Source organism: Paenibacillus sp. SSG-1 (genome assembly GCF_002224835.1).
GTDB classification, from domain to species: Bacteria; Bacillota; Bacilli; order Paenibacillales; family Paenibacillaceae; genus Paenibacillus_AQ; species Paenibacillus_AQ favisporus.
The window spans coordinates 378,449-436,119 of sequence record NZ_MBRK01000001.1 but is presented as its reverse complement, the minus strand read 5'-3'; the positions used below and the strand labels follow the sequence as shown (position 1 = coordinate 436,119).

The following is a 57,671-nucleotide window of genomic DNA, read 5'->3' as shown; positions in this document are numbered from 1 at the left end:
TTGTCCGCAAAACTTCATCAAAACCGGTATTGATTAATTCCTTCTCGATCAGAATCAGAAGTCCTTCCCGGACGACAATTAAAGTTTTGGGGTTCATCCACCAGGAGTACACCTTCCGGGGAACCTTCTGGACGATACCGGTGACCCGGTTAACTTCATTATGTAGCGCATCACGGCCCGCATAATCCTCGGCTTCGATGATCTGGTCTGCCTTAAGCCCGACAATGATCCCCGAAGCGTTATGTAATCCCCAGTCGTAGTAAACCTCTTCCAGGCGGATGTCCATTTCCTTCTCCAGATACGCCTTCAATTCAGGAAGCAGAGACTCCATCAGCAGCTCGCGGGTATATCGAAATGCTTTTTCTTCTTCCTTGTTCAAAAGAAACCGCTCGACAGGTCCAATAAAATTGCGGATATGGAGTGCGATCCCGTAGTTTCCGACGGATACATGCACCGACTCCGGACCTTTGCCAAACCTGTCCCTCAGCAGCTTGCCGGTAAATGCCGCGATTTGGTTGGTGTGATTGGCTGTATACAACATGACAGCTCTCTCCTTCTCATCATAGTGCAACGCATACGTTAAATCAATTGATTTCATCTTGCGTCATTATTAAGAGGTATATACCCAAAAAGATACCGGGCGCAATCAGGTGCGTCCGGCTCTTTTCTTCCATCCATGGGATGGCCTTATTTATGGGGGTCAGCATCGGGGTCAGAGTCGGGATCGGGTTGCTTGGGAGCTTGCTCGATTCGTTCCGCCCGTGTAGGATCCGATTCTTCCTGCTGCTGTTCTATAGGACCGTCTGTAGGACCGGCAGGTCTATGGCGCTCCTCTTTCCATGTCTTCCTCCGCGCGGCGGCTTCAGCCCGCTGCTGCTTCCGGCCTTTGCGGACGATCCAGACGATCAGAAGCACGATCGCAGCAAGAATCAGAACAGGAACGGCTCCCGACAGGATGACGATGATCCACTGGACAATCTGCGTCAGCACGTCCATGCTTCCCTGCAGCGCATCGCCCGCACGCTGGCCAAGGGGGGCCTGCTGGCGATCAGGCTCGGCTTTGGGCAGCGTTTTCTCCGGCTGGTAAATGCGCAGCTCCACCGTGGAATAAGACACATTCTGATCGATATAGCGCATGCGGCCCTTGATCTGCTCGATTTCTTCCTGAACCCTCTCCAGCTCTTTGGCAAACGCCACGAGGTCGCTAGTCTTTGTCGCCTTTTTCATAAAAGCGATATACTGCTCCTCCATCACCTGCTTAGCCTTCAATCTCGCCTGCAAATCCACGTATTCTTCGGACACGTCCTGGCCTTCAATGCTGCGCTGAAGGGAATCATGCTTGATCTGCTCAAGCCGATTCAAAAAGGACGAGAAGCCCGATGCAGGAACCTTGAGGATAAAGGTACCTCCCCGTTCGCTGGCTGAATCCGTTTCGGAAAAATTGACGATATAACCGCCCGACAACGTTACCATATTTCTCACTTCGGTCTGCGCCTTGGCATAGTCCTGAATCTCCATTACCAGATGCGCCTTATAGATGAGCTTCTTGTTTAACCCGCCGGCCAGATCCTGGGCAGTGAACCCGGCTTCAGGCGCAGTGTCCGCCTCCAAAGCCTTTACCGTATCGGCCTGCTTCGGGTCGGCCGAATCCGCCGATGTCTGCACAGATGTCGATGCTGCCGTGGATTTTTGGTCCTGAACCGCTGCGGTGTTCGCCGCATGGTCTGAAGCCGCGGAGCTTTCGACGGTTCCGCCGGCGCTGCTGGCGCTGTCCTTTGAACTCCCGGACGAGCAGCCGGTTACCAACAGAATGACTAACATGAATGCGGCAAGCCATGACCCCCAAGTGCGCATACTTCATTCCTCCTCAGAAATGGAAAATATTTTATATTTTCCTATCTAACGTCAAGAGGACTCCGAAGGTTGCGGGCAAAAAAAGAAAAAAGCCCTCGGGTATACCCCGGAAGGCTATTTATGCTTCATCCAAGCGTATGGATTTGCCGAATAAAAATCAGGTCGCGGATACGCCGCCGTCGATGGCCAGCTCGGCTCCGGTAATAAAAGAGGATTCGTCGGATGCCAGGAACAGCACGCCGGCCGCAATGTTCTCCGGTTTGCCCAAGCGAGGCAGCGGCGTTTTGGAGCGGAACCAGCCCGTCATCTGGTCGTTGGCAAACAATCCTTCGGTCATCGGTGTTTCAATGTAACCCGGATGGATCGAATTACAACGGATATTGTCCTTGCCGTAATCCACAGCCACCGCCTTCGTCAGCATCCGGACAGCGCCCTTGCTTGCGGTGTAAGGCCCTGCTCCGTTGCTCCCCGTGAGACCGGCAATCGAAGAAATGTTGATGATGGAGCCTCCGCCACCGCGCTGCATCACCGGTACCACGTATTTCAAACCGAGAAAGCTGCCTGTCAGGTTGATGGACATGACCTTGTCCCAATCCTGCATGGACGTGTCTACGAGCGATTTGGCCAGTGAGATGCCGGCATTATTGACGAGAACGTCGATTGTGCCGAACGCTTTGACCGTTTCGTCCACGATATGCTGCCACTCCTCCTCGGAGGTAACGTTATGACGGAAGCCAATAGCCTCTCCGCCCCGCTGTTTGATCTCTTCCACGACAGCCTGGATTTTGTCCTCCTGAATGTCGGTGACGACCACCTTGGCGCCTTCCTGCGCCAACAGAACGGCGTCCGCCTTGCCCATGCCTCCGGCTGCGCCGGTGACGATCGCTACTTTCCCCTGTACTCTGCCCATATTGTTAAGACTCCCTTCCCCTATTTGCTCCAAGATGATTACGAACGAGGCAACATACAGCCCATATTGGGCGTGCATGACCTTGCAAAACCAAAGGTCGTGATAGTAACACTATCATGACAAAACCAATTATATCACCGTTTGTTTTTCCCTTCAATCTTTCCCGCGGTCATCCCATGGATTCCCGGACCCTGCACCTGGACAGCGTTGACTTCTCCGGGTGGTTTTGATAGCATTTTTTACGATTTTATCTTTTCACCCGGAAGGCGAGTTGACTCACAATTATGGATCCGAAGACTAGATGGGAACAGGAACGGCTGGAAGGTAAAAAAGCGAGAGAGAGCAGCATTATCGAGGCAGCGGAGCGGGTTTTTAACCGCAAAGGGATCGACAAAGCGACGATGCGGGATATCGCCGCAGAAGATAATGTGGGGATCGCCACGGTGTTCCGGTATTTTCCCAAGAAGGACAAGCTGATCGTGGCGGTCGCCACGCATTTGATCAGTCTGGAGGAAGAGGCGTTCCGGGCAATTGCCGCCACACCGGTGACAGGCATCGAGAAGCTTGAAGCGCTGCTGGATCATTTCCTGAATCTCCAACTGCCGGAATTGAGCAGCAGGAGCCGGTACCTTGAGGCGTTTGAGAGCTATGCCGCCCAGCAGGCCGAGCCGCTGGAGGATATCCAGCAGTACAACGACGTCCACCGCAAGGTATCCGATGCGTTCGCCGAAATCATTGACAGCTGCACCCAGGACGGTTCAGTCCGCTCCGATCTCCCCATAGAGGAAACCCTGTCGACCGTGGTCAATGCATTCGGCATATTTTCGAAAAAGCTGTCACTGCAGCGCAGCATCGTCATGTTCGAGTCCATCGTCAGCGCGGACGTCCAGCTGGACCTGCTGAAACGGATGTTTCTCGACTATTTGCGGAACCCGGAATCCGCCGCTTCAGATTTATAACATCCCATGAATTTAAAAAGCCTGCTTTCCCGGCTCCCCGGGCCCTAAGCAGGCTTGTTTCATTTATTTTGTGAATGGCTTTGGCGTTTAGAAGTCCCGCGCCCGTCCGGCGCAGCCGCACAGCTGCATTTTCTCAATGACGGCCGCTTTCAGCGCCTTCTTGGCAGGCACCATGTATTTCCGCGGGTCGTTCTCATCCGGGTTCTCGGCAAAGACATGCTTGATGGCGTCGGAGAACAGGATGCGCAGTTCGGTAGCCACATTCATCTTGGCCATGCCGAGACTGACCGCCCGCTTCACCTGCTCCTTCGGAATGCCGGAGCCTCCATGCAGGACGAGCGGAACATCAACGGCTTCGGCGATGCGTCCGATCCGGTCGAAATCAATATTCGGCGTCCCTTTGTAGATGCCGTGGGCGGTGCCGATCGCAGGGGCAAGCGTATGCACGCCGGTGCGCTCCACGAATTCGGCGCATTCTTTCGGATCGGCGAGCAAGGCGTCGCGTTCGTCGACGACGATGTCGTCCTCGACGCCGCCGACCTTGCCGAGCTCCGCCTCCACGTTGATGCCAACGGCGTTGGCGGCTTCGACCACCTTCTGGGTCATGGCCACATTTTCCTCAAATGGGGAATGAGACGCATCGATCATGACGGACGTATAACCCGCCCGGATACAGCTGATAATGACGGAAAATTCGTTGCAATGATCCAAATGAAGTGCGATGGGCACGCTGGCGCGGTCCGCCGCCACCCGGGCGGCAGCAGCGATATAATCGGCCCCCAGATGCTTGACGGTCCCCACCGTAGACTGGATAATGAGCGGCGACTGTGCTTCTTCGGCCGCCTCGACCACAGCCTGCAGCATTTCCAGTGTATGCACGTTAAAGGCCCCAATGGCGTAATGTTTGGCCCTTGCTTCTTGCAGTAAAGACGTAGACGAAACGAGTGACATGGTGTTTTCCCCTTCCCGTTTGTTATGCCTTGCTGTCCTGTATTGATCCGCTCAATGCGGTATATTTATGCTTTGCGTACATGGCGCTCCCGGTCACGCCCGCATCGTCGTTATGCATGGCGGGAACGATCTTGAGCCGATCGCGGTAATCAGGCAGGATCCGGCTCATCAGCTCCCGCTCCAGCGGCTTCATAATACGGTCTCCCGCCAGCGCCCCGCCGCCACCGATAATGATCATCTCCGGGCTGTTCAGCGAAACGGCGTAGGACAGCGCCCGGCCGAGCAGCGAACCCGCCCGCTCCAGAATGGAAACGGCCAGCGCATCACCCTGATCGTACGCCCGCGACAAATCCGCCGCCGTCAGCTCCGCGAGGCGTTCGCCCGGAAACCAGCTGCGGAGCACCGTCGGCTCACCGGACTCTATCGCTTTCCGGGCCTGCCGCACCATACCGGAGGCGGAGGCGTAAGTCTCCAGGCAGCCCGTCAAGCCGCATGGACACGGATCGCTGAGCCCCTCCATGACGATATGCCCCAGCTCCCCGGACATATGGCGGAAGCCGTAGAACAGGCTCCCCTCATTCACCATGGCCGAGGCGATTCCTGTGCCGATCGTCACGCCGATGACGTGGCCGGTGCCTGCACCGGCTCCATACAGCGCTTCGCCAAACACATACGTTCTGACATCGTTATCGATAAATACCGGCAGCTGCAGCCTGGCCTTCAGACGGCTGGCGGCCGGAAGGTCACGCCAGCCGAGGTTGCCGGCAAACTTGGCGATGCCTTCCTCGGGATCGACCAGCCCCGGCAGTCCGATTCCCGCTGCCGCGAGCGTTACAGGCTGTCCGTCTTCCCCGCGGTACGAGGCGACCGCTTCCTCGATCATTGCGGCGATTCGCTCCAGTACCGCATCCGGACCGCGCCCGGCTTCCGTCGGCCGCTTCAGCTTATGAACCACTTGTCCGGCGGAAGATACCAGACCGCATACGATATTCGTTCCGCCGACATCGACTCCCGCAAACACTTCCATGCTGAGCACCTGCCCTTATTTCACAGAATGTTATTGCGCGACATGCACCTGCACCCCGGATTCTTTCAACCGGCTGCGGAGCTCCTCCCCGGGATCCGCATCCGTAATGATTCCGTGCAGGGCCGCCACGGGCGCCACCTGGAACAGGGAATTGCGGCCGTTCTTCGTATGGTCAAATACGGCGATGGTGCGGTTGGTGCGCTTCATCATGATCATCGCCGTATTCGCTTCAAGCTCGGAATAAGTGCTGGCCCCCTGTTCCGCCGAAAAACCGTCGATCCCCATAAACATCGTGTGAATGTTGATCGCCTCCAGCGTCCGCTCGGCAAGCGGTCCGCACAGCTCGAAGTTTTTGCTGCGCAGCATGCCGCCGGTCAGCACGACCTGAAGGTCTTCGTTCTCCGACAGCTCCATCGCAATATTGACGGCATTGGTCACCACCGTAATATTGCGGCGGTTCTTGAGTGCCCTCGCAATGAGATACGTCGTGGTCCCGCCCGTCAGGCCGACCACGTCCCCCTCTTGCACGAGGGAAGCCGCCATGGCGGCGATTTTTTCCTTTTCCTGGTACAGCTTGTTCTGCTTCTCGTGAAATGGAATTTCCCTTCCGGCGGTGATGCCCGCGGATTTGGCGCCTCCGCCCATCGTGCGGATGACCCGTCCCGATTTCTCAAGCGCCTCCAGATCCCGGCGTGCCGTAGCCTCAGAGCATTTGAAGCGGGCCGTCACCTCCTGAAGGGAAATAGAGCCGTGCTGCAGGATGTAGTCCAATATCTGTTCCCGGCGTTCTTCTTTCGATCCATTTCGTTCACTCAAAGCGATTCTCTCCTTATGGTTTAAATTTTGACCACCTGGGTCAAATTCCGCGGGCTGTCCGGATTTCTCCCCTCCCGCAGTGCGGTGTAATACCCGATATATTGAACCAGCGGCATGTACAGCACCGCTCTCGCCTCATCGGACAGCGCCCGGCCTCCTGTCTCGAACACGAGATCGGCAAAGCCGGTGTCTCCGCCCTTGTCCGCGGTAATGATAACAACATGCGCGCCGTATTCTTTCATCTCCTGGGCTACCTTGATCTCATAGTCCCTTGCGGTTTCCGACAGCAGCAGGCAGACCATCGTTCCCGGCTCGACGACCGATTTCGGTCCGTGCCGGAATTCCATCGTGCCGAAGCTTTCCGTCCAGACGCAGGACATTTCCTTAATTTTCAGGCAGGCTTCCTGCGCCAGCCCGTAATAGGATCCCATGCCCAAATATATGAATTTGTTCAGCTCCGGATGGTCGGAAATCAGTTCTTTGGCGGCTTCGTCCGCCTTGGCTACCACACCTGCGCTGAGCTCCACGGCTTCCTGAAGCTCCTTCAGCTGCTCCGTCTTACCGGCAGCGCTAGCCATCGCCGCTTGGAGCATAAAAGTCATGCTGCTAAAAGACTTCGTCATGACGGTGCTTTTCTCCTTGCCGAGCGGTGACAGTAAGTATGGAGCGAGCTTCGCCATTGTGCTTTCCTCATCGCAGGTGATGCTGCAGATCGTCCAATCCGGCAAATCCTTCACCGATTCCAGTGCGAGAATAACCTCCGTCGATTCTCCCGAACGGGAAATCCCGACGAGCAGCACACGTTTTCCGGGCGGAACCGCCTGCTCCCGGAACAAAAAGATTTCGGATGACGGATAGGCTGCACCGCTGCGCCCCGTCCATTTGCGGAACGTGGATGCGGCGGTCTGCGCCAAATAATAGGAAGTCCCCGACCCGATAAAAATCACTTCATCAAACGAAGAATTGCCGATAAACTGGGAGATCCAATCCTGCTGCGCCTCTAGCTGCTTCCAGGCAGCCGCCAGCGCATCGGATTGTCCGCCGATCTCTGGATACGTCAGTACGCCTTGAGTCTGTGCCAATGAATATCCACCCCGATCTCATCATATTGGTAGTATTGCGGTTGTTTCTATTGGCATTATATTGCAATACATTGAAATATTCAATCATTAAATTGATATAAAATTGCAAAATAAGCTCCCGATTAGGATCGACGCACCCTCTTCAAAACTCAGCAGCTCCAACAAAAAAAGGGCAAATCCATAACATGTATGGATTTGCCCTTTCCTTTTAACTCATATCAATGCTGCCTCTTTAAAATGCACGCATAATGCATAAGATGGCGGCTAATTTTTCAGCCGTCTATTCCACAAACAGGGCTGCAGCCCCGATAATGCCCACATCGTCTTTGAGTTCAGCGGGTTTGATGGCGTAAGTGCCCCGATAAGGCTCCATGACCAGCTCCCCGGTCTTCCCGCGGAGCGGCTCGAAGAAGGCAGCCCCGGCGCGGCTGACGCCGCCGCCAATGACGATGCAATCCGGATTGAAGCTGTGAATGATGTTCATGAGTCCAAGGCCCGTGTAATGTATAACCTGCTCCAGCGTCTCTTGGGCCAGCTTGTCGTTCATCGCCGCGGCTTGAAACACATGCTTGGCGCTCAGCGGCACGCCTTCCGCTTCGGCCAGCACGGTCATCTGCGTCATGCCTTCCGCAGCCGCCGCAGCCGCCTCGGACGCCTGGCGGGCGATGGCCGTCCCCGAAGCGTAGGTCTCCCAGCAGCCCCGCTGGCCGCAGCCGCACAGCGCCCCGTTCGGGTCGACCACCGTATGACCGAGCTCGCCCGCGAAGGAGCTTGTCCCCAGGTACAGCTTCCCGTCAAGAACCAGGCCCGAGCCGATGCCGGTGCTCAGGGTGACGTAAACCATGCTCTGTGCCCCGCGTCCAGCACCGTACACGTATTCTCCCCATGCCGCCGCGTTCGCGTCATTGATCAGCTTGGCCGGCACCTGCAGCCGCTTCTCCAGCTCCGCCTGCAGCGAAATGCCGTTCCATCCGGGCAGGTTCACCCCGTTGCGGATGATTCCCCGGCGGGTGTCGACCGCCCCCGGGGAGGCCAAGCCGACACCGGCGATTTCGTGTTCTCCACTCACTTCCGTTATCGTATCTACGATCGCCTGAATGACCTCTTCCGAGCTTTTCAGCCCTGCGGTCGCCTTCTGGCTCCGGGCCAGCATCCGTCCGCCGGCGTCCAAAAGCCCTGTTGCGATTTTCGTTCCGCCGAGATCCACCCCGACGATCATCTTAGGTTGTTTGTCCAATGATTTCACCACAGTAATCGAGTATTTTGTTGTTACCCTGCTGACTTTGCGATGGATTTCACCGTCTGCGCCGCCGCCTTCACCCGCTCGGAATCGAGCGGCAGCAGGTAATTCCCTTCCGCTCTCAGCGCCGAGCCGAAATGGACCTCAGTCACGCCCGTCTTCTGGACGAACTCCGATAACCCAGGTACGGTCAAACCGTATCCAGCCAAGATACGGATGCCGGTTCCGGCTGATGCCTCGACCAGTGCTTGGATGCGGTCCGTCGACTCCGGCGCGGGCCGCGGCCCTCCGGAAGTCAGAATCCGGTTAATCTGCGGATATGCCGATAACGTCTGGAGCGCGCCGAGCTGATCGTCGATTTCGTCGAAGGCCCGGTGAAACGTCACGTTCAGACCGTCGGCCTCCTTCAGCAGCATTTCCAGCGCTTCGGTATCCACCGTGCGGTCCGGTTTTAGCGTTCCAAGCACGATTCCCGCCGCTCCGCACTCTTTGATAAAAGCGATATCCTCACGCATCGTCAGCAAGTCGTATTGGTCGTAGACGAACGACTGGCTGTGCGGCCGGACCATGACATGGACCGGAATGCTCATCAAGCCGACGACCTTGCGGATCATGCCCGGACCCGGCGTCAATCCGCCTTCCATAATGCCCGTCACCAGCTCCAGGCGGTCCGCACCCGCGTTCTCGGCGACGAGCGCGTCGTACAAATTGGTTGCGATCACTTCCAGCTTCACTCCGCAGTGCCTCCATTTCCAGAATTGGCCTGTTCCGTCACAAAATCGGCCAGCAGCCGGACTCCGTAACCGGTAGCCCCGGCAGCTTTATACCCCCGGTCCGCCGGGACCTGGGACGTATTGGCCATGTCGATATGGCACCAGCGCGCCTTAGAGGGCACAAACCGCCGCAGGAACAAGGCCGCCATATTGGCTCCCCCATAAGGGCTGGAGGCCAGGTTGGCCAGGTCGGCGTACGGGCTGCCCAGGAGCTCCTCGTCCTCATCGACGAGCGGCAGGCGCCAGATCGGGTCGCCGTTCTTGCTGCCGATCCGCATCAGCTGCTCGGCAAACCCGGCGTCGCCCCAGATGCCGGCCACCCGCAGCCCCAGTGCGTGTCCCACCGCACCGGTCAGCGTCGCAATATCGATGATCCGCTCGGCTCCGTTCCGGGCGGCGTGCAGGATGGCGTCGGCCAGGATCAGCCGTCCTTCGGCATCCGTGTTGACCACCTGCACGGACAATCCGTTCGGATAGCGGATCACATGCGACGGCAGGATGGCGTCCCCATCCGGCACATTTTCCGCGATCGGAATGAGCGCCGTGATTCTCGCCTTCACTTCCAGCCGGGTGAGCAGGTCCATCGCGCCGATGACAGCCGCGGCCCCGCCCATGTCAAAGCGGGCGTCGCTCAGATCCCGGGCGACCTTCAGGTTCATGCCGCCCATGTCAAACGTGATCCCCTTGCCGATCAGCGCAAGATGCGGGGCGTTAGAATCGCCGAAGTATTCGATCTCCACCATGGCCGGCGGATGCTTGCTTCCGCTGCCGACAGCCAGCAGGCCGTTCATCTGCCGCTGCTTCAGCTCCTCGCCCTGGTACACGTGAAGCTTCACGTTCCGGCCGGCGAAGACCGTCTTGATCCGCTGCACGAAGCTGGCCGGATGAAGATCATTCGGGGCCTCGTTGCACAGGTCCCGGGCCAAGGCGACCGCTTCGGCCCGCGCACGTCCGAGCCAGGCCGCCTCCGCATAGCTGCGCTCGGCATCGGACTCGATCCGAATCCAATCCACCTGCCCCTTCTTGTGGCGCGATGTATATTTATCGAACACATATGTGCCCAGAAGCCATCCTTCGGCCCAGGCGACGGCCGCCTGCTCGGGCCATTCGCCTTCCCCGAAAATGTCACGGAGGGCCGTACCGTCGATCGACGCGGTTCTCAAGGACGCCTTGCGGATTTCGCGGCCCGCCCCGCCGGCGGCTTCCCGCAGCGCCTCCATGCCGAATTTGTCCCGGCTGCCCAGACCGACGACGAGAATATCCTGCTCCCCGTGCCGTCCGTAAAACCAATGGACGGCGCCGCGGCCGCCCATCCCTTCGCGAAGGGTGAGCCCGGCGGGTTCGCCTTCGCTGTCCTCAAACACCGGATAGATCGTTACATCCGCCGGTTGCCCTGTTCCTGATATCAATTCCATCAGCTGTACATTCCTTTACAAGAATTTTGGTTAAGCCGCAGATTATAGGTTCAGATTGGCCAGCTCATGCATCGCCCGGGCATAGATTGCCGTCGAGCGAATCAGTGCGTCGATGTCGATATGTTCATTCCTTTGATGTGCCGAATTGGCCATGCCCGGAAATACCGGGCCGAAAGCGACGCCGTTTGCGATATACGCCGCATAAGTTCCGCCGCCGGTGGACAGCAGCTCGGCCGGCTGCCCCGTCTCCGCCTCGTATACCCGCTGCAGCGCTTCGATCATCGGATGATCGTCCGGCACACAGTGCGGATGTTTCAAGCTCGGCGGTTCGATCTCAAGGCCGCAGGCTGAGGCCCGGACCGCGATGTTCTCCAGAATATCCGCTTGATTGCCGCAAACCGGATATCTCAGGTTGATGTGAAAATACGATTCTCCTTCCGGATCATACTGCAGCAGCCCTGTGTTGACCGTCAGCGGTCCGGTGATCTGGTCTTCCATCGCAATGCCGAAGGCACGCCCGTGGATATCGCCATACATCAGCGCATCGACCGTATGGAGATAATGCTCCGCACCCGAAGGGAACGAGAACTCCTTCAGAAAATGGATCAGCTTGAGGCCCGCATTAATGCCGAGCTGCGGCTCCATGCCATGGGCCGTCTTACCGGTTAGCGACAGGCTCGCCGTCTGCCCGTCCGCATCGATCTCAAAGCTTCCCTTCAGCCCTTCCGACGCGCAGTAGTCCTCATAAGCCTTCTGCATCGCACCCAGGCTGCCTGCATCTCCCGCTACCTCGGCGCGCGCCCCTTCAGGCACGCTGTTGGCCACCTCGCCGGCCGTGAACAACTGCAGCCGGTACTCGGAGCCGGACGAATCGCTCTCCTCGATCGGCTTAAAGAGCAGCCGGGTATTGATCTGCCCCTTCTCTGCCCGAACGATCGGAAAATCGGCATCCGGCGTAAATCCGCAAACCGGTGCCGGCTCCAGCTCGTTATATTTCTGCATGCACTTCCCTGTCCGCTCCTCGTCCGTTCCAAAAATAAGGCGGATCCGGTGCTTCAGCGGAAGCCCCATGTCTTTGACAATTTTGAGTCCGTAAAACGCAGCCATTGCCGGGCCTTTATCGTCCTCAGCGCCGCGCGCAAAAATTTTGCCGCCCCGGACGGACGGCTCGAACGGAGGGGTCGTCCACTTCCCGGATGCCGGAACGACATCCAGATGGCTCAGAACGGCCACATAGTTCTCGGCCGATTCCGGGCCGAATTCGGCGTAGCCAACATATCCGTCCAGGTTCCGGACCCGGAAGCCTTCGGCCGCGCACAGGTCCAGCATATATTGCAATGCCTCCGCAACACCTTGGCCCATCGGCTGCCCGGGGCCGCTGGTGTCCGGATCATAAACACTGTCGATTCTCAGAAGTCCGGACAGATCTTCAATCAAGGCCTCTTCCCGCTCTTCGGCCATCTCGTACCAGCTCATGCGCCGGCTCCCTCCTTATTTACAGTCATCTTTTTACTTGGATCATACAGATGGCAGGCTACCCAGTGCCCTTTTTCCGCTTCCTGCCATACCGGCGTTTCCGCAGCGCACAGCTCTGTAGCAAACGGGCAGCGCGTCCGGAATCGGCATCCGCTCGGCGGGTTGATCGGGCTTGGCAGGTCTCCCTGCAGCACCATTCGTTCCCGGCCGCGCTCCAGCTTCGGATCAGGAATCGGAATCGCCGAAAGCAGCGTTTTGGTGTATGGATGCAGCGGATTCTCAAACAGCTCGTCGCTGCTCGTAAGCTCCACCATGCCCCCGAGGTACATCACCCCGATGCGGTCGCTGATATGCTTCACCATCGACAGGTCATGGGCGATGAACAAATACGTTAATCCCAGCTCCTGCTGCAGCTTCTTCATCAGGTTCACGACCTGTGCCTGGATCGAAACGTCCAGCGCCGAAATCGGCTCATCGGCGATCACGAACCGCGGATGAACCGCAAGCGCCCGGGCGATGCCGATCCGCTGGCGCTGGCCGCCAGAGAATTCGTGCGGGAACCGCTCAGCGTGGCTGCGGTTCAGTCCGACCGTCTCCAGCAGGTCGTAGACCATCTGCTGGCGCTCCTTGCGGTTCTTGGCGATGCCGTGGGCATCAATGCCTTCGGCGATGATGTCGGTCACCGTCATCCGCTGGTTCAGCGACGCATACGGATCCTGGAAGATCATCTGGATGCTCCGGCTCAGCTTCTTCCGCTCGGCATTGGATTTACGGCCGTGCACCGCCTCGCCGTCAAAGCTGACCGTCCCCTCCGTCGCTTCATAGAGACGGATCAGCGTGCGGCCCAGGGTCGACTTGCCGCAGCCGGACTCGCCGACAAGACCGAAAGTCTCCCCCGGATAAATGTCGAACGAGACGTCGTCCACCGCTTTCAGAATCTGTCCGCGGCCCACGTCAAAATGCTTCTTCAAATGCTTGACCTCGACCAGCGGTTTTGTCCCCTTCTCATGCTTCATGGCCGATCACCTCCCGCAAGCGGACTCTGCACTTTCGGCGCCCGGCTGTCCTGCAGCCAGCAGGCCGCGCGGTGCGTCTCCGAGTGTTCTGTATATTCTGGCATATATTCGTGGCAAATTTCCATGGCGTAAGGACAGCGTGCCGCAAACGGGCATCCCTTGGGCGGGTCGCTGAGGTCCGGCGGCGTGCCGGGAATAGCCGTCAGCTCCTCCGATTTCTCATGCAGCTTCGGCATGGAAGCGAGCAGCCCCCAAGTATACGGATGCTTGCCTTCATAAAAGATCTCGTCTACCGTACCGGTTTCCACGATTTTACCGGCGTACATGACCGCTACGCGTGACGCCATATTCGCGACTACGCCCAGATCGTGCGTGATCAGCACGATGGACGTGTCCAGCTCCTGCTGCAGCTTCTTCATCAGCTCCAGAATTTGCGCCTGGATCGTCACGTCAAGCGCAGTCGTCGGCTCGTCGGCGATCAGCACCTTCGGGTTGCACGCCAGCGCAATCGCGATGACCACGCGCTGGCGCATGCCTCCGGACAGCTGGTGCGGATACTGCTTCAGCCGCTTGTCCGGATTCGGGATGCCAACCTGGTTCAGAAGCTCCACCGCCCGCCGGTTGGCTTCCGCACCGCCGAGCTTGCGGTGCTTCTTCAGCACCTCGGTGATCTGCTTGCCGATCGTCATCGTCGGGTTTAGCGACGTCATCGGGTCCTGAAAGATCATCGAGATGTCCCGGCCCCGGATATCCTGCATCTGCTTTTCAGGCAGCGACGCGATGTCCTTGCCTTCAAAACGGATCGAGCCGTGTTTAATTTTTGCGGACTTCGCCAGCAGCCTCATGATGCTTTTGGAAGTCACCGATTTGCCGGAGCCGGATTCCCCCACGATCGCCAGCGTCTCGCCCCGGCCCAGGGAAAAGCCTACGCCGCGCACGGCCTGCACTTCGCCCGCATATGTGAAAAAGCTGACCTGCAAATCCTGCACTTCGAGCAAGTTGTCCATTCTCTCTTCCCCCTATTTCCGCATTCTCGGATCCAGCGCATCCCGCAGCCCGTCACCCAGAATATTGAACGTTACCATGATGAGGACGATGACAATCGAAGGGTATAGCAGCAGGTATGCCTGCGTATTCAAGGATGCGAAGCCGTCGTTGATCAGCACCCCGAGCGAAGACATCGGCGACTGAAGTCCAAGGCCGATAAAGCTCAGGAACGCTTCGGTAAAGATCGCCGACGGAATCGTGAACATCGTGTTGATGACGATGATGCCGATCGTATTCGGAATCAAATGCTTTGTAATGATGCGCCCGGTGGGCGTGCCCAGCGTACGGGCCGCCAGGACGAATTCCTGCGACTTCAGCTTCATAATGTGTGCCCGGACCAGCCGGGCCATGTTGACCCAGCCCGTAATGGACATCGCGACCATGATGGTCACAATCCCCGGCTTCATCACCATCATCAGCAGAATAATAATGATCAGGCTCGGAATCCCGGTCAAAATTTCGACGATCCGCTGCATCACGTTATCGACTCTTCCTCCAAACAGGGCGGAAATGGCGCCGTAGGCAACCCCGATGACGAGGTCGAGCGCGGCGGCGAGCACGGCGATCAGGAGCGATACGCGCGTTCCCTGCCATACGCGGGCCCATTGATCCCGGCCGAATTTATCAGTGCCGAACCAATGATCGGCGTTCGGTTTTTGATAGACGGCATTATAATCGGTAGAGTAATAGTCGTGATGTCCGATCCACGGACCAACGATCGCCAGCAGCAGCATGATGACCAGGATGACCAAGCTGACGATCGCCGCTTTGTTTTGTCTCAGCCGTCTCCAGCTGTCCTGAAAAGCCGTCAAGGATTTGCCCGAAATCTTCTCCCGTTCGTCCGGCTTTGCGGCGGCCGGCTTAAACAGCGCATCCACGTTATCCATTTGCGTCATGTCCTCACTCCTTTCCCGATGCCAGACGGATCCGCGGATCCACCAGGCCGTACAGCAGATCCACGATCAGCATGACGAATACATAGAAGGCGCTGTAAAAAATCGTGATCCCCATAATCGTGGAATAATCGTTCATTTTGATCGAGTCGACGAACAGGCTCCCGATCCCCGGAATCCCAAAAATATTCTCAATGACGAGCGAACCTGTCAGCAAATTGACTACGATCGGACCAAGAATCGTAATGACCGAAATGAGCGAGTTGCGGATCACGTGCTGGAACATGATGCGCGCGAACCCAAGCCCTTTTGCCTTAGCCGTCGTGACATAATCCTGCTCAAGCACCTCCAGCATCTCTGTCCGTACAAACCGGGCGATCAAGGCGATGACGCCGACGCAGAGCGCAATGGACGGCAGGATGGAGCTGGGATAGCTCTCCCAGAATGCGACCGGCAGAAGCCCCCATTTGAGCCCGACAAAATACTGCAGCAGCGCCGCAAGCACGAAATTCGGCACCGACACGCCGAGAACGGCGATAATCATGGTGGCGTAATCCCAGCCGGAGTTATGGCGGTAAGCGGCGATGATCCCGAGGATCATGCCGATGGCCAGTCCCAGCAGAACCGCTTGCAGACCGATCAAGGCCGAAGGTCCGATCCGGCTCATGATGATGTCCTTTACAGGTTGACCGGTGTAGAAAAACGACGTTCCCAAATCGCCTTTGACAATATTTTTTAAATAGTTCACGTACTGCACGCCAACCGGCTTGTCCAAGCCGTAGCTGGCATAAATCATCTGTCTTTGTTCCTGCGGCAGCTGCTGAAGCTTCTCTTCATCGAACGGAGTGCCAGGCAGTGCTTTCATCAGGAAAAAGGTGGCGGTCGTAATAATAAACAACGTCAGCAGTAAGTATACGATCCGGATGCCGATATACCGTTTCAATGTTGCACCTCCCAATACGCGGGGCCTTCAAAATTTTCATTACGTCCCGGAGCTTGATCCAGGAAAGGGAAAGAGAGAAGCCGCGCTTCTCTCCTCTCCCGATACATGCCCATGTGAAGCGGCATTACTTGATGCTTGCATATTTAAAGTCAACCGGGTTGCCGTATGGATGGTAGTCCAGTCCTTCGACTTTATCGCTCAGCAGGTAGGAGTATCCGCCGAAGTAGATCGGAACGACCACGACGTCTTCTGCCGTCAGAATTTTTTCGGCAGCCAGCAGCATGTCGATCCGTCTTGCTTCGTCCGTTTCTTTCTTGGCGTCAGTGATCAGCTTGTCGTACTTCGGATTTTCATAGTTTCCGCGGTACGGCGTGTGGTTTGCCCACAGATCCAGATACGTCATGGCATCATCATAATCGGCGCCCCATGCGGTAATCGCCATTTGATACTGGCTGTTGTCCATCAGCTGTCCGCGGGCTTTCGCCGTTTTGGTGTCGATGGCCACGTCGATGCCGAGGTTTTTCTTGAACTCGCTCTGCATAAAGGTAGCGACGTCCTTCGTTTCGGAGGTGTCCGCTACGAGCATCGTAATTTTAGGCGCTTTACCCAGCTCTTTAACCCCTTGCTCCCAATAGGATTTGGCCTTTGCCGCATCCGGCGTGATCAGGTCGCCCTGCATTTCGCGGAAGCTTTTGCCTCCCGTTGCGCTCATTTGGTCCGGAATCAGTCCTGTAGCGGCCTTGGAACCGTTGTTCAGCACCTGGTCTGCCAGCAGTTTGGAGTCGAAGCCGTATTCCAGCGCTTTGCGGATGTTGATGTTGCTCACGCCGTCCGCCTTCAGGTTGAACTGCAGGTACGTCGTTCTGAAGTTGATGCCTGTTCCGAATCCAGGGTCGGACTTGGATGCATTGACATCGGAAGACTGCAGCAGCACACGGTCAAGCTGTCCGGCTTTATAAGCGTTCAGCGCCGTGCTCTTTTCCTTGATGACTTTCACGTCCACTTTGTCCACCTTGACGTTCGCAGCGTCCCAATAGCCGGCATTCTTCTCGAGCACCGCACCGCTGGCGGCATCGACCGAAGTCAGCGTGTAAGGACCATTGAACAGCATGTTTTGCGGGCTCAGCGCATAGCTTTCGCCCTGGGACTTCACGAATTCCTCTTTCATCGGGAAGTACGGAGCCAGCGAAGTCAGTCTCAGGAAGTAAGGCGTCGGCTGCTTCAAATGAACGACCAGCGTCTTGTCATCCTTCGCTTCGATGCCGACTTTGTCCGCCGAACCGCCTTCTGCGTACTCGGCTGCACCAACAATGTAGTCCGTCATAATAAAGGAATAGCCGTTGGTTCCGGTTTTCGGATCCATTTCACGCAGCCAGGCGAACTTGAAATCGGCTGCCGTTACCGGCGATCCGTCGCTCCATTTGGCGTCAGCGCGCAGCTTGAACGTATACGTCAGCTTGTCTTCGGACAGCTCCGAGCTTTCTGCCATGGCCGGCTGGGGCTCGTTCTTCGGATCGAGGCGGTACAGCCCTTCTCCGATATTGTTCAGCACCGTAAACGATACGTCGTCGGATGCCGCCCATTGATTCAGGTCTTTAATTTCGCTTTCTACAGACAGTCTCAGCTCTTTGGACGCCGTCTGTGCGGCATTGCCCGTGTCCCCCGTCGTGCCCGAGCTCGCGCCTTTACTGTCGCCGCCGGTGAACGAGCATCCTGTGAAAATGGCCGATACGACAAGCAGCGTCGCCAGCAAGCTTACCTTTTTCCTTTTCATTGCATGTCCCACTCCTTTATGTCCCCTTTGTGAATGTATGATTGCACCGCCGTTTCCGAAGGAAGCCGCGGGTGAATCCGAATCTCTTGTGCTCATTCATGCTGAAGAACTTCCGGTACTGCGTGTCAATGGCAATCAGGTGCTTGGTCTCTCCTGCTTCCTCTATTCGTTACTGCCGAAATGCTAGTTTCGTAGATCGAACAATTTTTCGAAAAGGAGAGTATTACTTTATTTAGAAGCTTGCGTTTACTTACCTGCCAGGGTAAAAGCGGCTCTGCGCTCGCCGACTACAATGTGGTTGTCGTTCTTGATTTCCTTTGAAACGACCGTATACAGACGGTCAATCGTGGCCTGGTTGCTGTATCCGATTTGCTCGAGGATCGAAGCAACGGCGATCGGCCACGGTGTCTCCGAGCCGTCGATCACTTTCAGCGCAAAAGCGACGCGTTCCCGAATTAAAGAGAAGCAGTAGACACCTTTGGCTCCACCCTTGGCGACGATGTTGTCGTCCCGCAGCAGCTCCGAGCAGATAAACTGATGGCTCGCGATGCTGTCCGGCGCAGCGTGCATATAGCGGACCATACGCTGCACGGCTTCCCGCGTCCCGGCATCACGGATCAGCTCTGGGCAGGCCAGCTTCAGGTATGCCGTGGCGATCGATTTCAGCGGCAGCGCAAAGATCGGAAATCCGCAGCCGTCAACGCCTACTTTAATCTGATCGACCGGATATTCGGCCATGTCCGCGAGCGTGTGAAGGATGTCCTGCTGCAGCGGATGCGATGGCTGCCAGTAAGTCTCGGTCGGCAAGCCCATCTCCCTCGCCGCAGCCAGAATGCCGAGATGCTTGCCGGAGCAGTTATGATACAGCTTGCGCGGCGGTTTATTTTCCCGCATGAGGGCGAACTTCGGCTCATCGTTCAACGGATAGGTCGGGCAGCACAGCAGCTGCTCTTCTTTGAGGCCGGTTTTGGCCATAATCGATTCCAATGCTTCGATATGATACGTTTCGCCCCGGTGGGAGGCGGCGAACATGGCGGCTTCCGCATCCGTCAGCCCGTACTTTTCGGCGATGTTCTGCTTCATGACCGGGATCGCCTGGAACGGCTTGGCCGCCGAACGCAGGAAGGTCATATGCTCCGCATCGCCCACCTCATAGATGACTTCTCCTTGATCCGATACGCCGCACAGCACGCCGAGATGCACGTTCTCCAGCACGCCGCCGCGGTATTCCTCCACCAACGGTTCCAATTTCATACGTCAACACCCGCTTCGTTAAATTTAGTCTGCCTGCTCCATCTGTCTGTCGATGTCCAGGAACAGGTTTTGGGCCAGTATGCCCGATCCGATCACCACGCCGTCACTCTCCAGAGCCGAGTAGACGATCTGGAACGTTCCGCGCAGCGGCTCCCACACAAATTGATCCATGCATTTGTCCGAAATGAAGTCCCGGACTTCAGGGAAGCTTTCCACCAGCTTGCCGGTCAGAATCACCGTATCCGGGTTGTATACGCAGGCGATGTTGCTGACCGTGACCGCTACGAAAGTCATGGCCCGGTCTACAATGCTCGCCGCCCAATACTCTCCGTCCTTCTTCGCCTGAAACAATTCCTCCAGCGATCCGATCGGTTTGATTTTGTTGGCCTGCTCAACAAGCGACGCTTCAGCGATATAGGTCTGCAGGCAGCCGACCTTGCCGCACTCGCACAGAAGGCCTCCCGGGTCTACTACCGTATGCCCGATTTCCCCGGCACTGTTCGTCTCCCCGCGATAGATTTCCCCATCGATGATCAGGGAGGAGCCGACCCCGCTGCCGAAGCCGATCAGCACCGAGCGGCTCGATCCTCTCGCCGAGCCATATTGGTGCTCGGCCAGCGCACGGACTTTCAGCTCGTTATCCACGGCAACCTCAAATCCGGTCAGCCGCCGGAGCTCCCCGGCGATGTCAGTCTGCTTCCAGCCAAGCTGCGCGGACAGTACCACGCTGCCCCCGGCGTAATCGACAATGCCTGGCAGTCCGACGCCGATGCCGACCACCTTGCGGCGGTCGATGTCCTCCGCCAGGATCAGCTCCTCGATGGCCGAGGCGATACGCTCCAGCGTTGCCTCCGGCGTTTCGCGGGAATCGCGCGTCACCTGCGTACTGTGAACCACTTTGCCATCCAGGTCCACAATGCCGATCCGGATGCCGCTGCGGTCGATTTCAACGCCCACGGAGAGCACCGAGCCGGGATTCACATGCAGCATCACAGCTTTCCGTCCGACGCCGGTCGTCGTCTGCTCGATCTCATGCATAAAGTCCTGCTGGAACAGCTCGGAAACGATCCGGCTGACCGTCGTAGGACTCATTCCTGTCAGTCTGGCGATCTCGGCACGGGACAGGGGCGAGTGTTTACGGATCAGTTCAAACACCGTACTTCTGTTTTTCCTCCGGATATAATCCTGATCGTGCTTCTGCATCGGAGACGGTCCTCCATTTTAATTAATTTCACCTATGGAGAAAATCTTGGTAGGAAAAAGGAACACAGCGGATTCAAACTCGGCATTTAGGGATAATTACCCGAATTAGCGTCCGACTTTGGTCTTATAATTTCTCCAGTGATGTTATTAATTGAACTTTAATAGAATTGAGATTTCGTGTCAATATATATGTCATGTTTTTGTCGAAATTCGTCTGAATTTCCGTTTTTGAGGAAATTCCATCGAATGAAATGCAAATTTTCAGATTTAGGTTTTCAATAAAAATCCCAATTAAACCGCTTACTATAACACTTTGTGTCAACTTTTTATTTCAAAGATTAGAATGTTTCGGCCCTTTACAAGCCCCCTATCTAACCAGTAACCGTGAAACTTTTTCTGAAAATCCCCTGTTTTCCTGTTACTATGGAGAAAGAACATGATCCGGACGGCGACGGTCTGGTTACAGAAAGGTTGAAGCTGCAGCATGAATTCTACTTCTACTCCAGATTTGCATCCCCGTACGACGGCAAAAGGCAAGGAACCCTTTCCTGTCTCCCTTCTGTCGCTGACGGTGGGCGCCTTTGCGATCGGCATGACCGAATTCGTGATCATGGGCATTCTGCCAAATGTAGCCGATGATCTGAACGTAAGCATCTCCACAGCCGGGCAGCTGATCACAAGCTACGCGCTGGGTGTAGCGGTCGGCGCCCCGATCCTGACCATCTTAACTCACCGGCTTCCGCAGAAGCTGCTGCTCTGCCTGCTGATGGCGCTGTTCATTCTCGGCAACGGCATTGCCGTCATCGCACCGAACTATACCGTGCTGATGGCAGCCCGCCTCATAACGGCGTTGTGCCACGGCACCTTCTTCGGCGTCGGCGCCGTCATCGCTTCCGGCCTTGTCAAGCCGCATAAGCGGGCCGGAGCAGTATCCATCATGATGGCGGGCCTGACGATCGCCAACATTATCGGCGTGCCGGTGGGCACCTTTGTCGGCCAGCACCTGGGCTGGCGCGCCTCCTTCGGCGCGATCATGGTGATGGGGATCGTGGCCCTGATCGGCATCGTCCTGTTCATCCCGCGGATCCGCCGCGATGAGTCGGCCAGCCTGGGCAAGCAGTTCAGGGCGGTAGCCCAGCCCAAGCTAATGATCATCCTCCTGGCCTGCGCCGTTGGCAACTCAAGCTTGTTCGCCGTCTTTACGTATATCGCCCCGCTGCTGGAGCAGGTGACCGGATTCCATGAAAGCAGCGTCACCTGGATTCTCGTCCTGTTCGGCATCGGGGTCACGGTCGGCAACATGCTGGGCGGCAAGCTCGCCGACTGGAGGCTGATGCCCGCGATCCTGGGCATCTTCCTCTCCATCTGTGTGCTGCTGACGATTTTCACTTTTACCGTCAAAAGCCCCGTTGGCGCAGTCGTTACGATCTTCCTGTGGGGAGCCGCTTCGTTTGCGGTCATGCCAGGCATTCAGGTGAAAATTATGAACCTGGCGCAGGAGGCACCCGCGCTCGCCTCGACTTCCAATCACTCCGCCGGGAATCTCGGCAACGCGTTCGGCGCCTTCTTCGGCGGATGGGTCATCGACGAGATGGGGCTCACCTCCCTGCCTTGGATCGGCGCCCTGCTCGTCGGGCTCGCCTTCCTGATCGTGCTGGCCGTCTATATGCAGGAGCGCAGACGGCAGACGGTTCCGGTGGCGGGGACGGTTAGCAAGTAAGACCGGACTTGAGCATATGCCTGAGATTAGAGTGATAAGCAAAAGAACACCTCCCTTGAAAGGGAGGTGTTCTCTTTTTGTTACATATCATTCCCGATTAACGAGCCGGCGGGCCGAAATCATCATCCTGTCTCACCGTTTAGTTTGCACCGTTTAATGCGCCAATTCACCTACGAAGGTTGTCACGCTCTGGGCAGGAAGTTGGGCCGTAAAAGAACCGCCCTTGATTTTAATCGAAGATCCGGCTGCCATATTTCTGCTGGCGTCCGTTACCCATGGGGTGACCTTCGACGCCTTGCCGTTTTGCAAGGTGAAGGTTTGGCTTACCGCTGAGGTGCCTTTGTTAATGGCCACAATCACGACCTTGTTGTTGCCTTTATATGCAGAGGTGTAGACGTTGGTATCGGGGTTCTTCGTTGCATCGACCCTGACATAACCGGGGCGGACAAACTTGGAGAAATGAGCCATATTATACCCGCGCTTGCTTATCGTACCGTCCTCTTTCATAGGACCATACTGCCTGCGGATATACCACCATACGTAAGCCTCGAAATCTCCCTCTACCATCGCATGATGAATATGATAGGACACGTCAAGCGCCTCGGGCCACCGATCTGCAGAGTTGGCATCGCTGTTCGGATAATATACTTCCGTCATCCACAGTTCTTTGCCCGCTCCCTTCTGCTTGAAGAGAGGATACGCGAAATCGCCGATCTGGGTCCCGTACAGGTGGGTACCCAAAATGTCCATATTGGCCAGGGCCTGCGGATCGTTCAGAATAGGGTCGGACATGTTTTTCAGGTATTGGAACGATTCCGGCGCGATAACCCGGCAGTTAATGGAGCCTGCATTTTCCTTCATAAAGCGAAGCATCTCTTCAGGGGTCCACCACGTCCAGGTATGGGCATAATCAGGCTCATTCTGGACGGATATCGCATATAGATCCACACCGTTGTTCTTCATGAACGTAACGAAATCGTTAAGATACTGGGCATAGTCGGCATACTTGTCGTATCTTAGCCGTTTGGCCGACGTATCTCCATTCCGGTTGAACGTCTCTGTCATATCGCTTGGCGGATTCCAAGGGGATGCAAACACAATAGCTCCGTGTGCAATCGCACTCTTGGCCGTTTCGACTTCCTTGCTCCAATTGTTCCGATCTTCATCTACATGAATTCTGAGGATGGAAAAGCCGAGCTGGTTGTCCCCATTGCCAAAAGCCGTTTCTCTTTGGGCTTCCGTCAAATCCCCGATCCAGACGGGGTGGTTGATTCCCCCAAAACCGCGAATGACCTGTTTTTCCGCCGATAAGTTGACGGTGGCGTTACTTGAAGCCGACACCTGAGCCGGCCCCGGCACGGCCAGTACGATCGACAGGGCCGTTACACCGGCTAACCATCCGCAAACCGATTTTTTCAAACGTGACCACGTTGCATGCATTTCCATCAATACCTCCATTCTCTTGATAGAATCGTTTAGCTATATAGATTGAACAAAAGTGTTGCACTGAACTTCCTGTTATAACCGCCCAAATACGGCCGATAACATTCTTTTTTAGTTCATTCTATATTGCCGGATTAAAATTCGGTTTCCTCTCACCCCCCTGTTTAAGTCTCGACTTCCCCTTCATCTCAGATTCGGATAACCATCGATGGGCGAGACCCCAATCCCTCGCTCAGCCAGCCGCTCTTTGATATCAACGCTTCCCTGTCGGTAAGACGCATGACGTTTCTGCCCGAACCCCATCGAAGTTTCCATGTAACGAATGTATTCCGATTTAGAACATTTCCAATTGGTAAAGGAATGAGCCGTCCCCCGTAGATCATAGGAGAACGGCATCATCTAATACCAGGCGCTTGCTTGCTGCAAGCTGCAAGAATCCGCTTCTTCGCTATTTTGCGTTTTCGCCTACTCCGCAAACAACGCGGCGATCCGGTCATAAGCCGGCTTCGGACGGTGCTGCGCATCGAACAGCATCGGCCAGTTTTTGCGGCCGCGCACCGGGAAATCGTCCAGCCACGTATAGTCGTCGGCCGCCCCCCAGAACGTCACCCCGCTGATGACGTCGCTGTACTCCTTCAGCAGACCGAACACGCCCTCGTACAGCTCTGCCTGACGCTCGAGCATGCCCGGCTCCGGCGAAGTCAGATCGGCCCGCCTGTCATCGAAGCGGAAGACCGACACGTCCAGCTCGGTGAGCTGCAGCTGCAGGCCGAGCGAAGCATACTTCTCGATCGCCGCGCGGATATCGTCCAGGGACGGATCGAACAGGTTCCAGTGCGCCTGCAGGCCGATGCCGTGGATCGGCGCGCCTTGCTCCAGCAAGGACTTCACCAGCGCATAGATTTTATCCCGCTTGGCGGGATGTGATTCGTTGTAGTCGTTGTAGAAGAGCAGAGCTTCCGGATCGGCGTCATGGGCGTATTCGAACGCCCTGGCGATAAACTCCGGCCCGGCGATGCCCAGCCACTTCGACGGACGCAGAAGCGCGTCGCCTTCGTCGGCGATAACCTCGTTGACCACATCCCAGGCATAAAGCCGGCCCTTGTACCGCCCCACCACCGTATTGATATGCGAGCGCAGCCGCTCAAGCAATAAGGCCTTGCCTGCCGGCCGTCCCTGGCTGTCCTCGAACAGCCAGTCCGGGGTTTGATTATGCCAGACAAGCGTGTGCCCGCGCATCGCCATTTGGTGCCTGCCGGCGAAATCGGCCAGCAGATCCGCATCCTCAAACGTATACACGTCTTCCTCCGGATGAACGCTGACGAACTTCATTTCGTTTTCCGCGGTAATGCTGTTAAAATGGTGCGCCAGCAGCTGCTCCTGCGACCGGATCGTCCGCGGATTGACCGCCGCCCCGATCCGGAAATGCTGCGCGAAGAGATCCTTCAGCGCCTGCTCGGTATGCGTGCCCGTTGAATTCATGACAGACTCCCTCCTGCCTATGGGTGTTAATTTGGACTTTAGTGAAATCCGGCGGCCGCCACGATGACCTCTTGGGAGGCCACTAAAAGGCCCCTATGCGGTTCGGTTCTCTTAGGGTTCGAAAAATCGCCATCCACTGCTCTTTTCCGTTTTTTGACTCGGTTACTCTTTCACGCTGCCGACATTCAGTCCGACCACAAAATACTTTTGCAGAAACGGATAGACCACCAGAATCGGAACGGAGGCAACAATCGTTATAGCTGCGCGGATCGAGAGCGGCGTCACCATCGATACCGCGGTTTCCTGGTTCACGCCGACGCCTGCCGCCACGTTCGGATTGCTGTTGGAGTTCATACTCGACGAGAGCAGCTTCATCAGCTCATACTGCAGTGTACTGAGCTCCTGTCTGGAAGACGTGTACAGGAATGCGTCAAACCAGGAGTTCCATGCGCCTACGGCCACAAACAGTGCGATGGTGGCCAGCACCGGTGTACACAGCGGGAAAATGATCCGCAGGAAAATTTTGAAATCGCCGGCGCCGTCGATCTTGGCCGATTCGACCAGGCTGTCCGGAATCGTTCCGATATAGGTGCGGATAACGATCATGTTGAACGCGCTGATCATGGACGGGAAAATATACACCCAGAAGCTGTTCAGCAGGTGCAGGTCCTTGATCAGGAAGTATCCCGGGATCAGGCCGGCGCTGAAGTACATCGTCAGCACGAAAATGACGGTGATCGGCTTGCGTAAGACGTATTCCTTCCGGCTCAGCGTATACGACAGCATCGTTGTCAGGAAGATGTTCAGCACCGTGGACAGCACGGTCCGTGCCACAGAGATCCAGAATGCGTCATAAATCGTGCCCGATGCGAACACCGCCTTGTAGTTCTGCAGCGTCCATTGCCGTGGCCATAAATAAATGCCTCCGCGGATCGTATCGTTACCCGCATTCAGCGACACGGCGATCGTGTTCAAAAACGGATACAGCGTGACAACCACCAAAAAGATCATAAAAATCGCATTAAACGTATTGAACAGCACCGGCTCAACCTTGCTCGAGCGCATGCTTTTTCTTATCGTAACACCAGCCGCTCCCTGCGGGCTGATTTGATGATTTTCCATACTCATAACAGCCTCTCTTCCCCAAGCCGCTTTGCGGTCCAGTTGGCCACCAGTAACAGGGCGACGCTCACGACCGTTTTAAAGATCCCGCCGGCTGTGGCAAGTGAATAGTTTCCTTGAGCAATCCCGTATTTCAAGACAAAGATATCGATCGTTTCGGCCCAGTCCACGACAAGCCCGTTGCCGAGCAGGTACTGAACCTCAAAGCCAGCGTCCAAAATATGGCCGATGGACATGATCAGCAGAATCACGATCGTGGATTTGATCCCCGGCAGAGTTACATGAAACATCTTCCGGTAGCGGTTGGCTCCGTCCATCTCCGCCGCTTCGTACAGCGCGGGATCGATCGACGCCATGGCGGCCAGATAGATGATCGTGTTCCAGCCCACTTCTTTCCACACATGGGAAGCACCGACGATGCCCCAGAAATACTTTCCTTCGCTAAGCCATAAAATCGGTTCCTTGATCAGATGCAGCTTCATCAAAATATCGTTGACAATGCCGTCGGAAGCCAGCGAAGTGGCTACGATCCCGGTCACGATAACCCAGGACAAAAAGTGCGGAAGGTAAGAAATCGTTTGTACCGTCCTTTTCCAAATGACCTTTCGAATTTCGTTGAGCAGCAGCGCGAGCACGATTGCCGTTACGAAACCAAGCACGAGATTGATAATGCTCATCCCGAGCGTATTGCGCAGCACCCGCATAAAATCGTCATCGGTAAACAAAAATTTAAACTGCTTGAATCCGACCCAGTCCTGTTGGCTGAAGGAACGCGCCGGTTTGTAGTTCTGAAATGCCATCGTCCAGCCCCAGACCGGAACGTAGGCAAATAAAATGATATACAACGTCAAGGGCACGGACATCCAGATCAACTGCTGCTGGCTCTTCAGCACAGCCCAGGTCAGCTTCCGTTTCTTCTCTGGTTTCCGGACAGCTTTCTTATTGGTTACAGTCACAGCCATACGTTTGCTCTCCTCACCATATTCAAATTCCGGAGCGGGTATCTATAAAGCGGAAGGCGCTCATTAGCGCCTCCCACTTTCTGTGAACCCTTATTTGCTCCAATTATCGATTCTCCACTTGATTTGCTCGTTGATCTTGTCTTCGTACGCCTTGACATCGACCTTGTGAATTTGTGAAGTGTACTCATTCCATACCGAATCAAAATCGGACGGGTTCGCCAAAACTGCTTTCGGCAAATACTTGGTGGATAGATCGTTCAGCTTCGTGTTCGCTACTTTGGCTGGCGATCCTTCGACCAGATCGATGGACCAGGCCGGGTAGTAAATCGGATTCTCCGGCGGCTCGCTGAAGAAATCGACGTAGCTGTCAAAGCCGTAAGCTTCCAGGAATTTTTTGTCGTAATCGTTCAGGCCCGCTTTGTATTCTTCCGGCTGTGCAGCGGCGTCGGTGGAGTTGCCGTCGCTGAAGCTTCCCTCGATTTTCGGCAAGTTTCCGAAAAGGGCGTCAGCTTTGTTCGCCAGCTTCCATGTTCCGTCCGACTGCTTATCGCGCTGCTCCTGGGTTCTCATAAACCGGCCCTGGTCGTTGACGATGTAGTCCTCACCTTCAATGCCCCATGAGAACACTTTTTGCCAATCTTCCGTGATCAAGGTGTCGAGCAGCTTGATGATCTTCACAGGATCCTTTGCATTGACGCTGATTCCGAAGCCGTTGTTCAGGTTAAGCACAGCCCGGTCGCGATAATAGTCCTTCGTGCTTGTGTCATATACGAGCGGAAGTCCCACATACGTCCGGTTAAACTTCTTCTGGGTGATCAGCGAGTTCTCGGCATTCTGGAAGTTCCAGTGCTGGTCGAACATGCCGAGCACCGTGCCGCTGGACAGTTTGGCCAGGTACTGGTCAAAGTTCTGTACGAACGTCTCTTTGTCGATCAGCCCCTGCTCGTTCATTTGATTCAGCTTCTGGTAGTATTGCTTGGCATAATCCTTATCGGCAAAAATTTCGGCTACGCCGTTGTTCACAACAACGCCACCGTCGTTCGGATGACCAATCAGATGCTGAGGCGGGTTAAAGAGACCCCAGTTTTTCCAGTCATAGTTCAAAATCTCAAAACCGATCGTCGGGCTGCCGTCGATGGTCGGATGCTTCGCCTTATACTTGGCGATCAGGTCGAAGTACTCGTCCAGCGTCTTCACTTTCGGATAGCCGGCCTCAGCCAGCACGTCCTTCTGGACCCAGAACGCCGGCCCGGAATACCAGGTGCTGTTCAGCTTGCCGTTGTATACTCCATAGTTCGGCAGAATATAAATGTGCCCGTCGTTCGGGTCCTTCATCATGTTCCAGTATTTTTCATAATGCTTCTTCAAATTTGGCGCGTACTTCTCGATCAAATCCTCCAGCGGAATATAGGCTCCAGCCGCTGTCAGCTTCGTGTTGCCGGTCATCAGATCCGGGTAGTCGGAGCCGGCAATCATGACGCCCAGCTTCTGGTTAATGTCGCCTGCCAAAAACTCAAAATTAAACGTGGCTCCCGTCTCATCCTTGATTTTTTTGTAAATCTTGTTGTCCGGAGTGGGCTGCTGCCCGGCTTCCCCGATGAAAACGCTCACGTTGAACGGCTCCACCTTTCCGTCGCTGCTGCTTCCGGTTGCTGTCTGCCCTGTAGAGCTGCTGCCGTTGTCTGCGCTGTTGTCTTTGCTGCCGCCGCAGCCGGACAGGACTACGCTGAACGTCATCGCCATGAGTATGCCAAGACGAAACAGCGGTTTAAATCTTCCCCCCATGTAAAGCACCTCCGTCAAATTTTAGCCACACCAAGCTTTTTATTGTAAGCCTTTTCATGTAACTGCCTTTATTGTAAAAGCGCTGCCATAGCCGAAACTATATCGGAATTAAAGGAGTCACCTTCAAAACTTTAGAACATCCTTTTTTTGTATTCATTGGGGGACATCGCATGCCTCGCTTCGAACTGCTTGAGGAATTGGCCGTAATGGCCGTAACCGACGCGCTCCGCAATTTCACTGTTCTTCAAACTGCTGTTTTCCAGCAGGCGTACAGCCTCTTCAATCCGCAGGTTATGCAGCATTTCGTTAAAGCCGATGCCGTTCTTCTTCAGCAGCAGCTGGCCGAGATAAACGGGATGCAGGTAGAAGACCTCGGCCAGCTTGCGGATCGTCAGCGGCTCCCGGTAGTGCTCGCGGACGTAGTCGATAATTTCCTGGGCAATGCCCTGGGACTGCCGCTGCTGTTCCCGTATAAAAAAGTCGATGCAGCCCTCGGCGCAGGACAGCAAATCGCCCATCACGTCGCCAAGCGTCATCACGGTGCCGGATATCCGGGGAATATCGTGCTTTTCGATCCAGGGCTCCGCTGCCGGGCCGGCTGCTTCTCGCATATGGCTCATGATTTGATACATGACATGGATGGCGAGTTTTTTGACGAAGTCCGGATTCGGCATGGACTCCCGCAGGCTGGAATCCGCTAACTGTACCGTTTTTCGCAAAGCCGGCTTGTCCAGCAGCGATACGGCCTGGGGCATTTCTTTAAATAGATCCAACCGCTCGAAATGATCCTCAAACTGGAGATGTTCTACCTGCTCGTAAAGGATCAAGCCCGGGGCATGATCAAGGTAAAAGGCATATTGTATGGCCTTCTTCGCCGCCTTGCAGCAGCAGCCGATCCGGTGCAGGCTGTTCTCCGCCTGCCCTGACGCCATAAACACCCGTTGTCCGTCCGCGCTTTCCGACAGCAGCTCCTCCGCCATCGCGTAAGCTGCCTTATCGTTATCCTCTGCCGAGTTCCAACCGTACACAATCCCGAAGCTGCTCGGCTCCAGATCGACCAGGTATATGTATTCCCCCGCCTCTGCCATTGCGGCAGCCTTCGCCCTCAGCCTGGCAAGAGCATCCGGCGCCGCCTGCACCAGGCACATATTCCATGCCGGCATGGCATCCGACAGGCGGGTGACATCCTTCTCCCTGCCGTCCAAGGCGTTCGCACCGCCATTCAGCAGATCTTTAATCATCGAAACCGCCTCTTCGTAAGAAGCCATCCTCGTCAGGCTCTGTTCCTCCCGCTCCCGCACCAGCTCCCGCCGAATGTCCCGGATCTGCTCAGCCGCCTCCTCCGGAATGACCGGTTTGAGCAGGTACGCATTGACGCCGTATCGCAGCGCCTTCTGGGCGTATTTAAATTCACCATATCCGCTGACAATGGCGAATTTGACCGGCGCTGTTCCCTCCAGGCTCCACGCCTCGATCATTTCCAGCCCGTCCATCAGCGGCATCCGGACGTCGGTGATGACCAGGTCCGGCGCCAGCTCCCGGATGAAATGCAGCCCTTCCTTTCCGTTGCTTGCACGGCCGCATACCTCAAAGCCCAGTTCCTCCCAGTCGATCCACAGCTCCAGCCCCTCCAGGGCAGCGGGTTCGTCATCGATCAACAACACTTTAAATGTCATGGTTCCCCTCCTGTATTACGGATCGATCAGCCTGCCATACCGCTTAGAAACTTGATCGGAATTTCAAAAAATACGGTCGTGCCCTGCTGCGGGCTGCTTACGATATCAAAGCGCACCTGATCGTGATAGTACAGCTCAAGTCTCCGGTACACGTTGCGGATGCCGATATTGGCGCCGGACTCGTCTTCGGTCTGTACCGCCTTTTTAATTTCCTTGAGCCGCTCCAGCTCCATGCCTTTACCATTGTCCGCAATAACGATGCGCAGACGCTCGTCGGCAACGTACGCACTGACTGTCACGATGCCCTGTCCGTCGATCGCCTGAAGCCCGTGTTTGCAGGCATTTTCCACAAGCGGCTGAATGCTCATTTTCGGGATTTTGTACTGCAGCGCGTCCGGATCGATATCGAAGCGGTATTCGAATTTGTCACGGAACCGGAACTTCTCGATTTTGAGATACATGTCGATAAACACCATTTCTTCCTCCAGCGTCACGATGTCTTCCTTCCAGCTGAGGAGCCGCCGCAGCAGCTTGGACAGGCTTTTGACGATGTCGGTTACGTCCGTGTAGTGGTTTTTCGTACAGACGACGAGGATCGCATTCAGCGTATTGAACAGAAAATGGGGATTCATCTGGCTCTGCAAAAAGTTCAGTTCGGCCCGCACCCGCTCCATTTCCAGGTTTTTCTGCTGGATTTCCAGCTTGTAGACGTTGTTGATCAGGAACTTGATCCGGCCGGTCATCTTGTTGAAATTGCGGATGAGTCCGCCGATTTCATCACGCCCCTCGTCGATCTGGATCAGGTCGAACTTCTCATTCGTCACCTTCTGCATATGCCGTGCCAGCCGCTTCACGCGGTAATTGTAGGATCTCAGCATAATGAAAATAAATCCCGTCGTGAACAGGGTAATCCCCGCTGCGACGATACCGACATACAATCTCATTTCGTTCATCGCATTGGTGATGCGCACACCCTTGGTGATCCCGATCAGCCGCCATCCCTTGACGTATTTGGCGGTGCCGATGTTGACCGAATGAACGTCCTGTTCCTTGTCCTCAGCAGACAGTTTGAATACCGGGTACGCGTCCGTCGTGCCGGTCTGATATCCGCTCTGGGCCGACATAATGATTTGGTCCCGCTCATTGACCAGGTAAAGATCCAGGTAATCTTTTTCCCGGACAATCACGTCATAAATTTTGTTCAGGTCGATGTCGATTCGCAGCAGCTTCTGATAGTGATCGTAGTTATCAAAATAATCCATCCGCTCGATCACGCTCAAATAAGGAGCCGTAAACACGCTGCTGCTGGCTTGGTTGGCCCGGTACGCTGCGACGAACACCGGATTCTGCGAGTCCTTCCACAATTTATACCAGTCGCTCGCCCGGACCTCGTCATCGATGACGTGGTAGTTCCCTCCGTCGACGATCGTCGGATTATCCGTGAAAATACTGATGCGCTCGATTTGGTTGTTCACCGGAATGTAGCTGGTCACCCGGTTGCGCAGCTGCTCGTCAAAGGCGTCATAAAAATCGATCTGGCTCGCGTATTTCCGGTCGAGTATTTCATACAACATCTTATCGCTGCTTAAGGCATGGCTTACCGCTACTCCGCCGTCGATGAAATCATGAATATCCTTTCTCGCCCGCTCGATCGAGATATCAAGGTTCTGCTCCTCCCGTGCTTTGATCAGGTCCGACAGGCGGTCCGTCACCACCAGGTTGATGACGATCACTGGGAGCAGCACGCCGACGATAAAGATGAGCAGAAATTTATAATTCAGCGGAATATCGTTGACGATCTTCCGGAGCTTGAATTTGCGCGTGGACATCATTTCATCGCTCCCCCATCGGTCCATCCGGCGAATTTCCGGCATCCTGCTTGTAGGCCGAAGGCAGCATGCCGGTTTTCAGCTTGAATTTGTTAATAAAATAGTCCGTGTTCGGGTAGCCCACCTGAAGCGCCACGTCGGAGATTTTGAGCGGGGAGCGCTTGAGCAGCCTTTTCGCCTCTTCGATCCGCTTGTCATTGAGGTATTCGTTAAACGGCTTCCCCGTCGTTTTCTTGAACAGCTGGCCCAAGTAAGTCGCGTTCATATGAAAATGCCGGGCCAAATCCTGCAGCTGCAGCCTTCCGCGGAACTCGCGGTCGACGTATTGCACGACCTGGTAAATGGTGTTGCTCTCGCTGCTCAGCTTCAGCTCGGACAGAAGGGCCCCCGCCTGAAGGCAGAAACGCTCCACATAAGCCTGAAGCGCCCGGTAATCCCTGATTTCGCCAAGCGTGCCAAGCTGCCTTTCCTGTGCCTTCATCAAAGCGGCCGGGTCGCCGTTCAGGTCCTTGATCAGGCCGCAGACGGACCATTCCATATCCGCCACATGGCTCTTCACCCATTCCAGCTCCACAGGAACCGCGGCAATCCATCCGAAGGATTCCCTGACACAAGCGGTGATACCTTCCGGATCCCCTTCCTGCAGCGTTTCCAGAAGCGTTTTGAATGTTTGCAGGAGCAGCTCCCGGTTTACCGGACGGATGCACTCCTGGTAGAAAAACACTCCGCTTTTCCCCAGACAGCGCTTCCGCTCCACGACTTCCACCGTTTGGGCATACAACTCCCGGATCGAGCGCAGACTGCGTTTCGGCTCGCTGACGGCGATAATGACCGGCCCGTCCAGCCGTTCAGTCAGCTCCCGGTGAATCTGGATTGCGGCATCCTGCAGACGGCCCGAAACTGAGGCGCCGGACTGCACGACAAATCCCATTCTTCCGCTTCCGTCCTGAAAAAGACAACCTGTTTCTCCCTCAAATCCTCGAGTCAGCAGCGGACTTACCTCAGCGGAATCGAATACGTTTTCTATCCATACCAGCAAGCATTGCAACTCTGAAGTGCCCTCCAGCTTCAGAGAACGCTTGATCTGCTCCTCCATGGCTTCGCCGTACTCTCCCTGTATCAGCCTGTTCATCATATGGCTGACGGCCAACAGCTCCTTTTTCGCCTGATGATGCTCTGCTTCAATTTCATCGCCGATCTTCCGGCTGAGCTTGACGAGCAGTTCCCCTATCTCATCGTCATCCACCGGTTTAAGCAGGTATTCAGCCACCCGCTGCCGCATCGCCGCCTGGGCGTACGAAAAGTCGTCATAGCCGCTCAGCACAACGAATTTGGGTGGTTTGGCCAGCAGCTGATTCGACTGCTCGATCAATTCAATGCCGTTCAGCACCGGCATATTGATGTCGGTGACCACCAGCTCCGGACGATGCTCCTGAATGAACCGCAGCGCATCCGGTCCGCTCTGTGCCTCCCCGCAAACCTGAAAACCGTATTTGTTCCAGTCGATCATCGTCCGGAGGCCCTCAAGAACCCACGGCTCATCGTCCACTAAAAGTACGTTCAACATCATCCTCGCTCCTTACTCATTGACCCACCTGTTGTAAGCGCATTCACAAAGGTGTGTATGGCAGGTTCCCCTCTATTACCTTCTAAGTTAGCCTGATTTTAGCAAAAGAGTCGTAAAAAAGAAACCGTTCTCTTTCTGCATCTTTACGCCATACCCGCCTGAAAAAGGATAATGACAGAAACCGCTGACTTAGGTTACATTTCAACTATGTCATTCCTCTTCCATACCACTCTCCGTTCAGAAAGGTTGACCCTGATGCGAACGAAACTGAACCGGTTCAACACGCTCCGGAACCAAATGCTCTTCGGCTTTCTGTTTGTGATGCTCATTATTTTGTCGGTCGTGGGAATCGTGAACTTCGATACCGTCTCCAGACTGCTGAAAAACAACGCGGAGAAGCACATTCAACAAACGGCCATTCAGGCGAGCGGAAGGCTTGAGGCCGTTCTGAACCAAATCGATTCCCTGACCACTCAGGTCGCCACCAATACCTACGTTCAGCAGGTGCTGCTGAACGAGTCGGCAGGCAGGCACGCCACGTTCTCGGAACGCCAGTCCTTGCTGAACAGCATCAAAATCGTTCAGACCTATGCCGACGGCGTCAACTCGGTCGAGCTGTACAGCGGCAGCAAACGCAGGCTGTTCCCGCTGGATGAAGGCCATCTGAACAGCAGGATCAGCCAGAAGTGGATCGATAACGCCCGCGAAGAAAAGGGGCGCATCGTCTGGATCGGGATCGATCCGCTGGATCCGAATTCCGTGCTGGCGATCCGAAGCGTCAGTCTGATGGACCAATGGTTCAGGCCGGGCGGGTATCTCCTCATCCGGATGAACCGTGAGATTTTTCAAATCGACGAGGCGCTGAACGAGGATGGCGGCCGCGAAACGATGCTGCTTGCCGACCGGAACTACAGCCTCATCGCTGTGAACGACGACCAGGTCACGCCCTGGCGCATCAAGTCCCTGGTGGATACGAACGACGCGGTCGTCGCCATCGACGGACAAAAGTACATGCTCGTCAAGCAGCAGTCCGCCTTGACCGGATGGACACTGCTGATCCTGACGCCAATCAGCGCGATCACAAGCGGCATTTCGGTACTGCGCACCGCGATCCTGGTCTCCGCGGGCATCGGCAGCATCCTGTTCATCCTGCTGTCCTTCCTGCTGTCGACCCTGATCACGCGGCCGGTCTTCCGCCTGATCAAGACGATGCGCAGCGCCCGGCTCAGCGGCCTCAAGCCGACGGTGCAAATTTCGTCCACCATCGAAATCAACGAGCTGAATCACTCCTACAACCAAATGGTTGAGCATATGAACGAGCTGATCGGGCTCGTTTACGAGAAGGAGATTTTGCAGAGCCGCACGGAATTGAAAGCGCTGCAGGCCCAAATCCATCCACATTTTCTGTTTAACACGCTTGAAGCGCTGTACTGGTCTCTCATGGAAAAAGACGAAGACGAGCTGGCCGAATATGTCGTGGCGATGGCCGATCTGTTCCGCTATACGATCACCGGGCCGGGCAAGGAGGAATGGGTCCGGCTCGAAGATGAGCTCGAGCATATCGAGCGCTACCTGCTTATCATGAAAATGCGGCTCGGCGACCGGCTGTCCTGGTCGATCTCGTCGCCGCCGGCCTTGGCATCGGTGCCGATGCCAAAGCTCCTGATCCAGCCCTTGGTGGAGAACGCCATCCTGCACGGCATCGAGGGCCGGATCGGCCCCGGCAAGGTGTCGGTCGGCGTCTCCCTGTCCGCGGATCAGATGCATCTGGTCGTCACGGTGACCGACGACGGAAAAGGCATCGATGAGGACAACCTCCGCCGGATCGTCACGGCGCTCCAGACCGGAATGACGCCGCCCTTCAAAGGCTCCGGCATGGGGATTTTTAACGTCCAGCAGCGGATCAAGCTCTACTACGGCGGGGACCGGCCGGATGAATCCGGGCTGGCGATCGACAGCCAAATCCACCGGGGTACCCGGGTAAGCTTAACCATTCCGATCCAGACAGGGATCCAGACAGGAGAGATGTAACGATGGTTAAATCGAAAACGATTTTAGTCGTAGATGACGAACCCCGAACGAGGCAAGGATTGACCCGCATGCTGGAAACCTGGGGGAACGGCGCATGCAGCGTCATTTCGGCGGACAACGGCCGCGACGCCCTGGACCTGCTGGAGCGCGAGGCGGTCGATCTGCTTATTACCGATATCCGCATGCCGGAGATCAGCGGACTGAATCTGGTGCAGCAGCTGGAATCCGGATCACCGGCCGCCCAGCCGGCCATTATTCTGATTTCCGGCTACGCCGAATTCGAGTATGCGCAGCAAGCGATCCAGCTGGGCGTCGTCAATTATTTGCTCAAGCCGATCCGCAAGGACAAGCTGTTCGATGCTGTAGAGAAGGCGCTCCAGGTTCAGGAGGAACGCTCGCGGATGAGCAAAATCCAGCGCATGGTCGACAGCAAGCTCCTTGACGCCACCGGGGACGTGAGCACGCTGGCAGAGCCGGTCCAGGAAGCGCTTCAATACGTGTCGCAGCATTTGGATCAAGGCTTCGGTCTGCGGGAAGTGGCCGATCACGTCCATTTAAACCCCAGCTATTTCAGCGTCCTTTTTAAGGAGCAGATGGATATGACCTTTATCGAATATGTCACCCGGCTCCGAATCCAGAAAGCCAAGGAGCTTCTCCTGCAGACAAAGCTGCCGGTCTCGGAAATCGCCGAACGCGTCGGCTATCAGACAACCAAGTATTTTAACAAGGTCTTCAAGGACTACGAAGGCGCAAGCCCTGGCGCCTACCGCAAAGGCGGTCAGGCAGCACCCAAATAAAGTGGAACTATACCCAAACGCTGTGCCCTTATGTCCTCCTAACACGGGATGCTACACTTGGCTTCAGAGGGAAAGCGCATACATCTCTCGCGATGATACGAAGGGGGAAACGGGCATTTATGAAAAAGAAATGGTTATCCGCATCCATGCTGCTGCTGGCATTGACACTCGTGCTGTCGGCCTGCGGCGGAAGTAAAAACAGTTCGGACGACGGCAAGACGGCCGCCGGCGGCGGGAGTTCATCCGGTGGGTCCGGTGATAAAGTCACGATCAAAATGATGCACCTGTGGCCGGACGGCAGCAACTCCGCCCAGAACAAGCTGGCGAAGCAAATCATCAGCGAATACGAGCAGGCCAACCCGAACGTCAAAATCGAAACGGAAGTGCTTGAGAACGAGCAGTATAAAAATAAACTGAAGGTCCTCTCCGCCTCCAACAGCCTGCCGGACGTCGGCTTTACATGGGCTGCCGGATTTTTGGAGCCGTACGTTAAAGGCAACATGTTTGCCCCGCTGGACGACCTGCTTCAAGGCGACCTGAAAGACAAATTTGTAGCGGGAACGACCGAAGCCTACGCCGTGGACGGTAAAACATACGCGCTGCCTGTCGAGCTGAACATCGTGCCTGTTTATTACAACAAAGAGATTTTTGCCAAATACAATCTGCAGCCGCCGAAAACCTATGAAGAATTCAAAAATATCATCAAAACGCTGAACGATAACAAAGTTACCCCGATCGCGCTAGGATCGAAAGACGCCTGGACCGGCTCCTTCTGGTACATGTACCTGGCTGAGCGGCTCGGTGGTCCGGACATGCTGGATCAGGCGGTAGCCAGCAGCACATTCAGCGATTCAAGCCTGATCCAGGCCGCCAAGGAAGCCCAGGATTTGGTGAAGAGCAATGCCTTTGTAAAAGGTTTTAACGGGCTGTCCAACGACGAGGCCAAATCCGAATTTATGAACGAGAAAGCGGCCATGTACGCTATGGGAACGTGGGAAGTGCCAAACTATACGACCAATCCGGATATCCCGCAGGAATTCAAGGACAAGATCGGCTTCTTCAAATTCCCGACGATCGAAGGCGGCAAGGGGAACATTAACGACTGGGTCGGCGGCGTCGGCGTCGGCATGTTCGTCTCCGAAAACTCCAAGGTCAAAGAGGATGCCAAGAAGTTCGTCAACTACTTCGTCAAAAGATGGGGTGAGCTGTCCGTGGTTGACGCAGGCATTATCCCGGGAACAAAGGTCGACACCTCCAGTGTCAAGCTGCCGCAAATGTTCATTGACGTCTTGAACGAACTGAATAACGCCAGCAAAGTCATTCTCTATCTGGACGTACAAATGAAACCGGGTGCTGCAGAAGAACATTACAACCTGATTCAGGCACTGCTCGGCAATGCCATCACACCGGAGGAATTCGCCAAAAAGCAGGAAGAGGCGTTAAAGACCGGCAAGTAACCGTTATGGTAGGGGATGAAAGGACGAACCGGCGAGCTCCGACGGGGCGTCCTTTTCTCTAAGATATAAGAAAGTATAAGCTTCGGAGACTCGGCTTCCTTATATCGCAAGAAAAACTTCCTCTAATGGCGGTCTGTCTTCTGTGAATTTACATCGATAGACGTTTTTCTTCTCCGACTAGCATCGTAAGGAGGCTTCCTAGTTATGGACAAAGTGATGTCGAACAAAAAGATCATCGCCCTATACGTGCTGCCGTCCCTGCTTCTGATTATGGCTATCATTTATATTCCCATCGTTCTTACCGGATACTACGGCCTGATGAAATGGGATGGCGTCAGCAGCATGAGTTTTATCGGGATGGAGAACTACGCCAGCCTGATGAAGGACAGCGCATTCTGGAACAGCGTGTACCATTCATTACTATTCGCCGTCCTATCGACGGTGAGCCTGGCCGTTTATATGATCGTTGCACTGATCCTGGCTGGGAACATTAAAGGGGCAGGACTTCTCCGGAAAATCTATTTGATTCCGATGCTGCTCTCTTCGGTAGCCATTGCCCAGCTGTGGCTGAAAATCTACCATCCGACAAACGGCATCCTCAATACGTTTCTCGTGTCGCTTGGCGTGGAGGATCCCCCTGCGTGGCTGTCGGATCCGAAGCTCGTGCTGTACGCACTGTTCATTCCGATTCTATGGCAGTACGCCGGTTTCTACATTCTGATCTACTACGCCGCCCTGAAAAACATTCCGGCATCGCTCATTGAAGCAGCCCGGATCGACGGAGCTAATCCGTGGCAGATTGCCCTCCGAATCAAGCTGCCGCTCGTTTCCGAGGTCGTCAAAGTCACGATTGTGCTGGCCGTCGTCGGCTCGCTGAAATACTTCGATTTGATCTACGTCATGACAGACGGCGGGCCGAACGGGGCCAGCGAAGTGATGGCGTCCTATATGTATCAAAAGGCGTTCCGCGGATTCGATTTCGGCTACGGCAGTGCGATCGGCTTCTTCCTGCTGATCATCTGCATGGTCGCCACCTGGGCGATCCGCAAGGCAACCGCCTCCAAAGACACGATTCAATATTCCTGATAAGAGGAGGTGCTTATGATGAGAACCGCAAGTCCGGCCGTATCCGTTCCCGTAATGCGGTCTTCCCGGCCTGTTGGCGCCAGAATCGGCACCGGCCTGCTCTATGTCGTGCTGATTGCGGGAGCGGTCCTGCAAATTTTGCCGCTGGTATGGCTGCTTTTGTTTTCCTTGAAAAATAACCAGGAGGTATTCAATCTTCCTCCTTTCGCCCTCCCCAGCCATCCCAAATGGGAGAACTATGAAAACGTATGGCAGCAGGGAAATATCGGCCGTTATTTTATAAACAGCGTCCTGATCACCGTCATTGCGGTCGTGCTGACGATTCTGCTCGCCAGCTTCGTGACCTTTGCGATCACCCGGATGCGCTGGAAGCTCAGCTCGTTCGTCCTCGGCCTGTTCATGGTGGGCATGATGATCCCGGTGCATTCGACCCTGATTCCTTTGTTCATCCTGTTTCAAAAAGTGGGGCTGACGGACAACCAGCTCAGCATCATCCTGTCCTACACCGCCTTTAACCTGCCGATTACGATCATGATCCTGCTCGGCTTCTATTACGCGCTCCCGCGGGAAGTGGAAGAGGCCGCCATTATGGACGGCTGCTCCGTGAACCGCATGTTCTTCCGGATCGTCATGCCGATGACGTTCTCCGTTATTGCCACGGCTGCGATCATCAACATGATTTATAACTGGAACGAGTTTATTTTCGTCAACACCTTCATCAGCTCGGACAACCTGAAGACCTTGACGGTCGGCGTCCAGAACTTCGTCGGACAGTACACGACCGACTGGGGCGCCATCGGGGCGACGCTGATGATCAGCATCCTGCCGATTCTCGTCATCTTCCTGGTGCTCAGCAACCGGATCGTGGAGGGCATCGCCGCCGGCTCGGTCAAAGGCTGATACGTTTAGCTCACAAAAAAAGGGCTGTCCCCAAGGTCACAAACGGACCTAAGGGCAGCCCTTTTTTACTGATTTCCCGTTAATGCGGCACCTGGCTGCTGAAGTCATCCCTGCTGGATTGATCGGTCTGGTAAAAGACGACGTCGCCGTCTTTTAGCGCAAATCGGTTCCCGTAGGCATCCTGGATGTTCCGGTTAAAGCCCTCCATCTGCCACTGATTCATCAGCGGGGCGTAAATGTACTGCAAATGCGGATTTTTCAAGTCGCCCTCCTGAATGGACTCGATATTGAAGTTCACGACGATGTAGCCGTTCTTTAGAAAAATCGGGGACTTGTCGTCCAGCCCGCCGTGCGTGCGCCCGTATTCCGCCACATTCGTGCCCGCTTCGACCACATAGGGATCGGCCGGCAGGCTGTACTCGCCGTACCATTTCTGGATCGATACGTCAGCCCGCTCGCGGTTCACCGATTCAGGTACGGGTTCCTTCAGGCTGAGAAACGTCCGCAGCTGCTCAGGCAGTATCAGCAGGCTGTAGCTTCCGACCGGCGTCTTTTGCTTCGTATACTTGTTCAAATAGCTGTTGATGTATTCGTTCCGGTTCAGCCCCCCGGCTGCGCCGCCATGATTAAACTTGTAGCCTGCCGTATCCCGCAGTTCCTGAGCGGGCACGTTCCGCAGCCGATCATTTAAGATCACGTAACGCTGAACCTGATCCGCGGGCGATCCGATTTTCACAAAATGCTTCGAGCTGGTGCTGTAGTACAGATCCACCGGAATCCGCGTATCCCCACGGCCGTTGACGGCTTTCCCGTCTTTTCTGACATAATAGAAGGTTGGCGTGATGCGGATGCCGTCCAGCGGGCCGAACATATTCCCTTTCGTTTTAAAATCAAACTTGAAGTGGTACCCGGTCTTGACGGAAACGTTCTTGAAACCCTGCAGCGGGCTGCTTCCCGGACGGATCGGCAGCGTAAAGACGGCTGCATTGCCCCGCGGATCGCCATCGATCCCTTTCTGACCAACCCAATAGGAGACGCCCGTCTGGATCGCGCTGCCCTTCTGGGTCCGGAACACGGTCTCCCAATGGTAATCGGCAATGTCGGTCACATGAAAGTCGTACAGCCGTCCAATGACATCAACCGCCACCTCATTATATGCGGCATGATGCACCAAGCTCGTATTGGCGTCATTTTGCTGCGTATAGTCGGCCGGGGCATTTTCGGCAATATTGCGAAACGCGATCTGGTATGGACCTTCGTCCACCCATACCGGCAAATAAAAGGTCGTGTCCAGCTGGCCGACCGGAATGTCCACCCATGTATTTTTCGGAATAAAGGTGGTCCGGTTCCCATCATAGACGTCAAAAGGAAACTTGACCTGCTTGGTGCGGAAATACTTGGCGTAATCCCGGTTGCCGTAACCTGGATATCTGACATGCTGCCCGCTCGTCGGAATCCGGACCGTGAACGGGCGTTCCAGAATCAGGGCGGACCGGCCGGCGTCCGGATTCGTTTTCTGGTTGTGCGCCGCATCGTCCGACACGGAGGAATAGTTGACCACAGGCGTATGGACCGTCACGGTGTTGATGCCGTAGATCGGAAACTCCTGGTTCTGCCCGCCGTTGATATTTCCCGGCATCAGATCATATTCGATTTTACCCGCGCTCAGCGTATCCTTTTTATTGGTTTTGCTGCGATCGATCAGATTTCCCGGGCTGTACAGCACATTATCGCCGATCTGGGGCGGCTCGGGAATCTGCGACGGGGTCGGGCCGAATTCCTCAACCTTCTGGTTGTTCATCATCGTCTGTCCGTTAAAGACCAGCGAGTCATTCGTCACCTGGATTTTGCCGACGGCTTTCTCCGCTTCCCCTTTTAGGGCGCCTTCGTCATTCGGCACCGCCGGCTTGGACTTGCCCCCGGTCAGCGTCTGTCCGGCAGCCGTAAGCTCTCCGGGCGGAGCTGGCGGATCGTAATTCCCAGTCGTCGCAGCGGCATAATACGGTGGACTGTACCCACTCGGCTGGATCGCAATCCGGCCGCCCGGCAGGGCGTAATTGTCGAGAATCGCCTCGCGGATTTGGTAGACTTCCAGGTTATCGATTTTCCAGAAAGCATACCGCCGCTCAATTTGGTAGGTATACGTTTTGCTTTCGGTCTCGCTCTGCGGGTCCGGCTCGATATGCGTTCCTTTGCCGTCGGCGTTCGGTACTTCCTTGCCCGGATCCCACTTCAGCGTGTACTCCTTGGTTACGTTAACCGTATAGGTGCACGTCCCGGTCATCTGTACGAACTTGTCCTGGTACAGGTGATTCCGGGCGAGCACATTGCCGTATAGGCTCTCGGAGGTCGGAATGCCCTGAAGGACGTCAAACCGCTCGCTGCCGCGGGCATCAGCTTTGATTTTGGCTGTCACGACGGGGTCCATGTATTTGCCGGTCATCGATTGACCCGGCGCCGGCTCAGTGCAGCTTACCCCGGGATCCGGGGGATCGACCGGCGTCGGTCCGTCCCCGCCTCCATCGCCGACAGTCACGGTGGCTGTGCCGTACAGGTAGTAGAGGCCGCTTTTCCATACGGCCGTGATTTTGGCCGTGCCTTTGCCTACGGCGGTCACGTTCCCACTGCTGTCCACCGTCGCCACCGCGCTTTTGTCGGAGCTCCACACCGTTTCGGTTCGGGTGGTCACGTCAACGAAGTCGCCGAAGCTCGTATCGCCCTTCACGCTGAAAGGCTTCGTGCGTACCTCGGCTTTAAAGTTCTTCTTCTCCCCGGGTTTCATCGATGCACTCGCGGGAATCACCCGCATTTCCTTGATTTCTTTGGCGGTGCCTTCCCAGGTGAGGTTAAGGTTGATGTCGTATCTGACTTGAAATTTAGGGAAACCATTAGGACGTTCGTTTATATCTAGTTTTGTACGTTCAGTAAATGGAATACTTCCACCAGTTCTAACCCACAATAGTAAGCTAATATTGTCATTTAAAATAACTATATTTGGATTGTGTTCTGTGCCAGCTCTAAAGTAGGCGAAAACTGTGTATTCTGATTCTTCTTTGACCAGTTTTACATTTTCAACTGAAGTCTTTGGTATCTGTTGTCCCCCTTCATCTAAAAAGTTACCAGGTGTGTATTCCAATGTATTAATCTTTGCTCCAGTTTCTGTTTCGACTGGAAAAGGAGCACTGTCTGATCCACCCATTGCAGCATGGTCGGTTATACCATTGTCATTTCTATCGGCTTGAAATGATCCATCATTTAGTTGATACCAGTAAATGCCTGGCTTTGCAGGTGCTTTTGCTGTTACTCTTTTGGTTACTACTTGTCGAGTTTGGGGACCAGGCGGTGAAACGATACTGTCAGGCGGGTAACTCTCTGCAATTGCAATATTAATTCTTGCCGGGGATATAATATCAATCAAAAGTATAAATAAAGATAATATAATCTTGTATTTGTAGTTCTTTATCACTTGAGTATCCTCCTATTACTTCTGTAGGATGATAACCCCGTAAGAACCATCATCAGCAAAAATGCTATTAAGAACGCTATTCCCATGTGTTACGGTTCTCGGTATAGCTGAATAACTCCAGAATTTTATTTCTTTTCCTTTAACAAAAAAATTTCTACCATCATTAGGCAGCGTGCTATATCCAAACCTTACTGGAGATTGACCGAAAACTCTAATTCCACCCTGCAGATCAGAAGTCAATCCATTAGTATAACTAGATAGTTCAAATGTTTCGGATTCAGGGATAACCGAGGAATCTACAAAGACCAAGTATGATTCTTTAACAAAGTGAGTTTCCCTATCCGTAAACATTCGACCGTAGATACTACCAGTTTGATTTGAATCGAATCCACTCAAAAAGATAAAATGATTAATTTTCACCTTTCCAGTGCCATTCCGCAGGCTAATATTTTTACCTAAGATAGTTTGAAGAGTGTGACCATTATCTGGATCTCGATACGCAGGAATAACAGTTCTGTGATTCGTACCCGTCGTCCCCACTTCCCGCAGCTCATTCAACCCTTTAAAAGCGCTTGGCGCCTTCGTTTGCGTCGTCTCGTAACGCTGAATGATCACCGCCACCTCCGCACGCGTGGTCGTTTTGCCACCGCCGAAGCTGTCGTCCGGGTACCCGGACATCAGTCCCGTTCCCAGCATGACCGATACATACGGATAGTCGGCCTTGTTCAAGCCACCTTTGTAATACTCCGTCACCGGAACGATGGTGTCCTTCGTGTCCTCGAGCGCCTGCTTATACTCTCCGTCACGGGCCGCCAGTCCCGAGGCCATCCACTTCGCCATTTCCACCCGCGTCAGCGGAGTGCCCGGCTTAAAGCCGTTTGTGTAATCGGCCGGACTGAAAAAGCCTTTCCCTACTGCCTCACTCACTTCCTTTTCGCTCCAGTTCCCGGCCAAATCGGAAAATGCCGCAGCTCCGCCAGCGTTTTCGTTTGTCGACACCCTGGCCAAAATCGCCGCAAATTCAGCCCGTGTAACCGGGTCATTTGGTCTGAATTTTCCGCTGCCGTCTCCTTTCAGGTAACCTTTGGATACCGCATCGTTAATGGCCTGATACGCCCAGTGGGACACAGACACGTCCTTAAAAGCCGCCGCCGCGGCAGCCGGCACTGGCTGCTCGATTGCTCCTGCTGTTCCAAGAATCATCACCCCGGCAAAAATGGTCATCAACATCGCTTTGAACATACTTCTTCCGCTCCTGTTCTCCTAAAATATGATGCTTTGCATTTACTAAATCTCTTAACTTCCCTGATCCCTTCTAACTTTCTGATTGTTTCCGATACCTAGGTACCATCTAACTTACTGACTACCAGGTAAACTCCTGACTTCCTGGCTGTTCCAGACAACCTGTTACCAACTGAATTCCTGCTTCTTTCGTTGCTCTAAACTCTCTTGCTAAAAAATATGTTTTCTTAACCGACGGGACTGCTTGCCCACGCGTGGCCCTAAGCAGCCGCACCTCCTTATGTATTCCTGTGAAACTTCTTTCCTATTTAGCATAGGACTACTTGCAGTATACTACAGGATTTTCGCAAAATTTGTCATTAATTATCACTATACATCATCACTTCAATTATATGGGTTTAATGGATATATAAGATACGTGTTCTACAAGTAGTTTTACGTCGCCCGACACAAAAAAACAAAGCAGGAATGCATTCCTGCTTTGCCATGTGCTTCATGCCAAACGAATAACTTTATATTGTCCGTACTTTTATCAGCTAGAACAAGCAATGTTTAACGACGCCAATCCTCTAATTCCCCGAAAAAGCGCCCGCCTGCACCTCACCGAACCGGTTCGGCCGGAACGCTCCACACCACTCCGGCAGCGGCTTGCCCTCCACGCTATCGGCGATCAGCGCGGCCGTGACCGGGCTGAGCAGGATGCCGTTGCGGTAATGACCCGCGGCCACAAAAATATGGCCGGCATCGTTCAGTCGCCCGATCAGCGGCCGGCCGTCCAGCACCGCCGGGCGCAGTCCCGCCCAGCGGTGAAACGGCTGCACCTCACCAAGAACAGGCAGCACTTGCTTGTTCCACTCCGTCAGCCGCCGGATCCCTTTGTCCGTGACGGACGTATCGAACCCGGCGATATCCTCCGAGGCGCCGCAGACGAGCGTTCCGTTTGCTTTTTGGACCAGGTACCCCTGGCTCGTGAACACCAAATGCCGAAGCGGCTCGCGCTCCTCGTTCCAATTGTAGGCGCAAATTTGCCCCCGGATCGGATGTACGGGAATCCGGATGCCGAGGGGTTCCGACATCTCCTGTACCCACGCACCGGTGCTGATCAGCAGCCGGTCCGCTTCAAACCGCTCGCCATTTTGCGCCCACAGCGCAACCCGCTCCCGCCATTCAGCCAGCTCGATCCGGCCAAGATGCTCATGAATCTGCACGCCGGAGGCCAGGCAGGCCCGCTTGACCGCTTCCGTCAAATCCGGGGCATACACATGGCTCTCCACCGGAGTCCACAGGGCGGCTACTGCTTCGCGGGTCAGTCCCGGCTCAGCATCGAACAGCTCGCTCCCCGTTAATATTTCGCCACCGGAGCCCCAGCTCCGCTGCCATTCCAGCCGGCTCTCCAGCGCCAGCAGATCCGCCTCATGCCTCACCACGTATAGGCTGCCGGTTTCGGCATATTCAAAAGGAACGCCGGAGATGTCCTTCACCGCCTGTTGCCACTGCGGATACAGCGACAAGCTCTCACGGCACAACCGGAAGAATTCGTCCGGCGACTCCACGTTCTCCGAATACGGAGCGAGCATCCCTGCCGCCGCGCCGGAGGCCTGCCCGCCGCAGGGTCCCTTTTCAAGCAGTGTGACGTTCAGGCCGCGGCGGCGCAGCTCCAGCGCGCTGGATAATCCGATAATGCCGCCCCCCATGACAATGATGTCTCCGCTCATTGTTACAGCCCCCTGTCCATCCTTTTTTATTCGATGACGAGCGATTCCAGGCCGCTGCTGGCCGAAGCATATTTCTTCTTCGGAATCCGCCCGGACAAGTAGGCCAAACGCCCCGCCTCAATCGCCAGCCTCATCGACCGGGCCATCATCACGGGGTCTTTGGCTTTGGCCACCGGGGTATTCATCAGAATGCCGGAGACTCCCAGCTCCATCGCGAGCGCCACGTCGCTGGCTGTCCCCAGCCCCGCATCTACGATGACAGGGACCGACAGCTCCTCCACGATCAATCCGAGATGGTACGGATTCAGAATGCCGAGGCCGGTCCCGATGGGCGCTGCACCGGGCATCACCGCGGCTGCCCCTGCCTCCTCCAGCTTTTTGCAGATTACCGGATCGTCGGAGATATACGGCAGTACCGTAAAACCTTCCTTGACCAATATTTCCGTCGCTTTTAACGTTTCAATCGGATCGGGCAGGAGCGTGCGCTTATTGGCACTAATCTCCACCTTGATCCAGTCGCTGAGTCCCGAAGCCCGCGCCAGCCGGGCTATCCGGACCGCCTCTTCGGCCGTTGTCGCCCCGGACGTGTTGGGAAGGTAGATGTATTTCTGAGGCTCCACATGCTGCAAAATCGAATCATCCTCCACCGAATCGAGATGGATCCGGCGGATAGCGAACGTCAGCACCTCGGTTCCCGAAGCTTTGATCGCCTCCATCTGCACATAAGGATCGGGGAACAGCCCGGTCCCCAAAAACAACCTCGACGACAGTTCCTGTCCGCCAACCTGCCAATTATCTCTGCTCATTTTTCCCTTCAACCTCCCGCTACGAAATGGACCAGCTCCAGCTTCATTCCAGGTACAACCGGAGTCGTCTCCCACTGCTCGATCTTCAGCACCTGTCCGTCCGCTTCCACCATGACCGGCCTGCCGGACAGCCCCAGCAGGCGGAGGACATCGGCTACCGTCTCGGCCGCCAGCTCCCGCTTTGTTCCGTTAATGACCAGTTCCATCCGCCGCTCCTCCTCTACCTTCAAGCTTGTGAATGAACGCCCGGCATACCGCTTCCGGGTCAGGGCTGCCGACGATCTCGCTCACCGCGCAGACGCGGCTCGCACCGGCCCGGATCACTTCGTCCACGTTGCCCAGCTTGATGCCGCCAATCGCCACAAACGGGATCTTGATGATCCCGGCGACTTCCCGAACGTACGAAAGACCGACCGGATCCACCACATCGGCTTTCGTAGCCGTCGCATAGATTGGCCCGACGCCGATATAATCCGCCCCTTCCGCTTCGGCGAGCTGCGCTTCTGAAATCGCATGGGTGGATATGCCGATGATCTTGGAGCCGACAAGCTTTCTGGCTTCCGCGATCGGCATATCGCCTTGACCGAGGTGAATCCCGTCCGCGTCCACCTCCATCGCGATATCAACGTGATCGTTCACGATAAAAGGAACGCCGTAGCGGCGGGTCAGCTCCCGCAGCTCCGCCGCCTTGCGCAGCAGCTCCTCTCTTCCGCTTGTTTTGTCGCGGAATTGAACGATGTCCGCGCCTCCCCGAATGGCTTGCTCCATCACGTCCACCAGCCGGCGTCCCGGATGGAACGTCTCGCCGGTAATCGCATACAGACGAAAATCGACCATGACTGCTTCTCCTCTCTTCCCTTTGCCTTTCCCTCCATTTCATGCCGGCTTCTATCATCGCGAAGGGTAAGCCCTCGCCCTTGCGAAAGCGCCCTCTTACCCGGTTAACACAAAAAAACCATTCGAGAAATACACGAATGGCACCGCAATTCGAATGATATTCTCTACGCCAGCATTACCTGGATCAGATTAACGGTCCGCAGCATAAGGCTGCCATCTCAGCCGGACTTCATCCAGCACCCGCATTCCTATTTAATTTCACAACCACTATAGCCCAAACTGCTGACTTTTGGCAATAGCCAGAGTGAGATCACCCGCATCGGAACGCCTATCTCATCCATAGCAGCGATTCTCGCAAAATTTCATATATTTGGGTGCGGCAAACTTCTTATTTTATCTCTTGCGTCATCACATATCGTCCCCGCCCGTGAATATAAATGTTTAACAAGCCAAAGTTTGTGCTGAGTATGGGAACATGGGAGGTGCCTGAACATGCCATCAGACGATCATTCGCTGTTTGTGGTGTCCAAGGAGGACTGGTCACTGCACCGGAAAGGGTACCAGGATCAGGTCCGCCATCAGGAGAAGGTTAAGGAAATCATCAAGCAGAACCTGCCCGACCTGATCACAGAAGAAAACATCGTGATGTCGGACGGTAAGCAAATCATCAAGGTACCCATCCGGAGCCTCGATGAATACCGTTTCATTTATAACTACCAGAAGCAAAAGCATGTCGGCCAGGGAGACGGCGACAGCCAGGTGGGAGACGTGCTGGGCAGGGATCCGGTGCAAAAGCCGGGTCAAGGCGAAAAAGCCGGCGACCAGCCAGGCCAAGACATTATGGAAGCCGAGATCAGCCTCGAAGACTTGGAGAACATGCTGTTCGATCAGCTGGAGCTGCCGAATATGAAGCCGAAAGAGCAGCAGGAAGTCGAAACCGAATCGATCACGTTCAACGACATCCGCAAAAAAGGCATGCAGTCCAACATCGACAAGAAGCGGACGATCCTGGAAAATCTGCGGCGCAACGCCACCAGCGGCAAGCCGGGAATTCACCATATCAGCCCAGACGATCTGCGTTACAAAACGTGGGAGGACGTCGTCGTTCCCCATTCCAGCGCGGTCATCATTGCGATGATGGATACGTCCGGGTCCATGGGCACGTTTGAGAAATACTGTGCACGCAGCTTCTTCTTCTGGATGACCCGCTTCCTGCGCCGCCAGTACGAAAAGGTCGACATCGTCTTTGTGGCCCACCATACGGAGGCCAAAGAAGTCACCGAAGAGGATTTCTTTACCCGGGGCGAAAGCGGGGGCACGATCTGCTCGTCCGCCTACCAGAAAGCGCTGGAAATCATCGACCGGCGCTACCCGCCCGCCAAGTACAATATTTATCCGTTCCATTTCTCGGACGGCGACAACTTGACTTCCGATAACGAACGCTGCGTGCGGCTGATTGGCGAGCTGCTTAAAGTCAGCAATATGTTCGGTTACGGAGAGGTCAACCAGTACAACAGGAGCAGCACGCTGATGTCCGCGTACCGGAATATCAAACTCGATCAGTTCATGTATTACGTCATCAAAGAAAAGGGCGAAGTCTACCAGGCGCTGCGTACGTTCTTTAAAAAGCAGGAAGGCGCACTGACCTAAGCCGAAACACCGCCTCATCAAACGCAAAGTTACGGCATATAAAAAGGTCGTTGTCCCGTTACGCTGAGTAACCGACAACGACCTTTTTGCATGGCCGGGTGACCTCTATATAGCATGACCCTCGATGTGCAGCCTTTTTCCCATAGTCGACTGATCCTGACTCCTGCCAAGCTCCTCACCGACGGCATTTTCATCATTGCCAATGTGCTCCTCATTGCCAGCGTGCTCCTTACGGCTGCCAAGTTCTTCACTCCCGCTGGGCCCCGCATGCACGACGTGCATGCTACGCACTATCCCTATGCTCCCTCTGTCTGCAGCCGGTCCCGAACCTCCATCAAGGCAAAGCCAAGCAGGTTCTTCCCTTTCCACAGCAGCGGGTTCAGGACCGCCTCGTCATCCGCGGCCAACCCAACGCCCCAGATCGAATCCACAGGACTGGCCTCTACCAGCACCCGCTGCCCGGTACCCAGCAGAAATTGCTTCAAATCGTCGTTTTGGGAAAATTTCGCTTCGTTTCCCCGGACCACAATGGAGTACCCTTCCCGGTCCCATACGGCCGGATCGAATCCTCTCACCTTCCGTCCCAGATCTTTGGCCTGCTTCGGATGCTTGGCTGCGAGAATCTGTTCTCGGATCTCTTCGTCACCGAACAGCCTGGCTTTCTCGGCCATCATATAGTGCTCGGCACTTGCATATTCCACACCGTCCACGGTAAACTTTGCTTCCCACCACTGACTGAAGCAGCTCTTCGAAATAGAACCGTCCGCCGCGGGCTGGTGCCCCCAGAAAAAAACATATTTCAGCTTAGTCCCTTTCCGGAATGCCTTCCGGAGTTCTTCCAAGGTATACATCCAAATCCCCCCTTTAAGAGCATCCAGCGTACTTAAGCCCCACAATTTAAAGGCCCTGTGATCCGCATGCCCATTGATCACCGCCTCAGGCATCCAGGCTGGCCGATTCCTTACGGTACGCTGCTCGTTCACCTCCCGGCTCAAGCGGAATATCCCATGGCGCCTTCCGGGAAGCGAAGGTACCCATCCCCAGCAGCGTCTGTCCGCGGGTCATGATATAGACTACATTTGCAAACTGCTCCTCCGGTTTCCAAAAGCGGCTGCCGGCCATAAATGCGATCAAATACTCTTCCCAGCTGCGGTAATGCTGCTGCACATACCCGGCCGCTTCCAATTTAATGGCCCAAGCCTCTTCCTTCGTCAAATATCCGTAAGCGAGTCCGATCCGGCTCAAGAAAATCGCCCAGCCGCCCCCGAAGGCGGCTATTTCTCCGGCGGGCAGCTGCAGCAAAAACGTCTGAACCACGCTCATCCGGGCATATTCCGGATAGTCCTTGGATGCCTCCATCCAGTTTTGCCGTGCCTGTTCCGGCAGCGCCGACAGTTCGGCGTGCAGGGCCTTATAATCGTCACGGTTCCCGTCCTCCAGCAGCCAGCGAATCCGGGTCTTTAAAGACTCGGCATCCTTGATGTCCCAGAGCCGCAGCCCCTTTTTCAAAACCCGGTTCCCGAGGTAACGCTCAAATTTCAAAAACTCGTACGGCACATAATAATAAGCCAGCACGCTGTCGATGCATACGCTGGAGAGACTGCGGAAGTACAGCTCCAGCTGTTTGATTTGCTTCTTCTTGTAATCGCTGCGCATGTCGTCCTCCAATATCTAGGTTGATAGCACCCGGTGTGCTCTTAACGTTCTGTATAAATACCACAGCAGAATGGCCACGAACACCCCCGTGACGATAACGGGCACGTCAAAAAACAACTGCAGCACGATATACACAAAAATATAAAGCCAAGTTAACCGAAGAAATAAAAAACCGTCGAATATAATATTGTTTTTGACCAACCTGCGGTGCTCGGCCGGGTCGATCTTCCCCTGATCGTAGTGATGCTTATTTGCGGTAGACGACCAGTACATCAGGGTGCTCATATGCTGATTGTTTATGTCAAAAGAACGCTTCATCCGTTCCTTGGCCTCCGATATCCGTCCCATCGCGGTGAGGCACCGTCCCTCCAAACTGAGTGCATCCTGATCGTCCGGATGGGCAGCCAAAATGCGCTCGCAATCCGAAAGCGCCTCTTCATACCGCTGATCATCGTATCGAAGCTGTGCCGCGTAACGATAAGCCTCCAGATCATCCGGCTGCAGCAGGATCGCATGGCCGAAACATTTCAGCGCTTCCTGCCGGTTGCCCACGGCCAGGTTATATTTTCCCCATAGCAGCTGCAGATCCAGATCGTCGGCAAACCATGCCGAAGCTTCGGACAAGCACGCTTCCGCTTCTTCCAGATCGCCTTCCATCAGCATATCCAGCGCAGACTCCCGCAGATCCAAAAATCTCTCCATGTCCGCGGCATCCCCTACGGGAGCGTTAGCGAGCGAATCATAACGCAGCTCCCGTGAGCCGTCCAGCTGCTGCAGGATGTATTCGGCAAAATACGTTGGATACCGCTCCCGCAGTTCTTCGGGATCTTCCGTAAAGTAAAACGTGCCGTCCAGCAGCTGCCAAACGTCTCGCGGGAGATGCCTGCAGGACATCAGAAAGGACACGAACGCATGCTGCAGCTCCGGCCCGCGTTCGACGTCCCATACGATATCCTCGTTCAGCAGCCGCTCCCACGACTCCATCCGGATCCTGGCCGGAAAGTCGTCGTACAGTTCCTCGGCCTGATGAATCCACAGTCTGACCGGATCTGCGCTTGCCGTGGATTGAAATACTCCATTTGAATATACGGTGTGTGTGTTAGACTCGCCAGGTTGATCAACTTCGCCTTTGGTATCCTCCGGCGGGTAGATCGGCATAGAAAGCTCATCCTCAGCCTCAGCCGGCTCACGTACCGTTGTATTGGCCTCCTTGGCGAACTTGGATGCCGCCTCATAAGCTTCCCGAAGCTGCTGATAGCCCTCGGGATCGTCCTCGGGATGATGCTGCTTCAGCTTGGCGGCATAAGCTTTCTTGATGATGCGCAGCTCCGTGGTCCGCTCGATCCCCAACCTTTCCCAGATGTTCATGTGAAGCTCATCCACCTTTCCAGCTGTTCCAACCGATCCTTGAAGACCTCGGCAGCTTTTTTGATTTCGCGGTCATCCTGGGTATGCAGTGCCTTTTCGAACTGCCCGATATACGCAGCGATCACTTCCCGGCTCTCGCCCAGCGCCTCTTCGTACAGCCGCTCGCCCCTGGCCAGCAGCAGCCGGTTTTCCGCCCGGTCTCTCGGGTGAATTTTGATATCCTGAAGCTCCAGCAGCCGCGCCTCGATCTCTTCCTTCGTCATGCTGCCAGCGTTCTTCTCGATGACGGCGCGCTTCTTCTCGCCGGTCGCAACGCTGGTCACCTCGACCTCCAAAATCCCGTTAATGTCATAGGTATAACGGACGTCAATCTTCTGTTCGCCGGCAGGGGCCGGCGGCACCTTAATGTGGATCTCGCCGAGCTTGATGTTGTTCTCGACACGCCGGCTCTCACCCTGATAAATATCAACGGTTAGCCGCCGCTGATTGTCGTTTATCGTGCAGAGCCGTTCAATCCGGCTGACCGGTATCGGCGTGTTGCGCTCGATGATCGGGAAGAAATGCCCCGATGAGAATCCCCCTTTGCCCAGTTCCTGAACAATGCTTGTACCCAGGGTATACGGGCACACGTCGGTAAGGATCATCTCGTTCAGCGCCTCATTCCGCTCCTTCAGCGCCGACTGGATGGCCGCGCCGACGGCAACCGTCTCATCCGGATTGATGTCGCTGTAAGGCATGCGGCCGAACATGCGGCCGATGACGCTTTTAATAAGCGTCATTCGGGTGGCTCCTCCGATCAGGATCACCGCATCCAGATCGGATGGGGACAAGGACGCGTCTCGCAGCGCCCGTTCGATCGGCTGGCGCAGCCTCAGGAGCAGCGGATGGGCCAGCTTTTCAAATTCGTTACGGTCAAGCCGCACTTCATACCGGGTTCCATCGATCGTCAAAGCCATTTCAGCCGACGCCTCCCGTCCCAGGGCAAGCTTGCAGTTCTCCGCCTGTTTATGTATAGCCGATCTTGTTTTCGGGTCCAGCGCCTCCCACTCCATTTGGTGCGTCTCCAGAAAATGCGTCACAAGCAGCTCCGTAAAGTCCTCACCGCCAAGGAAATTGTCCCCTGCGATAGACTTCACCTCCATGACTCCCTCGAACAGTTCCAGGATGGAGACGTCGAACGTTCCCCCGCCCAGGTCGAACACGAGAAACTGGGTTTCCGGCTGCTCCTGGTGCAGGCCGTAGGCTACCGCTGCCGCGGTCGGCTCGCTGATCAGCCGCTCGACACGCAGTCCGGCGATTTCGGCGGCATGCTTCGTCGCTTTGCGCTGGGCATCGTTGAAGTATGCCGGAACGCTGATTACCGCCTCCGTCACGGGTTCCCTCAGATAACTCTCGGCATCCTCTTTCAAGGCTTTTAATATAAAGGACGACAGTTCCTCCGGTGTAAAGGAGTGAGGGCCAAGCTCGTACTTCTTCTCTGTTCCCATAAACCGTTTAAAAGTGGCAGCCGTCCGCTCCGGATGGGTAATCAAGCGCTCTTGGGCAATCCGGCCGACCACAATTTCGCCGTTTTCGTCCACGCTGACGATGGACGGTGTCAAATGTTCTCCGAGCACGTTGGGAATGACCACCGCACGGTCCTGGGCCCAGCAGGCCACCAGGCTGTTAGTCGTTCCCAGATCGATTCCGATCACAGCCAATGAAATCCCCTCTTTCCTGTTGAATGTTGCCTATTCATTAGCGGGCCCGGGCCTTAGGCTCCAGGCCAATCTAGCAATCCGTTCTCTATTCTACCAGCAGCCCCCTCTTTAATCCAATAAATGGGCTGGCTTAAACAAGGCTTCCAAAATAGTTGCTGTACGGAACAAACGCCTTCAGCACCTCCTCGACCCGCTTGATCCGCTCCTCCAGCGATCCCCTTAATGGGATGTAAGGAATCCGGCGCTCCTTCAAATCGGCGATAATCTGCTTGTGGAATACATGCCGCTTCTGGTCCCCGCTGCGGTCCCACGTATCGTCATATGGGATATCGTCCTCGCACAGGAAAAAGAGATCGTATCTGCCGGCGTTCTCCAGCGCCAGCCGGGTCAGCAGCTCCGGAGCCCGGCCGTGATAATCCAGCGCGAACATATACGTCGTGATGGCGTTCGTGTCCACGAACAGATACCGGTTCGCCTCCAGCAGCGCCTTCTCTTCGCGCTCGATATGCCCCGCCGCAATCTCGTCAAAAGCCTCGAAGCTGATCCGCCGGTCCACCTGATGCTCCGTCCAATAATCCCGGCCGTACTCGCTGGCATAAGTTGTGTTGTATTTGCCGGCCAGCGCCTCCGTCAGCGTTGACTTGCCGGTCGACATCGCCCCGACGAAGACCACTTTCGTAATGAGATCACGGTATACGATGTCACTTACAAATTGACGATGCTTATACGGGTCCTCCCGGATCATCGTCGCCGAAATCGGCACCACGCCCCTCGCCTCATCGACGCGGCGGTCTACGGCGCCAAGCGCCTTGCTCATGTGCTCGCCATAAAACTCGCTCGAATAAAAATGACTAACCTGCTCACCGTCAAGCAGCCCCAAAATATACTGCTCCTCTCTGATTTCATGCTCCCGGTCATTCGAATAGCCGTCCGGACCGTCCCACGCTTCGATCACCCTGACGCCCGGATACAGCTTCCGGATCCAGCCGGCGCGGATATGCAGCGGAATGGTCGTGACCGTCGTATCGTAAATGACCACGATCAATTCATCCACTTCCTTCAGCGCCGTCTCCACCATGTATTGATGCCCTTTATGAAAAGGGGCGAATTTCCCCAACGTCAGTCCCAGCTTTTTCATCGGTAAGCCTCCTTTGCCCCTTTGTTCCAAGTGTAATAACCGTATGCCGCATTGATGAGATACGCGCTCCACATGACGATCATGAGCAGCCCGTCAGGACTGCCGTCCAGGGTACGCAGCACCCACAGCAGCACGGTAAAAGCATTCAGTACGATATACACCAGCCATTGTTCCTTATAACGCCATACCATCAGGAAGGTTGCTACAACCGACAGCACGTTGGTGATCGCATCGATGTACGGCGAGTTCTGCGTCGGTATCAGCGACAGGAAATACCCGATCATCACGCTCCCAAGCACGCATGCGGCTCCGGTCCACAGAATCCCTCGGAGGTTCATGCGTCGCATCTCAAGCTTGCCGCCGTCCTGATGCTTCCGCCACAAGAAGAAGCCGACCACGTTCATCGGAACGAAGAACAGCAGATTCAGCAGCATCTCCCCGTAAATCCCGTTCGTATAAGCCAGGTACGCGTACCCGAACGTGTTGTACATCCCGAATACATAACTCATCAGGTTGCCCTTCGCCGCCAGCACCACGCACAGCACGCCGGTCAGAAACACAGTAAACCCGAACAGGCTATCCTTCATGATCACCGTAAGTCCGACCGCAATTCCGCAAAATACGCTGAGCCATACCAGCTCGTAGGCGCTCCATGCTTTAAACCATTTTCCCATGTCCGTTCCCTCCAGCTGCTCCATTACGCCTTCACAGATCCCGTGACCGATGAGGGCAATGGCGAGATATCAATAATATCATTTTGATATTATCAATTTGTTGTTTACATCTTAGCAGGATGTTCTCCCGGAAGCAATGGTTTTTTGAAAAAAAAAACAAAAAAGGGCCCCGGGATACATCCCGGGACCCTCGTTCCTCTGATCAGGCCGGCTTATTGAGCGCTTCCGCCCCAGAGCTCGACTCTTTCCTTGATCAGTTCCGTATATTGTTTTTCGATTTCTTTAGCACCTGCAGCATCCAGCTCTTTCAGCATATTGTCATAAATGCTGTCGAACTGTTCCGGCTTCGCCAGGATGGCTTCCGGAATCCGCTTGCGGATAATATCCTGCGTTTTTTGATAGATAACATTATAATTGCCGTCCTGAGGAGTGGCCATGTTGTAGGCTGCGCCCCAAGGTTTGACAGGGAAGTCCTTTTCAGACGGGAACAGGTCTTTCCAGGTTGTTGCGCCATACGCTTTCAAGGTTTCTTTCTCCGGCTGCGTATAAGAAGCTACGATTTGATCCGGGAAGTTCGTCGTGTAGTAGTTGCCGGATGGATCTTTCACGCCGTCGCCGTAGTGAGCGGAGAAGGTGGTGTACAGACCGATGCCGGACGTTTTCGTAAAGTTGGCGTTATCGTTGACTTTCTTGTCCTGTACTTCATCAGGAATAACGCGCTTGCCGTCCACCATGTTGTAGTGCTTGCCTTCGATCCCCCAGTTGAGCAGCACTTGGCCTTCATCGGATGCAAGGAAGTCCAGGAACTTGATCAAGCGGACCGGGTCCTTACATGCCGTTGTAATGCCTACGCCCCAACCAGCGACGAATCCGGTATCCTGGAAGGAATGGTCTTTGTATTCATCCGACAGCGTTACAGGGAAGTGAGC

At 55.2% G+C, this 57,671-nt stretch carries 48 protein-coding genes and 1 riboswitch (2 of these 49 running past the window's edge); of the genes, 8 read left to right on the top strand and 40 right to left on the bottom strand.

All coding sequences use genetic code 11. The annotated features are described in order from the left end of the window. From BCV73_RS02160 to BCV73_RS02150, 3 genes are all read right to left on the bottom strand, one after another. A protein-coding gene (locus BCV73_RS02160; protein WP_089545799.1) for a Na-translocating system protein MpsC family protein crosses the window boundary here: on the bottom strand, positions 1-541 show its 5' portion. The gene continues 140 nt to the left of window position 1, outside the view; 541 of the gene's 681 nt are visible here — the first part of the coding sequence; it begins with the start codon at positions 539-541; its stop codon lies beyond the left edge, outside the window. Between the two features lie 146 nt (positions 542-687). After that, positions 688-1,854 (bottom strand): DUF4349 domain-containing protein, encoded by a 1,167-nt coding sequence (locus BCV73_RS02155; RefSeq protein ID WP_089545798.1) that lies wholly within the window; start codon positions 1,852-1,854, stop codon positions 688-690. A 157-nt stretch (positions 1,855-2,011) separates the two neighbouring features. Then, positions 2,012-2,764, bottom strand: a complete 753-nt coding sequence (locus BCV73_RS02150; protein ID WP_089545797.1) for an SDR family NAD(P)-dependent oxidoreductase — start codon at positions 2,762-2,764, stop codon at positions 2,012-2,014. A 284-nt stretch (positions 2,765-3,048) separates the two neighbouring features. On the opposite strand from BCV73_RS02150, the gene BCV73_RS02145 reads away from it, so the two are divergent. Next, positions 3,049-3,723 (top strand): TetR/AcrR family transcriptional regulator, encoded by a 675-nt coding sequence (locus BCV73_RS02145; RefSeq protein ID WP_089545796.1) that lies wholly within the window; start codon positions 3,049-3,051, stop codon positions 3,721-3,723. 87 nt (positions 3,724-3,810) lie between these two features. Here the strand turns inward: BCV73_RS02145 and fba are convergent, their stop codons facing one another. The 15 genes from fba to BCV73_RS02070 all read right to left on the bottom strand — a co-directional run bounded on the left by fba (position 3,811) and on the right by BCV73_RS02070 (position 20,633). Beyond that, positions 3,811-4,674 carry a class II fructose-1,6-bisphosphate aldolase gene (fba, locus tag BCV73_RS02140; protein ID WP_089545795.1) on the bottom strand — a complete coding sequence of 288 codons (864 nt, stop codon included), beginning with the start codon at positions 4,672-4,674 and terminating at the stop codon, positions 3,811-3,813. A gap of 22 nt (positions 4,675-4,696) precedes the next feature. Further along, the gene (locus BCV73_RS02135) at positions 4,697-5,701 is read right to left on the bottom strand and encodes an ROK family protein (protein WP_089545794.1); all 1,005 of its coding nucleotides are present in this window, start codon (positions 5,699-5,701) and stop codon (positions 4,697-4,699) included. A gap of 30 nt (positions 5,702-5,731) precedes the next feature. Beyond that, complete coding sequence (locus BCV73_RS02130) at positions 5,732-6,517, bottom strand: DeoR/GlpR family DNA-binding transcription regulator (RefSeq protein ID WP_076170516.1); 786 nt, start codon at positions 6,515-6,517, stop codon at positions 5,732-5,734. Positions 6,518-6,537: 20 nt separating this feature from the next. Then, a complete protein-coding gene (locus BCV73_RS02125; protein ID WP_089545793.1) occupies positions 6,538-7,599 on the bottom strand; it encodes an SIS domain-containing protein in 1,062 nt (353 codons plus the stop codon). Between the two features lie 280 nt (positions 7,600-7,879). Next, a complete protein-coding gene (locus tag BCV73_RS02120; protein WP_373309524.1) occupies positions 7,880-8,836 on the bottom strand; it encodes an ROK family protein in 957 nt (318 codons plus the stop codon). A 32-nt stretch (positions 8,837-8,868) separates the two neighbouring features. Beyond that, positions 8,869-9,573 (bottom strand): copper homeostasis protein CutC, encoded by a 705-nt coding sequence (locus tag BCV73_RS02115; RefSeq protein ID WP_089545791.1) that lies wholly within the window; start codon positions 9,571-9,573, stop codon positions 8,869-8,871. Continuing rightward, positions 9,570-11,027 carry a leucyl aminopeptidase family protein gene (locus tag BCV73_RS02110; RefSeq protein ID WP_089545790.1) on the bottom strand — a complete coding sequence of 486 codons (1,458 nt, stop codon included), beginning with the start codon at positions 11,025-11,027 and terminating at the stop codon, positions 9,570-9,572. The genes BCV73_RS02115 and BCV73_RS02110 overlap by 4 nt, the downstream gene beginning before the upstream one ends. Before the next feature lie 42 nt (positions 11,028-11,069). Continuing rightward, the gene (gene pepV, locus BCV73_RS02105; protein ID WP_089545789.1) at positions 11,070-12,503 is read right to left on the bottom strand and encodes a dipeptidase PepV; all 1,434 of its coding nucleotides are present in this window, start codon (positions 12,501-12,503) and stop codon (positions 11,070-11,072) included. Further along, positions 12,500-13,519 carry an ABC transporter ATP-binding protein gene (locus BCV73_RS02100; protein WP_089545788.1) on the bottom strand — a complete coding sequence of 340 codons (1,020 nt, stop codon included), beginning with the start codon at positions 13,517-13,519 and terminating at the stop codon, positions 12,500-12,502. Before BCV73_RS02100 ends, pepV begins: the two co-directional genes overlap by 4 nt. Further along, positions 13,516-14,526, bottom strand: a complete 1,011-nt coding sequence (locus BCV73_RS02095) for an ABC transporter ATP-binding protein (protein ID WP_089545787.1) — start codon at positions 14,524-14,526, stop codon at positions 13,516-13,518. The genes BCV73_RS02100 and BCV73_RS02095 overlap by 4 nt, the downstream gene beginning before the upstream one ends. Positions 14,527-14,538: 12 nt before the next feature. Further along, the gene (locus BCV73_RS02090; RefSeq protein WP_244879341.1) at positions 14,539-15,453 is read right to left on the bottom strand and encodes an ABC transporter permease; all 915 of its coding nucleotides are present in this window, start codon (positions 15,451-15,453) and stop codon (positions 14,539-14,541) included. A 13-nt stretch (positions 15,454-15,466) separates the two neighbouring features. Continuing rightward, entirely contained in the window at positions 15,467-16,402 is a 936-nt protein-coding gene (locus tag BCV73_RS02085; protein ID WP_076170525.1) for an ABC transporter permease, read from the bottom strand. Positions 16,403-16,526: 124 nt separating this feature from the next. Next, on the bottom strand, positions 16,527-18,176 hold the full coding sequence (locus BCV73_RS02080; protein ID WP_076170526.1) for a peptide ABC transporter substrate-binding protein: 1,650 nt from the start codon (positions 18,174-18,176) through the stop codon (positions 16,527-16,529). A 246-nt stretch (positions 18,177-18,422) separates the two neighbouring features. Then, complete coding sequence (locus tag BCV73_RS02075; RefSeq protein WP_089545785.1) at positions 18,423-19,430, bottom strand: asparaginase; 1,008 nt, start codon at positions 19,428-19,430, stop codon at positions 18,423-18,425. A gap of 24 nt (positions 19,431-19,454) precedes the next feature. Then, complete coding sequence (locus BCV73_RS02070) at positions 19,455-20,633, bottom strand: ROK family transcriptional regulator (RefSeq protein WP_089545784.1); 1,179 nt, start codon at positions 20,631-20,633, stop codon at positions 19,455-19,457. Positions 20,634-21,117: 484 nt separating this feature from the next. Between BCV73_RS02070 and BCV73_RS02065 the strand changes: the two genes are divergently transcribed. Beyond that, positions 21,118-22,353: an MFS transporter gene (locus tag BCV73_RS02065; RefSeq protein WP_089545783.1), complete on the top strand. Its 1,236-nt coding sequence runs from the start codon at positions 21,118-21,120 to the stop codon at positions 22,351-22,353. A 153-nt stretch (positions 22,354-22,506) separates the two neighbouring features. Here BCV73_RS02065 and xynC read toward each other — a convergent pair whose 3' ends face one another. The 8 genes from xynC to BCV73_RS02025 all read right to left on the bottom strand — a co-directional run bounded on the left by xynC (position 22,507) and on the right by BCV73_RS02025 (position 34,219). Then, a complete protein-coding gene (xynC, locus tag BCV73_RS02060) occupies positions 22,507-23,793 on the bottom strand; it encodes a glucuronoarabinoxylan endo-1,4-beta-xylanase XynC (protein WP_089550065.1) in 1,287 nt (428 codons plus the stop codon). 468 nt (positions 23,794-24,261) lie between these two features. Beyond that, a complete protein-coding gene (locus BCV73_RS02055) occupies positions 24,262-25,278 on the bottom strand; it encodes an endo-1,4-beta-xylanase (RefSeq protein WP_089545782.1) in 1,017 nt (338 codons plus the stop codon). A 162-nt stretch (positions 25,279-25,440) separates the two neighbouring features. After that, the gene (locus BCV73_RS02050) at positions 25,441-26,400 is read right to left on the bottom strand and encodes a carbohydrate ABC transporter permease (protein ID WP_179232121.1); all 960 of its coding nucleotides are present in this window, start codon (positions 26,398-26,400) and stop codon (positions 25,441-25,443) included. 2 nt (positions 26,401-26,402) lie between these two features. Beyond that, on the bottom strand, positions 26,403-27,362 hold the full coding sequence (locus tag BCV73_RS02045) for an ABC transporter permease (protein WP_089545781.1): 960 nt from the start codon (positions 27,360-27,362) through the stop codon (positions 26,403-26,405). 90 nt (positions 27,363-27,452) lie between these two features. Further along, complete coding sequence (locus BCV73_RS02040) at positions 27,453-29,147, bottom strand: ABC transporter substrate-binding protein (RefSeq protein ID WP_089545780.1); 1,695 nt, start codon at positions 29,145-29,147, stop codon at positions 27,453-27,455. A gap of 131 nt (positions 29,148-29,278) precedes the next feature. Further along, positions 29,279-30,823 (bottom strand): response regulator transcription factor, encoded by a 1,545-nt coding sequence (locus BCV73_RS02035; protein ID WP_089545779.1) that lies wholly within the window; start codon positions 30,821-30,823, stop codon positions 29,279-29,281. A gap of 26 nt (positions 30,824-30,849) precedes the next feature. After that, positions 30,850-32,679 carry a sensor histidine kinase gene (locus BCV73_RS02030; protein ID WP_256992719.1) on the bottom strand — a complete coding sequence of 610 codons (1,830 nt, stop codon included), beginning with the start codon at positions 32,677-32,679 and terminating at the stop codon, positions 30,850-30,852. After that, entirely contained in the window at positions 32,657-34,219 is a 1,563-nt protein-coding gene (locus tag BCV73_RS02025; protein WP_089545778.1) for a response regulator, read from the bottom strand. The genes BCV73_RS02030 and BCV73_RS02025 overlap by 23 nt, the downstream gene beginning before the upstream one ends. Positions 34,220-34,474: 255 nt before the next feature. Between BCV73_RS02025 and BCV73_RS02020 the strand changes: the two genes are divergently transcribed. The 5 genes from BCV73_RS02020 (at position 34,475) to BCV73_RS02000 (ending at position 40,490) form a co-directional block, all read left to right on the top strand. Beyond that, on the top strand, positions 34,475-36,250 hold the full coding sequence (locus tag BCV73_RS02020; protein WP_089545777.1) for a sensor histidine kinase: 1,776 nt from the start codon (positions 34,475-34,477) through the stop codon (positions 36,248-36,250). A 2-nt stretch (positions 36,251-36,252) separates the two neighbouring features. Then, the gene (locus BCV73_RS02015) at positions 36,253-37,047 is read left to right on the top strand and encodes a response regulator transcription factor (RefSeq protein WP_089545776.1); all 795 of its coding nucleotides are present in this window, start codon (positions 36,253-36,255) and stop codon (positions 37,045-37,047) included. Between the two features lie 119 nt (positions 37,048-37,166). Further along, positions 37,167-38,504, top strand: coding sequence for an extracellular solute-binding protein (locus tag BCV73_RS02010; RefSeq protein ID WP_089545775.1), 1,338 nt, complete (start codon positions 37,167-37,169; stop codon positions 38,502-38,504). 204 nt (positions 38,505-38,708) lie between these two features. Next, the gene (locus tag BCV73_RS02005; RefSeq protein ID WP_089545774.1) at positions 38,709-39,590 is read left to right on the top strand and encodes a carbohydrate ABC transporter permease; all 882 of its coding nucleotides are present in this window, start codon (positions 38,709-38,711) and stop codon (positions 39,588-39,590) included. A 54-nt stretch (positions 39,591-39,644) separates the two neighbouring features. Next, on the top strand, positions 39,645-40,490 hold the full coding sequence (locus BCV73_RS02000) for a carbohydrate ABC transporter permease (protein WP_481855828.1): 846 nt from the start codon (positions 39,645-39,647) through the stop codon (positions 40,488-40,490). Between the two features lie 79 nt (positions 40,491-40,569). On the opposite strand, the gene BCV73_RS01995 is transcribed toward BCV73_RS02000, so the two are convergent. The 6 genes from BCV73_RS01995 to thiE form a co-directional block, all read right to left on the bottom strand. Further along, the gene (locus BCV73_RS01995) at positions 40,570-43,272 is read right to left on the bottom strand and encodes a DUF5704 domain-containing protein (protein WP_218828085.1); all 2,703 of its coding nucleotides are present in this window, start codon (positions 43,270-43,272) and stop codon (positions 40,570-40,572) included. 699 nt (positions 43,273-43,971) lie between these two features. Beyond that, on the bottom strand, positions 43,972-45,198 hold the full coding sequence (locus BCV73_RS01990) for an S-layer homology domain-containing protein (RefSeq protein WP_089545771.1): 1,227 nt from the start codon (positions 45,196-45,198) through the stop codon (positions 43,972-43,974). A gap of 569 nt (positions 45,199-45,767) precedes the next feature. Continuing rightward, the gene (thiO, locus tag BCV73_RS01985; RefSeq protein ID WP_089545770.1) at positions 45,768-46,913 is read right to left on the bottom strand and encodes a glycine oxidase ThiO; all 1,146 of its coding nucleotides are present in this window, start codon (positions 46,911-46,913) and stop codon (positions 45,768-45,770) included. A gap of 26 nt (positions 46,914-46,939) precedes the next feature. Beyond that, positions 46,940-47,719 (bottom strand): thiazole synthase, encoded by a 780-nt coding sequence (locus BCV73_RS01980; RefSeq protein WP_089545769.1) that lies wholly within the window; start codon positions 47,717-47,719, stop codon positions 46,940-46,942. Between the two features lie 8 nt (positions 47,720-47,727). Further along, on the bottom strand, positions 47,728-47,925 hold the full coding sequence (gene thiS / locus BCV73_RS01975; protein ID WP_089545768.1) for a sulfur carrier protein ThiS: 198 nt from the start codon (positions 47,923-47,925) through the stop codon (positions 47,728-47,730). Then, entirely contained in the window at positions 47,909-48,556 is a 648-nt protein-coding gene (gene thiE, locus BCV73_RS01970; protein ID WP_089545767.1) for a thiamine phosphate synthase, read from the bottom strand. Before thiE ends, thiS begins: the two co-directional genes overlap by 17 nt. 144 nt (positions 48,557-48,700) lie before the next feature. Next, positions 48,701-48,810: riboswitch (TPP riboswitch) on the bottom strand. Positions 48,811-49,048: 238 nt separating this feature from the next. On the opposite strand from thiE, the gene yhbH reads away from it, so the two are divergent. Then, the gene (gene yhbH / locus BCV73_RS01965) at positions 49,049-50,206 is read left to right on the top strand and encodes a sporulation protein YhbH (RefSeq protein ID WP_089545766.1); all 1,158 of its coding nucleotides are present in this window, start codon (positions 49,049-49,051) and stop codon (positions 50,204-50,206) included. Between the two features lie 105 nt (positions 50,207-50,311). Here the strand turns inward: yhbH and BCV73_RS34710 are convergent, their stop codons facing one another. The 8 genes from BCV73_RS34710 to BCV73_RS01930 all read right to left on the bottom strand — a co-directional run. Further along, entirely contained in the window at positions 50,312-50,497 is a 186-nt protein-coding gene (locus tag BCV73_RS34710) for a hypothetical protein (protein ID WP_143811818.1), read from the bottom strand. A 5-nt stretch (positions 50,498-50,502) separates the two neighbouring features. After that, positions 50,503-51,057: an NADAR family protein gene (locus tag BCV73_RS01960; protein WP_179231861.1), complete on the bottom strand. Its 555-nt coding sequence runs from the start codon at positions 51,055-51,057 to the stop codon at positions 50,503-50,505. Positions 51,058-51,142: 85 nt separating this feature from the next. Then, positions 51,143-51,862 (bottom strand): DUF1266 domain-containing protein, encoded by a 720-nt coding sequence (locus BCV73_RS01955; protein WP_089545764.1) that lies wholly within the window; start codon positions 51,860-51,862, stop codon positions 51,143-51,145. 15 nt (positions 51,863-51,877) lie between these two features. After that, positions 51,878-53,230: a tetratricopeptide repeat protein gene (locus BCV73_RS01950; protein WP_089545763.1), complete on the bottom strand. Its 1,353-nt coding sequence runs from the start codon at positions 53,228-53,230 to the stop codon at positions 51,878-51,880. Next, positions 53,227-54,930, bottom strand: coding sequence for a molecular chaperone HscC (locus tag BCV73_RS01945; RefSeq protein WP_089545762.1), 1,704 nt, complete (start codon positions 54,928-54,930; stop codon positions 53,227-53,229). The genes BCV73_RS01950 and BCV73_RS01945 overlap by 4 nt, the downstream gene beginning before the upstream one ends. 130 nt (positions 54,931-55,060) lie before the next feature. After that, complete coding sequence (locus tag BCV73_RS01940; RefSeq protein WP_089545761.1) at positions 55,061-56,068, bottom strand: AAA family ATPase; 1,008 nt, start codon at positions 56,066-56,068, stop codon at positions 55,061-55,063. After that, a complete protein-coding gene (pnuC, locus tag BCV73_RS01935; RefSeq protein WP_089550062.1) occupies positions 56,065-56,742 on the bottom strand; it encodes a nicotinamide riboside transporter PnuC in 678 nt (225 codons plus the stop codon). The genes BCV73_RS01940 and pnuC overlap by 4 nt, the downstream gene beginning before the upstream one ends. Positions 56,743-56,954: 212 nt before the next feature. Further along, positions 56,955-57,671, bottom strand: partial view of an ABC transporter substrate-binding protein gene (locus BCV73_RS01930; RefSeq protein WP_089545760.1) — the end only. Its footprint extends 1,008 nt past the window's final position; the window shows 717 of its 1,725 coding nt (coding positions 1,009-1,725); the start codon falls outside the window, past its right edge; it ends in the stop codon at positions 56,955-56,957.

What these genes read in the sequence shown, in the direction of transcription:
- BCV73_RS01940 (WP_089545761.1), bottom strand. Translation starts at nt 56,068, where the DNA reads ATGAAAAAGCTGGGACTGACGTTGGGGAAATTCGCCCCTTTTCATAAA.
- fba (WP_089545795.1), bottom strand. Translation starts at nt 4,674, where the DNA reads ATGTCACTCGTTTCGTCTACGTCTTTACTGCAAGAAGCAAGGGCCAAA.
- BCV73_RS02080 (WP_076170526.1), bottom strand. Translation starts at nt 18,176, where the DNA reads ATGAAAAGGAAAAAGGTAAGCTTGCTGGCGACGCTGCTTGTCGTATCG.
- BCV73_RS02070 (WP_089545784.1), bottom strand. Translation starts at nt 20,633, where the DNA reads ATGCAGAAGCACGATCAGGATTATATCCGGAGGAAAAACAGAAGTACG.
- BCV73_RS02000 (WP_481855828.1), top strand. Translation starts at nt 39,645, where the DNA reads ATGCGGTCTTCCCGGCCTGTTGGCGCCAGAATCGGCACCGGCCTGCTC.
- BCV73_RS01960 (WP_179231861.1), bottom strand. Translation starts at nt 51,057, where the DNA reads ATGTATACCTTGGAAGAACTCCGGAAGGCATTCCGGAAAGGGACTAAG.
- BCV73_RS02075 (WP_089545785.1), bottom strand. Translation starts at nt 19,430, where the DNA reads ATGAAATTGGAACCGTTGGTGGAGGAATACCGCGGCGGCGTGCTGGAG.
- BCV73_RS02020 (WP_089545777.1), top strand. Translation starts at nt 34,475, where the DNA reads ATGCGAACGAAACTGAACCGGTTCAACACGCTCCGGAACCAAATGCTC.
- BCV73_RS02030 (WP_256992719.1), bottom strand. Translation starts at nt 32,679, where the DNA reads ATGGACCGATGGGGGAGCGATGAAATGATGTCCACGCGCAAATTCAAG.
- BCV73_RS02135 (WP_089545794.1), bottom strand. Translation starts at nt 5,701, where the DNA reads ATGGAAGTGTTTGCGGGAGTCGATGTCGGCGGAACGAATATCGTATGC.
- BCV73_RS02155 (WP_089545798.1), bottom strand. Translation starts at nt 1,854, where the DNA reads ATGCGCACTTGGGGGTCATGGCTTGCCGCATTCATGTTAGTCATTCTG.
- BCV73_RS02110 (WP_089545790.1), bottom strand. Translation starts at nt 11,027, where the DNA reads ATGGAATTGATATCAGGAACAGGGCAACCGGCGGATGTAACGATCTAT.
- BCV73_RS02015 (WP_089545776.1), top strand. Translation starts at nt 36,253, where the DNA reads ATGGTTAAATCGAAAACGATTTTAGTCGTAGATGACGAACCCCGAACG.
- BCV73_RS02145 (WP_089545796.1), top strand. Translation starts at nt 3,049, where the DNA reads ATGGATCCGAAGACTAGATGGGAACAGGAACGGCTGGAAGGTAAAAAA.
- BCV73_RS02050 (WP_179232121.1), bottom strand. Translation starts at nt 26,400, where the DNA reads ATGGAAAATCATCAAATCAGCCCGCAGGGAGCGGCTGGTGTTACGATA.
- pnuC (WP_089550062.1), bottom strand. Translation starts at nt 56,742, where the DNA reads ATGGGAAAATGGTTTAAAGCATGGAGCGCCTACGAGCTGGTATGGCTC.
- BCV73_RS01990 (WP_089545771.1), bottom strand. Translation starts at nt 45,198, where the DNA reads ATGTTCAAAGCGATGTTGATGACCATTTTTGCCGGGGTGATGATTCTT.
- pepV (WP_089545789.1), bottom strand. Translation starts at nt 12,503, where the DNA reads ATGAGCTGGTACGAGATGGCCGAAGAGCGGGAAGAGGCCTTGATTGAA.
- yhbH (WP_089545766.1), top strand. Translation starts at nt 49,049, where the DNA reads ATGCCATCAGACGATCATTCGCTGTTTGTGGTGTCCAAGGAGGACTGG.
- BCV73_RS02040 (WP_089545780.1), bottom strand. Translation starts at nt 29,147, where the DNA reads ATGGGGGGAAGATTTAAACCGCTGTTTCGTCTTGGCATACTCATGGCG.
- BCV73_RS02100 (WP_089545788.1), bottom strand. Translation starts at nt 13,519, where the DNA reads ATGAAGCATGAGAAGGGGACAAAACCGCTGGTCGAGGTCAAGCATTTG.
- BCV73_RS01995 (WP_218828085.1), bottom strand. Translation starts at nt 43,272, where the DNA reads ATGAAACCCGGGGAGAAGAAGAACTTTAAAGCCGAGGTACGCACGAAG.
- xynC (WP_089550065.1), bottom strand. Translation starts at nt 23,793, where the DNA reads ATGCATGCAACGTGGTCACGTTTGAAAAAATCGGTTTGCGGATGGTTA.
- BCV73_RS02035 (WP_089545779.1), bottom strand. Translation starts at nt 30,823, where the DNA reads ATGACATTTAAAGTGTTGTTGATCGATGACGAACCCGCTGCCCTGGAG.
- BCV73_RS02150 (WP_089545797.1), bottom strand. Translation starts at nt 2,764, where the DNA reads ATGGGCAGAGTACAGGGGAAAGTAGCGATCGTCACCGGCGCAGCCGGA.
- BCV73_RS02055 (WP_089545782.1), bottom strand. Translation starts at nt 25,278, where the DNA reads ATGAATTCAACGGGCACGCATACCGAGCAGGCGCTGAAGGATCTCTTC.
- BCV73_RS02090 (WP_244879341.1), bottom strand. Translation starts at nt 15,453, where the DNA reads ATGGATAACGTGGATGCGCTGTTTAAGCCGGCCGCCGCAAAGCCGGAC.
- BCV73_RS02005 (WP_089545774.1), top strand. Translation starts at nt 38,709, where the DNA reads ATGGACAAAGTGATGTCGAACAAAAAGATCATCGCCCTATACGTGCTG.
- BCV73_RS02010 (WP_089545775.1), top strand. Translation starts at nt 37,167, where the DNA reads ATGAAAAAGAAATGGTTATCCGCATCCATGCTGCTGCTGGCATTGACA.
- BCV73_RS01955 (WP_089545764.1), bottom strand. Translation starts at nt 51,862, where the DNA reads ATGCGCAGCGATTACAAGAAGAAGCAAATCAAACAGCTGGAGCTGTAC.
- BCV73_RS01980 (WP_089545769.1), bottom strand. Translation starts at nt 47,719, where the DNA reads ATGAGCAGAGATAATTGGCAGGTTGGCGGACAGGAACTGTCGTCGAGG.
- BCV73_RS01950 (WP_089545763.1), bottom strand. Translation starts at nt 53,230, where the DNA reads ATGAACATCTGGGAAAGGTTGGGGATCGAGCGGACCACGGAGCTGCGC.
- thiE (WP_089545767.1), bottom strand. Translation starts at nt 48,556, where the DNA reads ATGGTCGATTTTCGTCTGTATGCGATTACCGGCGAGACGTTCCATCCG.
- BCV73_RS02095 (WP_089545787.1), bottom strand. Translation starts at nt 14,526, where the DNA reads ATGGACAACTTGCTCGAAGTGCAGGATTTGCAGGTCAGCTTTTTCACA.
- BCV73_RS02065 (WP_089545783.1), top strand. Translation starts at nt 21,118, where the DNA reads ATGAATTCTACTTCTACTCCAGATTTGCATCCCCGTACGACGGCAAAA.
- thiO (WP_089545770.1), bottom strand. Translation starts at nt 46,913, where the DNA reads ATGAGCGGAGACATCATTGTCATGGGGGGCGGCATTATCGGATTATCC.
- BCV73_RS02025 (WP_089545778.1), bottom strand. Translation starts at nt 34,219, where the DNA reads ATGTTGAACGTACTTTTAGTGGACGATGAGCCGTGGGTTCTTGAGGGC.
- thiS (WP_089545768.1), bottom strand. Translation starts at nt 47,925, where the DNA reads ATGGAACTGGTCATTAACGGAACAAAGCGGGAGCTGGCGGCCGAGACG.
- BCV73_RS02045 (WP_089545781.1), bottom strand. Translation starts at nt 27,362, where the DNA reads ATGGCTGTGACTGTAACCAATAAGAAAGCTGTCCGGAAACCAGAGAAG.